38 protein-coding genes and 2 rRNA genes (1 of these 40 only partly in view) are annotated in these 57671 nt (G+C 45.0%); 28 read left to right on the forward strand and 12 right to left on the reverse strand.

The annotated features are described in order from the left end of the window. Positions 1-1262 (forward strand): 23S ribosomal RNA (locus GWR21_RS22645); it begins 1618 nt to the left of the window's first position. A 112-nt stretch (positions 1263-1374) separates the two neighbouring features. Then, a 5S ribosomal RNA gene (rrf, locus tag GWR21_RS22650) occupies positions 1375-1486 on the forward strand. A gap of 63 nt (positions 1487-1549) precedes the next feature. On the opposite strand, the gene GWR21_RS22655 is transcribed toward rrf, so the two are convergent. The 3 genes from GWR21_RS22655 to GWR21_RS22665 form a co-directional block, all read right to left on the reverse strand. Further along, positions 1550-2374, reverse strand: coding sequence for a hypothetical protein (locus GWR21_RS22655; RefSeq protein WP_162333926.1), 825 nt, complete (start codon positions 2372-2374; stop codon positions 1550-1552). Positions 2375-2386: 12 nt separating this feature from the next. Next, positions 2387-3424, reverse strand: coding sequence for a LacI family DNA-binding transcriptional regulator (locus tag GWR21_RS22660; RefSeq protein WP_162333927.1), 1038 nt, complete (start codon positions 3422-3424; stop codon positions 2387-2389). 155 nt (positions 3425-3579) lie between these two features. Further along, positions 3580-6138 (reverse strand): zinc-dependent metalloprotease, encoded by a 2559-nt coding sequence (locus GWR21_RS22665; protein WP_162333928.1) that lies wholly within the window; start codon positions 6136-6138, stop codon positions 3580-3582. 739 nt (positions 6139-6877) lie between these two features. On the opposite strand from GWR21_RS22665, the gene GWR21_RS22670 reads away from it, so the two are divergent. The 8 genes from GWR21_RS22670 to bla all read left to right on the forward strand — a co-directional run bounded on the left by GWR21_RS22670 (position 6878) and on the right by bla (position 16648). Beyond that, positions 6878-7738 carry a MotA/TolQ/ExbB proton channel family protein gene (locus tag GWR21_RS22670; RefSeq protein ID WP_162333929.1) on the forward strand — a complete coding sequence of 287 codons (861 nt, stop codon included), beginning with the start codon at positions 6878-6880 and terminating at the stop codon, positions 7736-7738. A gap of 69 nt (positions 7739-7807) precedes the next feature. Then, complete coding sequence (locus GWR21_RS22675) at positions 7808-8467, forward strand: ExbD/TolR family protein (RefSeq protein ID WP_162333930.1); 660 nt, start codon at positions 7808-7810, stop codon at positions 8465-8467. 72 nt (positions 8468-8539) lie between these two features. Then, a complete protein-coding gene (locus GWR21_RS22680) occupies positions 8540-9133 on the forward strand; it encodes an ExbD/TolR family protein (protein WP_162333931.1) in 594 nt (197 codons plus the stop codon). A gap of 42 nt (positions 9134-9175) precedes the next feature. Beyond that, the gene (locus GWR21_RS22685) at positions 9176-10015 is read left to right on the forward strand and encodes an energy transducer TonB (RefSeq protein WP_162333932.1); all 840 of its coding nucleotides are present in this window, start codon (positions 9176-9178) and stop codon (positions 10013-10015) included. Between the two features lie 96 nt (positions 10016-10111). Further along, on the forward strand, positions 10112-11497 hold the full coding sequence (gene mnmE / locus GWR21_RS22690) for a tRNA uridine-5-carboxymethylaminomethyl(34) synthesis GTPase MnmE (RefSeq protein WP_162333933.1): 1386 nt from the start codon (positions 10112-10114) through the stop codon (positions 11495-11497). A 208-nt stretch (positions 11498-11705) separates the two neighbouring features. Beyond that, the gene (locus GWR21_RS22695) at positions 11706-12839 is read left to right on the forward strand and encodes an L-dopachrome tautomerase-related protein (protein WP_162333934.1); all 1134 of its coding nucleotides are present in this window, start codon (positions 11706-11708) and stop codon (positions 12837-12839) included. Positions 12840-13102: 263 nt separating this feature from the next. Further along, positions 13103-15736 carry a non-ribosomal peptide synthetase gene (locus GWR21_RS22700; RefSeq protein WP_162333935.1) on the forward strand — a complete coding sequence of 878 codons (2634 nt, stop codon included), beginning with the start codon at positions 13103-13105 and terminating at the stop codon, positions 15734-15736. A 27-nt stretch (positions 15737-15763) separates the two neighbouring features. Next, positions 15764-16648 carry a class A beta-lactamase, subclass A2 gene (gene bla / locus GWR21_RS22705; RefSeq protein WP_162333936.1) on the forward strand — a complete coding sequence of 295 codons (885 nt, stop codon included), beginning with the start codon at positions 15764-15766 and terminating at the stop codon, positions 16646-16648. Here the strand turns inward: bla and GWR21_RS22710 are convergent. Further along, on the reverse strand, positions 16641-19754 hold the full coding sequence (locus GWR21_RS22710) for a lantibiotic dehydratase (protein WP_162333937.1): 3114 nt from the start codon (positions 19752-19754) through the stop codon (positions 16641-16643). The genes bla and GWR21_RS22710 overlap by 8 nt on opposite strands. Positions 19755-19990: 236 nt before the next feature. Here GWR21_RS22710 and GWR21_RS22715 point away from each other — a divergent pair, with 236 nt between their 5' ends. The 4 genes from GWR21_RS22715 to GWR21_RS22730 all read left to right on the forward strand — a co-directional run bounded on the left by GWR21_RS22715 (position 19991) and on the right by GWR21_RS22730 (position 22374). Beyond that, a complete protein-coding gene (locus tag GWR21_RS22715; RefSeq protein WP_162333938.1) occupies positions 19991-20149 on the forward strand; it encodes a hypothetical protein in 159 nt (52 codons plus the stop codon). A gap of 37 nt (positions 20150-20186) precedes the next feature. Continuing rightward, a complete protein-coding gene (locus GWR21_RS22720; RefSeq protein ID WP_162333939.1) occupies positions 20187-20375 on the forward strand; it encodes a hypothetical protein in 189 nt (62 codons plus the stop codon). Positions 20376-20439: 64 nt separating this feature from the next. Continuing rightward, positions 20440-21654: a lanthionine synthetase C family protein gene (locus GWR21_RS22725; protein WP_162333940.1), complete on the forward strand. Its 1215-nt coding sequence runs from the start codon at positions 20440-20442 to the stop codon at positions 21652-21654. Positions 21655-21747: 93 nt separating this feature from the next. Then, on the forward strand, positions 21748-22374 hold the full coding sequence (locus GWR21_RS22730; RefSeq protein ID WP_162333941.1) for a LuxR C-terminal-related transcriptional regulator: 627 nt from the start codon (positions 21748-21750) through the stop codon (positions 22372-22374). Here the strand turns inward: GWR21_RS22730 and GWR21_RS22735 are convergent, their stop codons facing one another. The 3 genes from GWR21_RS22735 to GWR21_RS22745 all read right to left on the reverse strand — a co-directional run bounded on the left by GWR21_RS22735 (position 22375) and on the right by GWR21_RS22745 (position 25910). After that, complete coding sequence (locus GWR21_RS22735; RefSeq protein WP_162333942.1) at positions 22375-23499, reverse strand: hypothetical protein; 1125 nt, start codon at positions 23497-23499, stop codon at positions 22375-22377. Between the two features lie 632 nt (positions 23500-24131). Next, positions 24132-24926 (reverse strand): DUF6515 family protein, encoded by a 795-nt coding sequence (locus tag GWR21_RS22740; protein WP_162333943.1) that lies wholly within the window; start codon positions 24924-24926, stop codon positions 24132-24134. Positions 24927-25253: 327 nt separating this feature from the next. Then, positions 25254-25910 carry a GIY-YIG nuclease family protein gene (locus GWR21_RS22745; RefSeq protein WP_162333944.1) on the reverse strand — a complete coding sequence of 219 codons (657 nt, stop codon included), beginning with the start codon at positions 25908-25910 and terminating at the stop codon, positions 25254-25256. Between the two features lie 416 nt (positions 25911-26326). On the opposite strand from GWR21_RS22745, the gene GWR21_RS22750 reads away from it, so the two are divergent. The 3 genes from GWR21_RS22750 to GWR21_RS22760 are packed head-to-tail and all read left to right on the forward strand — an operon-like array spanning position 26327 to position 31209. After that, on the forward strand, positions 26327-27994 hold the full coding sequence (locus GWR21_RS22750; protein ID WP_162333945.1) for an McrB family protein: 1668 nt from the start codon (positions 26327-26329) through the stop codon (positions 27992-27994). A 3-nt stretch (positions 27995-27997) separates the two neighbouring features. Next, complete coding sequence (locus GWR21_RS22755; protein WP_162333946.1) at positions 27998-30289, forward strand: DUF2357 domain-containing protein; 2292 nt, start codon at positions 27998-28000, stop codon at positions 30287-30289. A 23-nt stretch (positions 30290-30312) separates the two neighbouring features. Then, positions 30313-31209: an aldo/keto reductase gene (locus GWR21_RS22760; protein ID WP_162333947.1), complete on the forward strand. Its 897-nt coding sequence runs from the start codon at positions 30313-30315 to the stop codon at positions 31207-31209. A gap of 9 nt (positions 31210-31218) precedes the next feature. Here the strand turns inward: GWR21_RS22760 and GWR21_RS22765 are convergent, their stop codons facing one another. Continuing rightward, positions 31219-32775, reverse strand: a complete 1557-nt coding sequence (locus GWR21_RS22765) for a S41 family peptidase (RefSeq protein ID WP_162333948.1) — start codon at positions 32773-32775, stop codon at positions 31219-31221. A gap of 352 nt (positions 32776-33127) precedes the next feature. On the opposite strand from GWR21_RS22765, the gene GWR21_RS22770 reads away from it, so the two are divergent. The 5 genes from GWR21_RS22770 to GWR21_RS22790 all read left to right on the forward strand — a co-directional run bounded on the left by GWR21_RS22770 (position 33128) and on the right by GWR21_RS22790 (position 42185). Next, positions 33128-35416 carry a GH92 family glycosyl hydrolase gene (locus GWR21_RS22770; protein ID WP_162333949.1) on the forward strand — a complete coding sequence of 763 codons (2289 nt, stop codon included), beginning with the start codon at positions 33128-33130 and terminating at the stop codon, positions 35414-35416. A gap of 123 nt (positions 35417-35539) precedes the next feature. After that, positions 35540-36367, forward strand: coding sequence for an N-acetylmuramoyl-L-alanine amidase (locus GWR21_RS22775; protein ID WP_162333950.1), 828 nt, complete (start codon positions 35540-35542; stop codon positions 36365-36367). 66 nt (positions 36368-36433) lie between these two features. Continuing rightward, positions 36434-37147 carry a hypothetical protein gene (locus GWR21_RS22780; protein ID WP_162333951.1) on the forward strand — a complete coding sequence of 238 codons (714 nt, stop codon included), beginning with the start codon at positions 36434-36436 and terminating at the stop codon, positions 37145-37147. Between the two features lie 386 nt (positions 37148-37533). Continuing rightward, positions 37534-40734 carry a SusC/RagA family TonB-linked outer membrane protein gene (locus GWR21_RS22785; RefSeq protein ID WP_162333952.1) on the forward strand — a complete coding sequence of 1067 codons (3201 nt, stop codon included), beginning with the start codon at positions 37534-37536 and terminating at the stop codon, positions 40732-40734. A 23-nt stretch (positions 40735-40757) separates the two neighbouring features. Then, complete coding sequence (locus GWR21_RS22790; RefSeq protein WP_162333953.1) at positions 40758-42185, forward strand: SusD/RagB family nutrient-binding outer membrane lipoprotein; 1428 nt, start codon at positions 40758-40760, stop codon at positions 42183-42185. Between the two features lie 169 nt (positions 42186-42354). Here the strand turns inward: GWR21_RS22790 and GWR21_RS22795 are convergent, their stop codons facing one another. After that, entirely contained in the window at positions 42355-43140 is a 786-nt protein-coding gene (locus GWR21_RS22795; RefSeq protein WP_162333954.1) for an SDR family oxidoreductase, read from the reverse strand. An 83-nt stretch (positions 43141-43223) separates the two neighbouring features. Further along, the gene (locus GWR21_RS22800) at positions 43224-44348 is read right to left on the reverse strand and encodes an acyltransferase family protein (protein ID WP_162333955.1); all 1125 of its coding nucleotides are present in this window, start codon (positions 44346-44348) and stop codon (positions 43224-43226) included. A gap of 113 nt (positions 44349-44461) precedes the next feature. Here GWR21_RS22800 and GWR21_RS22805 point away from each other — a divergent pair, with 113 nt between their 5' ends. From GWR21_RS22805 to GWR21_RS22820, 4 genes are all read left to right on the forward strand, one after another. After that, positions 44462-45484 (forward strand): LacI family DNA-binding transcriptional regulator, encoded by a 1023-nt coding sequence (locus tag GWR21_RS22805; protein ID WP_162333956.1) that lies wholly within the window; start codon positions 44462-44464, stop codon positions 45482-45484. A 396-nt stretch (positions 45485-45880) separates the two neighbouring features. Continuing rightward, entirely contained in the window at positions 45881-46942 is a 1062-nt protein-coding gene (locus GWR21_RS22810) for a glycoside hydrolase 5 family protein (RefSeq protein ID WP_202928982.1), read from the forward strand. 35 nt (positions 46943-46977) lie between these two features. After that, complete coding sequence (galK, locus tag GWR21_RS22815) at positions 46978-48144, forward strand: galactokinase (RefSeq protein WP_162333958.1); 1167 nt, start codon at positions 46978-46980, stop codon at positions 48142-48144. A gap of 65 nt (positions 48145-48209) precedes the next feature. After that, entirely contained in the window at positions 48210-49277 is a 1068-nt protein-coding gene (locus GWR21_RS22820) for a UDP-glucose--hexose-1-phosphate uridylyltransferase (RefSeq protein WP_162333959.1), read from the forward strand. Between the two features lie 188 nt (positions 49278-49465). Here the strand turns inward: GWR21_RS22820 and GWR21_RS22825 are convergent, their stop codons facing one another. Together GWR21_RS22825 and GWR21_RS22830 are read right to left on the reverse strand one after the other, a co-directional pair. Next, positions 49466-51514, reverse strand: a complete 2049-nt coding sequence (locus GWR21_RS22825; RefSeq protein ID WP_162333960.1) for a TonB-dependent receptor — start codon at positions 51512-51514, stop codon at positions 49466-49468. 42 nt (positions 51515-51556) lie between these two features. After that, on the reverse strand, positions 51557-52876 hold the full coding sequence (locus GWR21_RS22830; protein WP_162333961.1) for a PQQ-dependent sugar dehydrogenase: 1320 nt from the start codon (positions 52874-52876) through the stop codon (positions 51557-51559). Between the two features lie 991 nt (positions 52877-53867). Between GWR21_RS22830 and GWR21_RS22835 the strand changes: the two genes are divergently transcribed. Together GWR21_RS22835 and GWR21_RS22840 are read left to right on the forward strand one after the other, a co-directional pair. Continuing rightward, complete coding sequence (locus tag GWR21_RS22835) at positions 53868-54764, forward strand: energy transducer TonB (protein WP_162333962.1); 897 nt, start codon at positions 53868-53870, stop codon at positions 54762-54764. Positions 54765-54972: 208 nt separating this feature from the next. Further along, positions 54973-57552, forward strand: a complete 2580-nt coding sequence (locus GWR21_RS22840; RefSeq protein ID WP_162333963.1) for a phosphoenolpyruvate carboxylase — start codon at positions 54973-54975, stop codon at positions 57550-57552. Positions 57553-57671: the final 119 nt, after the last annotated feature.

A 57671-nucleotide genomic window follows, 5' to 3' on the forward strand; every position in this document is an offset into this window, starting at 1 on the left:
TTAGGTTATAGCAGCCCGTACCGTAAACCGACACAGGTAGTCGAGGAGAGTATCCTCAGGCGCTCGAGTGATCCGTGGTAAAGGAACTAGGCAAATTGACGCTGTAACTTCGGGATAAGGCGTACCGCAGTAATGCGGTCTCAGTAAAATGGTCCAACCAACTGTTTAACAAAAACACAGGGCCCTGCAAAATCGAAAGATGACGTATAGAGCCTGATACCTGCCCGGTGCTGGAAGGTTAAGGAAGGATGTTCGGAGTAATCCAAAGCTTCTGACTGAAGCCCCAGTAAACGGCGGCCGTAACTATAACGGTCCTAAGGTAGCGAAATTCCTTGTCGGGTAAGTTCCGACCTGCACGAATGGTCTAATGAGTTGGACACTGTCTCTACCACGAGCTCGGTGAAATTGTAGTATCGGTGAAGATGCCGGTTAATCGCAACGGGACGGAAAGACCCCGTGAACCTTCACTACAACTTAACATTGATTTTGAACAACAGATGTGTAGGATAGTTGGGAGACTATGAAGCAGCTTCGCCAGGAGTTGTGGAGTCAACGTTGAAATACCAACCTTCTGTTGTTTAGAGTCTAACTCGGCAACGAGGACATTGTTTGGTGGGTAGTTTGACTGGGGTGGTCGCCTCCTAAAAAGTAACGGAGGCTCGCAAAGGTACCCTCAGTACGGTTGGTAATCGTACGCAGAGCGCATTAGTAAAAGGGTGCTTGACTGTGAGGCCTACACGCCGAGCAGGAGCGAAAGCTGGCTAAAGTGATCCGGTGGTTCTGTATGGAAGGGCCATCGCTCAAAGGATAAAAGGTACTCCGGGGATAACAGGCTGATCTCCCCAAGAGCTCATATCGACGGGGAGGTTTGGCACCTCGATGTCGGTTCGTCACATCCTGGGGCTGGAGAAGGTCCCAAGGGTTCGGCTGTTCGCCGATTAAAGTGGCACGTGAACTGGGTTCAGAACGTCGCAAGACAGTTCGGTCCCTATCTGTTGTGATCGTTAGTAAATTGCGGGGACATGACCTTAGTACGAGAGGACCGGGTCGTACGTACCGCTGGTGTATCAGTTGTGCCGCCAGGTGCAGTGCTGAGTAGCTATGTACGGAAAGGATAAACGCTGAAAGCATCTAAGCGTGAAACCAACCTCAAGATGAGTTTACTTTTAAGGGCCGTCGGAGACTACGACGTTGATAGGCTACAGGTGTAAGGGTGGTAACATCGAAGCCGAGTAGTACTAATTGCCCGTAAGCTTTAATTTTATTTTTTGTGATAGACTATTACAATTTCCCAATATGTTACCTTATTGGTCTTAGGTCAGAGTAATCGCTGTAAAGTGTCTGGCTGTGAGACGTAGATCATATTCAAGATCTTATGGTGGTTTTGCCAAGGGTGTTCACCTCTTCCCATTCCGAACAGAGAAGTTAAGCCCCTTATGGCCGATGGTACTGCACAATCATGCGGGAGAGTAGGTAGCTGCCATATTTATTGAAAAAGCTCCGGACGAAAGTCTCGGAGCTTTTTTGTTTTTAGCCTGTTTATAACGCTTTATTCTTTCTTTTTCTTCCTGAAGTCATCATACCAATGAGCGATATTGACGGATACTCCCATTCCAAATGCTACAGGCAGGAAATATTCGTTAAATTCATATCCCGCATAAGCCTCGTCGTTAAGCAATAATGAAAACATAAGCTGCATCTGAAATTTGACATATTTATACCCGGCCCTGAATGTAAATGCCGGTTCATAAAAAGGTAATGTTTTTGTACCTATATTAAGGTAGTTCACTCTTCTGTCGGGTTGGTTCTCGAACGCTTTCGCACCTGCATAGAGATTATTAAATTTTACTATAGAGAACCGGGAGGTAAATGCTGCTTCAATAGCAGGGTGAGCAAAACCAATTCCTGGTTGAATAAAGAACTTATTAAAGTGTGATCTTAGCAGGTAGTCATTAACAGTACCAAGACTACTGCTATAATCATCCGACAATGTTTTAAAGCTACCATTGCCATAACCTGCGTAGACATCAAAGACCATTCTCTTTTTAAGATCTAAAGGCTTAAAAAATCCGACAGCACCTTCAATAACACCACCTCTTGTATTTTCATCCATAAACAGGTCATCACTCTCTTCATCGTCGATATTAATTCCTAAATCGTATACATACTGTCCATTAGCCATGATGGCGATGTTATTTGACACAGCAAATGCAGCCTGGAAATTGGTAGGAGACACACTCCCCTTGAATTCATGCTTTTCTTTTAATAATGGCTCATTCACAGTATTGGGAACATAGATGTGGCTGTTGCAGGCAGAAAAAAACATCAGCAGGCTACAGGTAGTAGCTGCAGGCAGGTTGAAATAGTTTCGCATAACTTAATTAATTTAAGCAGTTTCTGGTTGCTCGCTTGATTCCCTTTCGATCAGTTCCACCGGAAATACAAAGTGTTTAGTGATCTTCATAGTATCTCCATAGTTGATCAGCTTCACAATTGTATCCACAGCTTTCTGCCCCATTTTATAGCCGGACTGTTCAATCGTAGTAAGTGCAGGAGTAATAATTCTTGATGCCTGATCATTTGAATAACCCACTACTTTGATATCTTCAGGGATTTTAACGAGTTGTCTTTTGGCTTCCTGGATAAATGCTACTGCTGATGTATCATTGGCGGCAAATAGACCATCTGGACGTTCATATTCACCAAGGAGTTCTTTAGAAGCGGCAATTGCTGCTTCCGATGTCAAATTATGAACGTACATCAGACGCTCATCGAAAGGGATGTTGTATTTCGCTAATGCCGTTTTATAGCCACTGAGGCGTTGCTGGTAAAGATTGCAGCTTAGCATTCCTGTGAATAATGCAATACGTTTACAGCCCTGCCGAATCAGATGTTCAGTAGCAAGAAATCCTCCTTTAAAATCATCTCCAGTAATAGTATAACCAGGGAATTCGGCTGGAACGCGGTCATAAAAGACTAAGGGTATATTATTCTTTATAAAGGGTGTGAAATGTTCATAATTGACTGTGAACATGGAAGATACAGCAAGGAGTCCATCCACTCTAAGGGAGAAGAATGTATTGACCAGTTCCTTTTCCATTTCTATTGTATCATCAGACTGCCCTATTACAATACTGAAGCCATATTTATGTGCTTCATGCTGTATACCACTGATGGCAGTACTCTGGAAATACATGGAAGTACGTGGCACTATCAGGCCGATAATGTTGGATCGGTTCTTACGTAAACTGGACGCTATCCAGTTCGGTACATATCCCATTTCAGTGGCGGTCTGACGTACCTTATCTCTTGTTTCCTGGTTGATCAGCTTATTATTTTGTAAGGCTCTCGATACCGTGGAAGCAGATAAGTTTAGCACTCTGGCAATGTCGTAGATGGTAATTTTAGTACTTCGTTCTTTCACATTCTTGAGGTTCAGTATATAAATATAGCGATATATTGAGCAACTTTTGTAACAAGCAACCTCATTATTTTCATAGGATTAGATATTAACATTCTAAAAGCAGTGGGGCTCCGGTATACCGGAGCCCCACTGCTTTTAGAATGGCTGATGATTGATTATTTCGGATCCAGTGCCTGACTGATTCTTTCTGCAAGATCGCTCAGGTGATAGCGGCTAAGCGGGTCTTGTATAGTAGCTGCCGCAGCACGGATATCAGTACGCAGTGATACAAGGTGCGCACGTGCGATACTGCTTACATCCGATTTGGTTGGATCAGCTGGAGCAGGACCGAACATGATACTCATTCCACTCATTGAAGACTGCTCTTTAGCAGATATAAGCTGGATGACGTGGTCTACGTATGATTTCTGCAGATTACGGCGGAATACATCAATAGTCTTCCGGCTGTACACCTCACTGAAAATACCCTTTTTCACATCATTCAGGAACGCGGTTGCCTGGTAGCTGGTAGCGCCGTCATTTGCTTCATTGTTAATTAGCTTAACAAGCGTATTACTACCCAGGATGCGATCCAGTACCGGATTCTGACGGGCACTTACGATAGTAGTAGCATTATTCCCCGTACGTGAAAGAATGTCTTTATCGAGCAGCCATTTAGGAGTCGTGAATACCTGATCATTCAGGAATTGTACGGCTTCCTGCTGAATATTCTTTGGAACAGCTTCGTATACACCACCTTCCTGTTCTACAGTTTTAGGTGTTTCGTAGATACCACCGATGTTCTTGGCAACATGACCCAGGTAACGGCCGAACTGCGTATTAACTTCACGATACAGTTCTGCGAGGTTGCTGTAGCCTTCATTTTCTTCTTTGGTCCAGGTGAGGAGATTAGGCATGATACGTTGCAGGTTCTTGATACCATAAGAACCTGCTTTCATTGCATTATCACCCAGGTCTTCATTCTGAGATCTCGGATCGTCAGGATTTGTTTCTGTACCAAACCAATATTTCTTTTCTTTCAGTTTTTCAACAGTCCACTTGTTAAGGATAGCTTTTTCAGCATCAGCAGTTGCTGCTTCCGGGATCAGTTTGTATCCCCATTCAATAGCCCATTTATCATAAAAATTGATGCGGGGATAGAGGTCAGCACCAGTAATTCCGTCTTCTGGTTGAGCTACATAGTTAAAACGTGCGTAGTCCATAATGGAGGCAGCGAAACCGTTTTCTTTCGTCCATGCTTTATCTCTTAGTTTCTCAACAGGATATGTTGAGCTGGAGCCAAAGTTATGGCGAAGGCCAAGTGTGTGACCTACTTCATGAGAAGATACGAAGCGGATCAGTTCTCCCATCAGTGCATCATCAAATTGCATTGTACGTGCACGCGGATCGTTTGGAGCACATTGTATAAAATACCAGTTACGCAGTAAGCGCATCACGTTATGGTACCAGTTTATATGGCTCTCCATGATCTCACCGGAACGTGGATCGTGAATATGTGGACCACTTGCGTTAGGAATATCGGAAGGTTTATACACGATGGCGGAGAATCGCGCATCCTCAAGACTCCAGGTAGAGTCCTGCTCACGGGTAGGAGCCACTTTGGCTACAACGGCGTTTTTGAAGCCTGCTTTTTCGAATGCGGCCTGCCAGTCATTCACCCCCTGGATCAGATAAGGAACCCATTTTTTAGGGGTAGCCGGGTCTATATAGAAGATGATCGGTTTCGCTGGTTCAACCAGTTCTCCACGTTTGTATTTCTCAAGATCTTCCGGTTTGGGTTCAAGACGCCAGCGGGTGATCATGGAAAGGCGTTTTACACCCTGTGGGTCCAGATCAAAGTCAGTTACAGAAGTGGTGAAGTAGCCTACACGAGGGTCGAAATACCTGGACTTCATCGGTACTGCAGGGAGCAGTATCATGGAAGAGTTCAGCTCAAGCGTCGCATTGCCGCCAGGACCAGGCATACCAGGTCCCTGTTGACCAGAAGCTTTTGAATAGGTTTTAACCGTTTTGATTTCGGTATTAATAGGGTAGGATTTAACATCAACTATGTATGACTTATCCTGCTGAACGGCACCCAGTTTAAGCATGCTTTTGACGCGGGAGTCGAAGAAGAAGATGTCATTATCACCCTGTATATAATCGGTCAGATCAATTACAGTACTGTTCTTATCTGAAAATGCTTTAATATCAAATGCAGCAGCAATGGGTTGAATGTTGGAATTCATCACAGCATTGAACATCGGCTGGCTGGAATCTCTGGAGATCTCAGAATAAGAGATGTTTTTGAGAAAGATGCGGTTATTAGGTCCTTTCTCAAAGCGGATCACGTTTTCTCCGATTTCATCACCACTGTACCCCATCATGGCAGCACGCAGGCCTGCTGCCGATTTGGAGATGCGGTTCACGACGAGGATGTCTCGTCCTAAAAGAGAATCGGGGATCTCAAAGAACACTTTATCATCCTGCTTGTAGATGTTAAACAGGCCGGAGTCTGCGATAGCAGCAGATGTAATAACCTCACCAAATTTTTTGGGAGCCGTTTTCGGACCGCTTTTGGCGGGCATAGGTGGACGGACTGTCGAATCTTTAGCGGGAATAGGTTCCTGTTGGGTCTTCTTTCGCTTTTGTGCTGTCGACATAGTGTTGATACTCAGTACCAACAAAAGCGTACCTGCGGTTGTGGCGATGGTACGGATTGCGTTTTTCTTCATTTGTGTGTATTAAAAAAGGTCGGTTTATTGAGAATTTAGTGGGTAGTGTTGAAAATACACATATTAAGCAGTAACTTATCGGGGAATTCCATGAACGCTTAAAATGTTACAGGAATGGACACGGGGAGAAATAATGATATATCAACAGTATCTTAAGAGGATATAATGTTTATGAATAAATTTGTTGATATGGTATCTTTTATACTTATATTACAGAGTGAATGAAATGTTGCAGTGTCTCTATGATAGACGTTTTTCACCTGCTTTATCGATTTTACTCCACGTTGGAAATAGATAGACCGGTAGGTAACCAGCTTAAATTTTATGATATTGTGATGACTGCTCAAAAGCTTAAAAATGACTCAAAGTGTGGATGGTAGCGGATAAGGAGGGAAAAATGTAACAGAAAATTTCTGTTGGAACATTTAAAAAAATTCTTAAATTGTGCGTCCAACTTTGAAAAAAATCAATAAATTTCAGGTTCCAGGGATATTATTCATAAGGGGTGTAGCCCAATTTTTGATATAGGTTGCAATTGACAATTAAAGTGTATGCTCAACAAAACAGTGGATTGTAAGGCTGCCTGCTGGCGGCTTTTGGTGGTGCGTTAAATTTTGTGAGATTTTGAGGGCTGCACTTGTTTTTTTGGGTCAACCGTATAACTTTGCGAATCACGTATTTATATTGCAGAAATAACAAAAAACAATAGTTTAATCTTTAACACTAAAATTCAATCAACATGGCTGAGACTAAAACAACTGTGACTGCAGGTTCTGCCAAAGCATCTTCTCATCAACCTAAGAAGTCATCCAATGTATTCGCATTGCTGGCTGTGCCTATCTGTATCGCTATAGGTGTTCTCTTTTACATCTTTGTATTAGGTAGTCCTGATAACTTCCAGGGTGGTATCAAAGGTCCGAACGCGCATCCAGTTGAAGAGGGTATCGGAAAATGGTTCGCAACAGTTTATCAGGGTGGTGCTATTGTACCTATTCTTATTTCTGTACTACTGATCTGTGTAACTTTCGTAATAGAACGTTTCCTGTATATCACTAAAGCGAAAGGTAAGTTCAGCGGTGCTGATCTGGTAAGAAGAGTTCAGTTCCACCTGGCTAATAAGAACGTAGACGCAGCGCTGGCTGAGTGCGACAAACAGAAAGGTTCTGTAGGTAATGTACTGAAAGCTGGTCTGAAAAAGTACAAAGAAATGATCACCAACACTGAGCTGGATACAGAGCAGAAGATCCTGACTATCAAAAACGAGATCGAAGAAACTACCGCTCTGGAACTGCCAATGATGGAAAAGAACCTGGTGTTCCTGTCCACTATCGCTTCCGTAGCAACCCTGCTTGGTCTGTTCGGTACTGTATTGGGTATGATCAAATCCTTCTCTGCTATGTCTGCTGGTGGTGCTCCAGATTCTGCTAAACTGGCATTAGGTATCTCCGAGGCGTTGATCAATACCGCTCTGGGTATCGGTACTTCCGCTATCGCGATCATCATGTATAACTTCTTTACCACTAACATCGACGGCATCACTTATGCAATCGACGAGTCTGGTTTTACTTTGACTCAGAGCTTCGCAGCTAACCACAAATAATTTTTAATTATTTGTGTGGAAAACGCGCAGTTTTGAATCTATATAAAGTAAACTAAAAAAGGAGTAAAGATGCCTAAAGTTAAAATGCCCAGGAAGAGCACGCTGGTTGATATGACCGCGATGTGTGATGTGGCTTTCTTGCTGCTCACTTTCTTCATGCTGGCAACCAAATTTAAACCGGACGAGCCGGTAACTGTGGTAACTCCGTCATCCATCAATACTAAACTGCTGCCAGATTCTGATGTAATCATGCTGACAGTTGATGCAGGCGGTAAGATATTTTTCAGCATGGACGGCCAACCTAAAAGGCAGCAGCTGATCAATGACCTTGACCAACAGTATAAGCTCGGTCTGACTGAAAAGGAAAAAAACAACTTTGTTGTTGGCTCCAGCGTAGGTACGGATATTAAAAGCCTGAAAACTTACCTCGACATGAAACCTGAAGAGCGTAAGAAAGCCGGCTTGGAAAAAGGTATTCCAGTTGACTCTGCCAATAACGAAGTAGCTGTATGGATCGAATATGCAAGATCTGCACAGGGTGGAAATCCTAAGCTGCAGTATTGTATTAAAGCCGACAATGGTACTCCATATCCTGTAATCAAGGACATCCTGGATACCTTCAAGGAAAAAAAGATTCAGAAGCTGAACCTGGTGACTAACCTGGAAGCTGCACCTGCAGGATCTGCAGCAGCGCTGGCCCGTGCCGAAGGTAAGTCAGATCATGAATAAGCAGATTTCAAGTAAACAGCAAGCAACGCTGCGGCGCTGAGTTGCTATTGAAAACTAAAAAAAAGAGCTACTATGGCAGAAATGGATACCAGCAGTAGTGGTGGGAAAGGTAAACACCAGGGTACGAAATCCAAGAAGCAGTCTACACGCGTAGACATGACTCCAATGGTGGATCTCGGCTTTCTCCTGATCACGTTCTTCATGTTGACTACGACGATGAGCAAGCCCAAAACAATGGACTTGATCATGCCGAAAGATACTGAGAATGAAAAAGATCAGAATAAGGTTAAAGAAAGTACTGCACTCACTATACTGCTTGGAAAAAAAGACCGCGTATACTACTACGAAGGTCTGGCACAGGACCCGAACGCATCGGCAAATCCTGACTTTTTCAAAGCAACAACTTTTGCTAACACAGGCGGCATCAGAGATGTAATTATTAAAAAGCGTGATGAGGTTTCTCAATTAAGGAACTCAAAGGGAGAACCTGAAGATGTGGTAGTAATCATCAAAGCTGATGATGACGCTACATACAAGGATTTCGTTGATATTCTGGACGAAATGGCCATCAATCGCATTCAACGTTATGCTACAGTTGATATCAGTGACCAGGATAAAACCTGGATTAAGCAGACTGAAGCAGCTAACGGCGGTGGCTCCAAGTAATTTAGAAACAATTTCTTTGTATCCATCCTTAAAATTTAAACAATGGATTCCGCTAAAGTCTTAAAGTCCGATTTTCTGGATATCCTGTTTGAGAACAGGAATAAGGAATATGGGGCTTATGACCTCAGACGACAATACGACAAAAGGGTGCGTAACGCCGTAATCGGTAGTGCCGCGCTGATGTTGGTTGTTATCGCAGGTTATGCAATCAGTAACTACATCAATAAATTAGAACGGGAAAATCCTGATAAGAAACCCGTGATAGAGCAGATCAAGATGGAGGACGTGAAGATTCCGGATGATCCGAAAACGCCACCTCCACCTCCACCTCCACCTGCTCCACCACCACCGGTGAAGCCATCCGTACAGTTCACTCCTCCTGTCATCAAGAAGGACGAAGAAGTACCGGAAGATGAAGTACCGCCTAAAATCAAGGACATTGAGAATAAGGCAATCAGTACTAAAACTGTAGAAGGTGATCCTAACGGTATCGACCCGGGATTACTGGAAGATAGTAAAGGTACAGGTGTGGTAGAAGCTCCTCCTCCTCCTCCAAAAGAAGAGATCTTTACTTTCGTAGAACAGCCGCCTACCTTCCCCGGTGGTGAAGAAGCGCTGGCTAAGTTCCTGAGCAAAAATATCCGTTATCCTCGCGTAGCGCAGGAAAATTCGATCTCAGGTACTGTGTTTGTACAGTTCGTAGTAGACTCAGATGGTAACATCAAAGATGTGAAAACTGTAGGTGCTGCGAAAGGTGGTGGTCTGGAAGAAGAAGCTATCCGTGTGGTAAAAATAATGCCTAAATGGAAAGCTGGTAAACAGAACGGCCGTCAGGTATCTGTTCAGTTCAACCTGCCTATCCGCTTTACTCTTCAAGAGTAGCAGATTCAAGGATATTTATCCGAAAACCCGGTCCGGCCCAGCCGAGACCGGGTTTTTCTATTTATTGGTATATTGCTGCCTGAATTGTGAATAATTATGCTAGGGAATAATCTTACCGGATACGACGATACAATTGTAGCATTGGCTACAGCACCAGGTATAGGAGCAATTGCGGTAATCCGCCTAAATGGAACAAAAGCAATTGATATCTGTAATTCCCTGTTCCCTGCCAAAGATCTCCATCAGCAGGCAGGACACACGCTCCATTTCGGTGCGATCACTGACAGAGGGCGTACGATTGACGAAGTAGTGGTCAGCCTGTATAAAGCACCCCGCTCCTATACAGGAGAAGATATTGTGGAAATCTCCTGCCATGGTTCTCCTTACATCCAGCAACAGATCATAGATGCCTGTATTCACAATGGTGCCCGAATGGCTAAACCAGGTGAATATACCATGAGGGCCTTCCTCAATGGTAAACTCGACCTGACCCAGGCAGAGTCTGTTGCAGACCTTATCGCCAGTAACTCCGCCGCCAGCCATCAAACCGCTATGCAGCAGATGAGAGGTGGCTTTTCTAAAGAGCTTTACGCCCTGAGAGAACAACTGATAAGTTTTTCTGCCCTGATCGAGCTCGAACTCGACTTCAGCCAGGAAGACGTCGAGTTTGCCGATCGAACGCAGTTATATCGCCTGATTAATGAAGCAACAGTTGTGGTGACTCACCTCGTTGACTCGTTCCGTATGGGTAATGTGATCAAAAATGGCGTTAATACCGCCATTGTAGGTAAACCTAATGCGGGGAAGTCTACGCTATTAAATACGCTCCTAAATGAGAATAGGGCCATTGTTAGCGACATTGCGGGTACTACCCGCGATACCATTGAAGAAATCCTGAATATACAAGGTGTCCTATTTCGTCTGATAGATACCGCAGGTATTCGTGAAAGTGCAGACATTATCGAAAGTATCGGTGTGCAAAAGACAATGGAGAAAATACGTGAGGCTGGTGTAGTACTATATCTGTTTGATGTAAATGAAACCTCCCGCGAAGAACTGCAGGTACAGGTAGATACTTTCCTGAAAGAAGGGATCAATTATCTCCTGATCGGTAATAAGACCGATATCGGAGGAATGGCACTGATGCAGGAGAAATTTGCCGGTATCGCAGATATTCTCTTTATATCAGCCAAGCAACATGAGCACATACAGGAACTTAAAGACCGTCTCGTACAAAAGGTAATGAGTGGTGATATCAACACTGAAGATACTATTGTCACTAACGCCCGCCACTACGCCGCTTTACAGGAAGTATTGAAAGCTTTGAAGGATGTTAGATTTGGACTCGATAGTCAGTTGCCGGGAGATTTGCTGTCTCTGGATATCCGGAGATGCCTGCATTATCTCGGAGAAATAACCGGACAAATTACTAATGAAGATCAGCTGGATTTTATTTTCAGCAAGTTCTGTATCGGGAAATAAATAGTTCGCTTTATTAAACCACTATGCCTCTACTATCTGGTAGAGGCATAGTGGTTTAATGGAGATTGTGTGAAGCGTGTTCCGGACAACGCAGAAGGCCAGAACCTCGTCTATATCTTAAACCTATATTCATACCCGATATACCATCAAACATACTAGTATCTGTTGCCTGTTTCGTCTCACCTTTGTATAGCAAAAGATAATACACATGAAAAATACACTAACAATTTATATAACCTTCTTTGCTTTACTGCTGGTCTCTTGTGTTAACAAGAGCGGCTCTTTATCCAATACCATAGATTCGACAACGACAAGCACCGGCCCTGGTGCGCAACTCGAAGAAGTATTTGCTGACAGTACGTATCAACTTACAGGTGTGGCAGTATCTCCCGACGGAAGATTATTTACCAACTATCCTTATTGGCTGGATACCCATCGTTATTCAGTAGCAGAAGTGATAGATGGTAAACCTGTACCATACCCTGATTCTACCTGGAATAGTTTTAAAAAAGGAGATAACGGTGAGAATAAATTCGTCTGCGTACAGGCTGTTGTAACAGATGAAAACGGGTATCTGTGGATTGTAGATGCGGCTGGTATCGGACTGGGCCCCGTGTATCAGCATAGCAACAAAGTAGTGAAGATCAATCTTGCCACAAACAGTATTGAACGTATATACCGCTTCCCTGAAAGTGTCACTGACAACGATAGCTATATTAACGACATCCGTGTTGATAACGCAAAGGGTTTTGCCTATATGACGAGTTCCTCCAATGGTGGTATAGTTGTACTGAATACTAATACAGGGGATGCGCGATTTGTATTACATCAGTCTCCCTCCGTAAAATCAGATACTGCATATCACTTTGCTATAGCAGGAAGAGAGCTGACTAAAGCAGATGGCAGTATACCAAAGATTAACTCAGATGGTATCGCATTATCTCCCGATAAGGCATGGCTATATTATAAACCACTTACTGATAATAGACTCTATCGTATCAGCACTTCCCTGCTTCGTGACTTTTCTTCTCCACTCCAGAAAATAAACAACAGTGTTGAAGACCTTGGTAAATTCATAACCACTGATGGGATGGAATTTGATAAAGAAGGCAATCTGTATCTAGGAGACCTGGAAAAAAGTAGTATTGTAAAGATTACACCCGATCTAAAAATGCATACGATAGTAACAGACACGGCCCTTCTTTCCTGGCCTGACAGCTATAGTATCTCTGCTGACGGCTATCTGTATATTTCAGCTTCACAGATCGCACGTATGCCGTGGTTCAATGATAACAAGAGTCGTACGGTATATCCTTATAAAATTTTCAGACTGAAATTGTAGATGTCAAACCACTGTGTCTCTTTGCACATGTAAACCGCCTGCAGCTGCCAATCAAAGAAATTACAAATGCAGAGTCGGTCACCTGCTATGACTACTACTACTACTACTATACGGGTATGGGCGTCGTTCCTACCCGTGTATTTTATTAGGATATCCCACTAATAACTGCTTACTCAAGTATATTTCAAAATCACACTAAACTAATTCAACTCCCCGTTGTTTAAAATGATACATCAGCATGTTATAATCATATCTGGGAATCTATGTCGCAGAGACAAGCATTACATGAACGGAATCCCTCACCTACATCGGACTATCGCCTTTCACATCCACTGGACCTACGTTCTCTACAGGAACTCATCCATGAAAAAGCGCTGCTCTACCCCGATAAGGTCGTACTACGCTTCAGGGATCACGTAATAACATATAATAAATTAAATAATTCTGCCAATCAATTCGCCCGGCTCCTGGCTGATTACGGCATTCGTAAGGGCGCAATAGTAGGGCTTGCATTAGATCGTTCACCAGAAATGCTCTATTGTCTGCTCGCTATTGTAAAGGCTGGTGCCACCTATCTTCCGCTTGATCCCGAATATCCACAGGCCAGGATAGAATTCATGTTGCAGGATGCAGACGCCAGCCATCTTATTACTTCCGACAAATACTCAGGTAAATTTCAGAGTAAGGCACGTGAAATACTGATGGAAGATTTATTGCGGCAGTCTCCACAGTATAACGTTACGCCTCCCGAGGTGAACATTAGTATGAATGATGTAGTGTATATACTATACACATCAGGCTCTACCGGTCAGCCGAAAGGGGTACAGATCACACAGCTGGGGCTGGTGAATTTCCTTGTAGGCATGTTGAAGGCTCCTGGACTAGCCATGCATGACAAGGTGCTGGCATTGACCACCATCTCATTTGATATATCCGGGCTAGAATTATATCTGCCATTGATTGCCGGTGCTGAGATCATCCTGACTGATGTGCAGACTTCCAGAGACACGCGACAGCTTATGGAGACTGTCAGACAACAAGGTATAACTGTTATGCAGGCCACGCCGGCTACCTGGCGTATGATGCTGGAGTCCGCCTGGGAAGGCCGTTTGCCGTTGAAAGCACTGATCGGAGGGGAGGCGCTTTCCAAGAAACTGGCGGAGCGGCTCCTGGAGAAATGTGATAGTCTTTGGAATATGTATGGCCCTACAGAGACAACTGTGTGGGCTACACTAAAAAAGATAAATCTGGATGATGAAATTATCACCGTCGGCAGACCTATAGACAACATGTTCGCCTATATTCTGGATAGTCAGCTAAGACCTGTCCCTGATGGCACTGTCGGAGAAATATTTATTGGTGGCGCAGGTGTTGGGAAAGGATATCTGAATAGGCCTGAGCTGAATAAGGAACGTTTTATCCATGATCCTTTTTCTGATAGCCCCGGTGCGTTGATGTATAAAACCGGTGATCTCGGTAGGATTGTAAATGATGGAGAAATACAGTGTCTTGGCAGAATGGACCACCAGGTCAAGATTAGAGGCTATCGTATTGAACTGGGAGAAGTAGAATACACTCTTGGCCAGCAAAAGGGGATCAAAGATGTAGTCGTGCTGCCCAAGGATGAACGGCTGGTAGCCTATGTCGTGCAGGAAGATGGCGCTAGTATAAACTTTGCTGAATGGCAGCAGATATTGAGAAAAACGCTGCCTGAATACATGGTACCAAGCAATTTCGTACTACTGCCCCAATTTCCGCTCTCACCGAATGGCAAGGTAGATCGAAATGCCCTGGACGCCATGGGAATGGAAATGGAAAAAGCTAGCCGCATATATGTCCCGCCCCGTACTGAACAGGAAAAGCTGGTCGCAGGCATCTGGGGCGATTACCTGCATGTAGATAAAGTTGGGATAAAGGATGATTTCTTTGAATTAGGAGGTACCTCCATTGTCGCTATGCAGATAATGGCCCGCATAGAAAGAGAGATGGGGAAGCGGCTGCCGTTGGCCAGCCTCTTTACTGCTAACACAGTAGAAAAGCTGACTACTGAAATGGAACTGGACGATCAGTCGATCTCCTGGGATTTACTCGTACCGGTAAAGCCAACCGGTAATAAGCCGCCCATATTTATTGTCAACGGGCTCGATATGAATGTGCTGCTGTTCAATAATATTGCACGTAATATGGACCCGGATCAGCCTGTATACGGCTTTCAGCCACGGGGGCTGAACGGACTCGATGAACCATTTGAAACGCTGGAAGATATGGCAGCTGAGTATATCGCTGCACTACTTGAAAAAGAATTTGCAGATGGCTACGCTCTTGCAGGATATTCCTATGGGGGAGTAGTGGCCTATGAAATGGCCAGACAGTTACAGGCGATGGGAAAAAAGGTGAAAATGCTGGCGATGTTCGATACCTACGCCTATAACAAAGGTCACTTTGAAACGGGGTTGCCCAGGTATATCCGAAAAATAAAACGACAGTTTCCCAAGTTCTTGTTTATCTCTCATTCACTTATTCATAATCCTGGAGAAACGTTACGTTACCAGCAGGCATTCTTTGTCAGAAAGTACAATGAGTTCGCCGTATATATGGGTATACAGCGGCCTCCTGAAACTGAAAGTGCAGAAGACAGGATCAATGAGAAATATGAGCTGGCTTACAGCAAGTATCACATGCAGCCATCAGATGCCTGTATCATTGATTTATTCCGCGTAAATATCAGGCTCTATTATCTTGATGACCCTGACTTCCTTGGGTGGAAACCTTATGCACTTAAAGGAATTGAAGTACATGATGTAAAAGGCAATCATAAAACATTTCTCATGCCGCCTAATGACAAAGATTTTGCTATCTTGCTACAGCAATTGGTAGACAAGCGTCTGAGCGAATAATACCAATGCTCAAAGCCCATAATTGAAATGAGAAATCTAATCTTGCCATGTTCCCTGGCATTATCGTCCTTACTGTTAGGCATTCAAAGTTCCGCACAACAAAAGAATACCAGAAAATACATTCATGAAACCACTGCCGCCGCTCAGGGACATGTTGGTATGGCAATGTTAACATTGCAGGGCAAAGACACGATGTCGTTTAACGGCAATGACAGGTTTCCGATGCAAAGTGTATTCAAAGTACCACTGGCACTTGCTGTACTCGATCAGGTAGACAAGGGAAAGCTCAAACTTGACCAGATTATCCACATCAGAAAGGAAGAGTTATTACCAACCTGGAGTCCTATCAAAAAAAAGTATCCGGATGGAACAGATATGCCACTCAGTGAGTTACTTGCTTACACTGTTTCGCAGAGTGATAACAACGGCTGCGACATTTTGTTTCGCCTGGTAGGAGGTACCGACTATGTAGATCGATATGTCCATAGTATTGGTATCGACAGTATATCCATCAAAGCAACAGAAGAAGGAATGGCACAGGCCTGGAATGTACAGTATACTAACTGGGCTACACCCGTCGCAATATTGCATATGCTGGTCGGTATAGAAAAAGGGAGTTACTTGTCTAAAAGTAGCAATGACTTCCTGCTCAAAATTATGCGTGAAACTACAACAGGTCCAGGCAGAATGAGAGGCCTGTTACCTAAAGATGCGATAGTCGCTCATAAAACGGGCACTTCCGATACATGGAGCGGGATCACTGCCGCTACCAATGATGCCGGTATCGTCACATTACCAAATGGAAAAAAATATGCCATTGTCGTGTTTGTCAGCGATGCGAAAGCCGATGAAGCTACCAGAGATGGTGTCATCGCTAAACTCACCCGGCTGTTCTGGGACAGACTCAAATAGCCTGTTGCTGCTTTTGCATAGCTAATCTGGATTCATAATACTTACTCAGAAAATGATAGACAACCATTTCATGTTTCCGCTGGTTGGAAGAGAACATCCTGTTCAGAAACATGTGAATATAACTGGATAATAGCTCGTCCCATGTATTAACAGTCACAGTACGAATGGCCTGTTGAATGTGGGACGATCTTTTTTCCAGTAGCAATGCTACCTCTTCAATTTCATTAGTTGTATCCTGTTGAGGATCAAGGAAACTACTGATCTGACGCATGTGTTTACGATAACTGGCATTTAATTGTGTCTGCAATGTCTGGCTTCCTCCAAATTCACGGAAGAAATGTTGTTGTAATCTTTTCAGATATGCCGCTCGTTTCGGAAGCATATAGCCAAAGTCCTGCAACAACATATCCACACCCCGTATCGCCAGCAGCCAGCGGAAATGTTCTCCTTCTTCTCCCTGCAGGAGGTCTATACAGCCAATGGCCGCTTCGCTGTCATAAAAGAAGATGTTTTCACTTAGCACCATTGTCTGTTCCCCATATCGCTCTATTTCTCTTATATAGGTATCTGTCTGTATCTTGTGAATAAGAATGGGGTCTATATTGGCAGATATCTTTTCATGTAGTTCTTCCAGTACAGTTTTCCAGAACACAGGATCAGTAGCATGATGGAAGCGTATCCGCAGATGATCTTCCGGATCAGTATAACGAATGAAGAACCATTTATCAATGATGCTCCTTTCTACCAGGCTTTTCACTAACGGAAAGACGACTTCTTTCAATACCTTCTCCGCTGTAGTAACCCCCGTATAGATCTTCACGTATAACCATTCACTGCCCGTCTGGAAACGTCGTGGTAGTGTTGTCTGAGAGGATGGAAGTACAGGCGGTTGTTGTTGCTGTATACTTTTAAATGGAATAATGATCTCATTGGTAAATCTGCCCGCAGTGCCGTTCACCCAACACTGATCGGGTGTCTGTAATACCTCCTGTAATGTCAGTTGCTCTTTCTTTAACAGTGTGGTCACTAATAATTGTATACAGGCTGTATTATCAAGGTCAATGAACAACTCATTGTCCCGCTCTGCAATAGTAACATACCTTGGGAGGCGTAATGCTGCTCTGATAACGGAAAAGGCGGCCACCTGCTTTGCCGGGGTATCATTCTTTTTTAGCGAAGGATGTTCTTTACTGTGAATAACCCAGCTGCATTTCTGCAGAATGATTTTCCCATATCGTACTCTGGGTAGAAAGGAGGTTGTTACTGGTAGCTGCCATTGCCAGCCAGTAGCATGCCTTAACTGCTGGAACTGCAGATCACAGAGGAATTTGTATATCGGTAGACTTCCAACAGTAAAATTATGTGCGGTACTCAGCCGGGGTATGACTCTTTTGTTGAAATGTTTTGAACGTAGTATAACGCGGTCCTGCTGTACACTAACCATCAGGTCTGTTACCGGCAGCTGTCTGTCGGCTGGCACGCTGCCATTTCCGAGATATACGATCTCATACGCTCTCAGCTGCGGCCTTAACAGGATATTGCCCGTACGAGATTCCGGCAGATGTATGATCTCCGCATAGATCACATCCGGCTGACTATCCGCTTCTTCTCTGAGACATTCCTGTACCAGTGTTTTCAGTTCAGGATCACCATGACAGAATCTTCCCAGCAAATTAGCCGCTGAAGGTCCTCCACAGGAACTGAAATCGAACAAATATACCCCATTATCCAGCGTTTGCGCATTTTGACTAACCAGGCTCCCCATCAGATAAAAGCTGTCCGGAATAGGGCTGTTTTCGCCAGATACGAGGTGGTTGATATCTTCGTCGGTCAATGTCACTTCCACCTGCTGTTGCTGCATGCAAGCCATATATCTCTGTAGCTGAAACTGCCGCATATTATTCCAGGTAATAGTTTCGGAGGAATGGCTATTCCCAGCGGATATCTCTTCCAGTAATGGAGCATATGCCGCATAATGACTATTATAGGCACCATAACCGATGCCTGTTTCCGTATCCAGTGCAAGGGCCAGTGGCACTTCCTGCTCTTCGTAGCGCTGAATGAAATGCTTACAGAACTGCTGTAGATCAGGATGCTTATTGACAGTGGATAACTTCCACAACATTGTCATCTGTTCCTGTATTTCACTGATTACAGACTGACTGATCGTATTAGTTGCTGTAGATAGAAATAGATCCGTCTGGATCAGGTCTTTATTTTTGGTTTCGGGTAATAGCTGTCTGACCAGTGTATGTATCTTCAGATACTGTGAGACACCTGGAACTGCGATCGTCAATAATTGTTGTATACTACTAAGTATATGAGTCACTGACTGAATACCATGCAGTTCTGCTGTTCGCGCCGTCAGTACATGAAAGAACTCTTCGCCGGTGATAGTCGGTTCCAGTTCACTGACCAGTATCTGACTTGCTATCAGTTCCTGTATAAACCCGTTCGCCTCATCTTCACTGATCTCTTCGTCGGTAATATGTTGGGAAAGTGTCTGTAGCGTGGCGCCTTCGGCGGATTTATTAAGCACTGCTTCCAGATAGGAAGAATAATTGACTGCGGTAAGGTCGTACTGCCGGAACTTGTTTTTCACGGTGAACGCTGCATACCTGTAGGTGTCTCCTGCTCTGTAAATGGAATTATTTGGAAAGTAGCGTAATTGTGCCTGTACAACAGGAATAGCTGCAATGCTTTCTGCCAGTTCTGCTACATAGTTCATGTCCAGTCTGCAGTGTTTTCTATGCGCATCAGCTGACTGAATATACACATCCGTTGAAGAGGCAATATGTCCAGTACTACATCCGGCAAACAATCCATAAGGCGTACAACGTGTGCTCATACGCAGCACATATCGAAAAAGAGACATCACCAGTTTCTGTATATCCTTTTCGTTGCTGAGTTGTCCGGTTTGCCATTTCCCGAGTTCGCTGCTCAACTCTGGTGAGGCGATATATATAGCTTCTGCAAGATAGGGCGTCGAAAAAACTGTTTTTATTTCATCAGCCATTGCTACATAAGGCAGCTGTAAAAAGCGGGTTAAAAAATCTACCGGCATCAGTGGAGACCTGAGCAGGTAAAAGCCTTTATCAATGATCATAATGTTCTGAATACAACCAATAAGTTAACTTTTATCTGTATTGCGAAGGCCCCCCTTAAAAGGTGATATTTTGTTAACTCGGAAACAAGTGCAGAAAATCCCCTTTTCCAGTGATGGTTGTAAGGCTGGTTTATCCTTATCTTTAAGAAGAATGAAACCCGAACCCTCATTGCCCGCTATAACGAACTGCTAGAGAAACTGTATTCATTTCTTAATATTTAAATCACTTGTTAACTATGAAGAAAGCGTCAAGCAAAAAGCTGAACCTTGGTAAGATCAAAATTGCCAAATTAAGTGCTACAAAGCTGGAAGTTGCTAACCAGCAGGCTAATGCACCAACCTACACTGGTTGCAGCCTCTTTAAATGCCCTCCACCTCCGGAAGCAGGAAACTAAGTACAGCAGTTTATTGAAAATCTAAAACCGCATGCTAATGAAAAAGAAAGTTGAAAAAAAACTTGACCTTGGTAAGATCAAACTGGCCAGTCTGACCCGTGAAAAACAGGATATGAACAATGGCGCAGCCTTGATACCTACTACCACAATACTTTCCTTTAAAGTATGTACAGACGATATCAGTCAGGGCGCACCTATCTGCAGCGTCGACTCCTGTCGTTTCTAACTGTATAATCATGGTGCAGCATACACTACAATGTCTGCACCATGATGCTTTGTGATGACTATATATGGATTATAAAAAAAGTGCCGGGAAAACGTTACAGCGTATCAGCATTGCGCTGGACAGCTTTACAGAAAATAGTGCCAGCCCCGGTTTATTGGGAGGCTATACAGGTGCCGCTTTATTCTATGCCTACTATTATCAACTGACAAAAAAAAGAAAACATCTCAGCAAAGTACATCACCTGCTGGAACAGGCTGTACATGATCTGGCCGGAACTGCCCTTCCTTATAACTATTGTAATGGCATTGCCGGCATCGTATGGGGGATACAGCATCTGGTTAAAGCCGGCTTTGCCGGAGACGAAGGGCTGGAAGACATTTTTGAAGATGTCGATGCAATACTCGGAGAAGAAATGATCAGCACATTACAACAGGGAGGCCATGATTTCCTGCATCAGGGACTTGGGATTGCCCTGTATTTCCTGGAACGGACTCAATATCCGCTTGCTGTTAAATGGTTAGAGGCAGCTGTTGATGCGCTTCAGGATACAGCTATTGAAACACTGGAAGGTATCACCTGGCAAGACCATCTTACCGGCCTGACGGACAGGCCCGCAAATGAAACTTCTTTTAACCTCGGCCTTGCGCACGGAGTGCCTGCCATTCTCTCCATTCTGGGCATGATACATAATAAGGGTATTGCAGTAGTGCAAACGGCAGCGTTACTCAGAAAAGGGCTGAACTGGTTGCTGGACTGTAAAAATCCACCAGACAAAACAGCTATATCCCTGTATCCGGCGCTGGTAGACATCCAACATACAGCACTTACCGGACATCAAAGTCGTCTTGGCTGGTGTTACGGCGACCTGGGCATCGCCACACTGATGCTGAATGCTGCTAACTGGTTGAGCGATAATACTTATAAAACGTACGCACTAGACATCTTCCATCATACATTACAACACCGGAATGCACAGAACGGAAGTGTACATGACGCCTGTCTTTGTCATGGCAGTGCAGGTATTGCCCATATATACCGGCGTGCCTGGTTGCAAACAAATGATCCTGCTTTACTCAATGGTGCAACACACTGGTTACAACATACCCTGCAAATAAATACACATCAGGACGCCCCAGCTGGTTTCTGCTTTTATGGAAAAGGAGCCTATGAAAACAGTTATGGCATGCTGGAAGGCATAGCTGGCATCGGACTTTCACTTATTGCGGCAATTGATCCTGATACAGATCCTGCATGGGACCGGTGTATATTGTTATGCTGATATTTTCGTTATATTACGTATAAAGCCGGTTGCCTATTGTAAGTCAAATGTTACCCATTACTGTCCGCATTGGCATATTTTAAATGGATACACATGATCCGCCTGTATTTCGTGAATAACCATCCTATTATCCTGGAAGGCCTGCACTCATTTTTTAATGACGAACATGATATCATCATAGCCGGAGAGGCCAGAAGTGGCGTAGGATGTCTTAAATTCCTGATGCATAACAGCGTCGACGTTATTATTATTGATACCTGTCTGCCCGATATAGACAGCGTGCAATTGTGTGCCAATATTAGAATGGAATATCCGGCAGTCAGTGTACTCGTACTCAGTTTTATGAAGGAGGAACGATATATCAACAGTCTGCTGCAAAGCGGTATAGGCGGTTATGTACTCAATACGGCAGACAAAGGTGAACTGCTATTTGCGATCCATTCTGTATATGCCGGAGAGATATATCTCTCACCTGCTATCAGGCAGGCGATGAATAGTGAAAGGGTAGGGGTACAAAAAAAATTCCCTCCTCTTACGAGAAGGGAAAAAGAAGTATTAAGTCTGATATCAGAAGGAAATACAAATGCAGAAATTGCAGAAAAGCTGTTTATCAGTGCTGATACTGTGAATAGTCACCGGAAGAAATTACTTGCCAAACTGGAAGTCAGGAATACCGCGATGCTTATTAAGTATGCTGTTGATAACAACCTGCTGGTCTGATCAATTACTCTTGAAGTAGATCTTTTCCACTACAACCCCCAGCTTTTTCATCGCTGATGCGTCGCTCTTTACTCTCTTATCACCAGTCACCTGATCATATAATTTAGGATCGCTGGAGTTATTGGCCTTGAACACCACATTCACTCCTTTTCCTGCAAACGCACCACCTTCCCAGTCAGCGACTGCACCACCATTATCCCACTCAAATCCATTGATCCTGAAATCACGGCCATTCACCTTTACTACTTTTTCCAGAGGATCGCCCACTTTGATACCGAATGGCGGTTTCCACTTGGAGTTTTCTTTTGTGAAAGAGACAGCAGTACCTTTTTCTCCGTTAAAGAGTACTTCCATTTCATTGTCCGTATCAGGGAATACATAGTATCCGGTACCGATTTCATTGCCCTGGTAGTCCTGCGCCGTGCGTGCTACTACATTCTCTTTTCCGTAAAGCTCATACAGTTGTTCCGGCTGGCGTAACTTGAAAACAGGTCTTACGTCCCAGTTGAATGTCTCCGCTGCCGCATTTGCCGGAGCTGTAGGTGTGCTACCTGGTTCAGCAGGAGCTGTTACACCATTAGCGGCAGTCGTACTGGTTGATGCCGTGGCGGTATTATTATCCGTGGTGGTAGCAGTGGCATCCGCAGATGAATTGTTATCTGCCACGGCTGGTGAAGGCAGCTGCATGGGCGGCAGGGTAGCCGGAATAGCACCCGTGGTATAAAGGGTTGACTTCTCTTCGAGCAGCGCTTTCGTTTCGCCTTTATACTTATTGGCTACATATGTAGCCAGTGGGAATACACTGTTGGTCTGCAGGTTCATAGCCCTGAGATGCGCAATGAACTGCTGTCTGTTACCATTACTGAACTGGTAGATAAATTTCAGAGAGGCATCTAATGCTGCAGGATCTTTTGCCAGTTCCGTCATTGTCTTATCAATATCCAGACCGGCAGCGCCGCTCCTTGACATCTGTTCAGTTACGAAGACAACAAGGGAGTCATTCCTTACTTCGTAACGCTTCGCGAATTTTCCGGAATAATCTTCTGCGATCTTGTCCTCCAGTTTCGTTTGCGCTTGTATGGTAAGGGGGAGAGCAAATGCTAATATGGCAATGATGCGTTTCATGCATGGTCGTTTTAGTAATAGGAATTGGCCTGATCACAACCAGGCACTTACCATTACTAAATTATAGAATTATCCTGATTGTTAGCGCGGATACGGCCTTTTTCGATTGCTTACTGGCATTTGCCGGCGAGCAGATATACCCGGGTATAGCGGCTAACGTAGGAACCGGGTCGGATATTGCGTAGACCGGTATTTCATAACGCAGAATTATAAAGGCATAACGGCAGTCTGCTCACGGAGAAAATATAAAGATCACTGTTCACTGTTCGATGTACAATGCTTGAATATTATTTATGCTTTATATGAAGTTGTTTTTCAGATAAACATATAGGATTGCCGGTATATTGAGCGATTGACATTCCTTTACGGGTCTTCTGAGGGTACTGTTGGTCATAGCAAAGCAAATATGGTTTAACGGTTATCTGAGTGATACGTTTTCGGGCGATCGTGTTTAGTCCAATGGTGAGCTAAAGCTAATAAAATAAATTTTACAGAAGAACTACTGAATAGAATAATACTATGGGCACACGCGTTTCGCATAGCGCACTTTTTGCCTGCTGGTAAAAATGACAAGTGGAACAAGTCAGCGCAAAGCCGCCATGTTCCACTTATTCATTTAGTCAGAAGGAGGATTAATTATCGGCAGACATTTTGCCAACAATTTTATATCCCCGTGAATTATCGGCATTGGTTACTTCCTGATAATACATACCATCCGGAGAAACATACAGTTGCTGCCCGTTGATTTCTACACCACGGCTCCCTTCAGGCAGTGTGGCCATAATTTCATCAGCCGGTGGCGCAGAAGGGTCACCCTGGTTGTCCTGACCACTGCCCGTATTCAGTTCCCCGTTTTTACCTACTACTGCATACTTGGTTTGTTTATCCTGCAGGACTTCCTGATAGAATGTACCATTTTTTTCATAGTAGGTATTACCATCGATCACGACTGTTTTTGCCCCGCTTGGCAGTGCAGGCACAACGACGCCCATAGGAGGATCGACTACCTCATATTGCTCCGTTTGTGTTTGTGTATTGGCATATGGACGGTAGAAGAATCCATCATAATAGTAGTAAGGGCCCCAGCCCGTGTTAAATGTCAGGAAACCATACGGCAGAATGCCTACACGGAATCCTATCGGTGGGCCATAATAACGGTAAGGACGATAATAATAACCACTACGGTAATAATGGCCACCGTAGTAGCGCACAGGCGGGCGATAATATCCTCCCCATCTGCCATAACCTACTCCTACTCCGATCCTGGTGGATACGTGAGGAGAGGAAACGATCCTTCTGCTTACGCCTGGTCCAACTGATACACGTCCTCCACCCCCAAAACGTCCCCGCTGGGCATAGGCACTGCTTACTGCGCTCATTGTGGCCAGCACAATGAGGGTTCCCAGTAAAAATATCCTGTTTTTCATTTTCAAGTATTTAGTGTGGTGCCACAGCCTGATTGGTTGGCCGCAAATCAAACTGTACAACTACAAGTGTAAAGAGCGTTTTTTGCTCCCTGTTATTGATAGTTAGACTGTTATCTAACGCCAGGGTTTAAGCTTTAGTGTATTTTAACAATTCCTGTACCAAAGAAATGGTGTTTGATAATCAATTGTTTATGTTCGTTACTTTCACTGCTCTCATTAGGAAATGGCAATTGTCAGCTTATTGGTTCCTTCGGGAAATGGACTCCCTGCTGCCTCAATTGCTGGCAGTAGAATATACGTTTAGTTGACTTGTAGTGAGTTGTGTGGCTAGTAAAGCTGATTGCGCAGGATGCGTTTGATCATGTGAATGGTGGTCCGGCTGATCTGGCCTTTGTATTTTTCAAGGACGGCATTTTCACTCAGTCCCTCCCCAAGGTCAATTACTATCAGGAGCCATTTGCTGAGAAATTCAGAATTAGGGGTCCGGTACTTCAGGAGACGGCGTACCGTTTCGATCACCGCTTTGCTGACCTGCCCCTCATTCAGTTCAAAGATCTCGTCCGTACTTAGACCAAGTGCTATGTCCTGGGCTACACGAGAATAATCCTGCAGGTACTTTTCGTTCGCTTCCATTACCTGCAACAGCGGATTATCACTATACCGGATCACAGCATACTTTCTGGCCTGTTTATGTAACTCAGTAAGCGCATAATTGCGGGCGATGTTATCACAAATGACAAGATCATCCTTAGAGAGTTCAAACCATTCCCCTTTTACTCTTTTATGCTGAAACACAATATGCAGGCATTCCTCCAGCTCGCTCATATTCGCGGCCGCATATTGCCTGATCACTCTGAACATGACTGGTAGATGCGTGTGGTAGGAGCCAAGCCTCTTCTGAAGATCCTGCGTTTTGCCGATCTTAAAAAGGTTCTTTCCAGTATTGATAATGTAAACGCACTTTCCGATTTGTACTTGCTGCATCGGCCGATTAGTTACAAGAATGTCATAATAGGTTACTACTGCAATTTGCCGATTTTTTTTGATAATCGATCATTTTAAATGAAGCAGGGATTGTCTGTTTGAGCTTTAAAAGCCTGTCCTGGGAGCTTACCCGTTTACAGTTGCTATTGACCCTTTACTGCCAGTAGTCAGAAGATGGTCTGAACTCCTCTCTTTTACCTCATTATAAGGTCATCTATAGGGCACTTCAAGGGCACCATAAGGGCACTTCAATATCCAAAGGATATTGAAGTGCCCTTATGGTGCAATATAAATGACTTATAAGTGCCCTTTTAGCATGAATATCGGTTGCCGATCAGCACATGATAATATCGTTATCATTTTGATAACGTGTTGATTTTTAGATGTTTACTTAAATATTGAATAAATTGCATGCTATGAAGCGCGCACGTATATATGACGTCAGGGAGGGGGATATCGATTATCATAAACAGCTGTCTCCTGATAAAGCGTTCCTTTTCAGAAGCGAGGAGTCGTTACCGGATAGCATGGAAGGGGATATCGTTTTTATTGTTGATCAAACGGAGAAGCAGGCATTTTACACTATTGCCACAGATATTCTCTGTAAAAGCACCCATAAGGCAGATAAACAGGGGGTAACATTTAAATACAATAACAAGACCTATAGCAGTACGTCCGGAACGAGATTCAGAAAATATGATATTCTGCAAACTGTTGAGATCTCTGCTGGCTGGGTATGGTGTCATTCACTACCCGATAACCCGGTTGTTGACCTATGGAATGAACAGGGAGATAATCCAGACAGATTGAAGAATGTTAATGAACTGCAGAAGTTATTTACAACCGGGCCCGCTTTTGAACAGCTTGACAGGTATAACATACAAGTGGATATAGTGGATATTCCGGTGAATCAGTCAAATATAAAAATGACGATGGTGACATCCTCGACGCATATGAAGAAAAAGGAAACCATTTCTTATGAGCATCCTTACCGAAAGCTTTTAATGGCTATCAGAACGAAGCCGTTTGTCTTGCTGAGTGGGGTAAGTGGTACTGGCAAATCCTGGCTTGCCCGTAAAATTGCATACATGACCTGTGCTGATGAAGCGCTCAGAAAAGGTGAGCAACCCGGAAATTTTGAAATAGTAAGAGTACGGCCAGACTGGCATGATCCGGATGAATTACTTGGGTATCAGACTATTATTCAGGGAGGGAGGGTGCGTTATCACTGTACGGATGTGTTGAGGTTTATCGTGAAAGCATGGCAGTATCCACATGTACCATTTATTCTCTGTCTTGATGAGATGAACCTTGCCCAGATAGAGCATTATTTTTCTGATTTTTTAAGTGTATTAGAAACAGTCAGATCGGACAACGGGAGAATCATTTATGATGCATTTATTAGCCACTCCAGGGTAAAACAGTACAGCAGAGAAGATGAAACTTTCTGGATGCAGCTGGGATTGGAAGGTAATGATCCGCTTATGCAGCACTTCCTTATGCATGGAATTTCTATACCGGTTAACCTCGTTGTGATAGGCACCGTAAATATTGACGCGACTACACGAACACTCAGTGCAAGGCTGCTGGACAGAACGATGATAATAGAAATGAAGAGAAGGGACCTATGGCATGATCTGACCGCAGCGCAGGAAAAATGGGAATATCCTGAGACATATGAAATTGCTGCCTGGCTCAGGCAACCACCACTGGACCGACATGTAGCCTATAGTCGTTACCCCGATATAGGAATGACGATCATGCAGCGACTGGAGAAGCTGCTTCATGTATTAGATAACTCACCATTTGAGCTGTCCGAGCGTTTTGTTCACAGCACATTGGTCTATTGTTTCCTGCATAACGAGTTAGCTATAAAAGAACAACAGAAGGATGACTGGCTCAATAGCTGCCTGGACGAGATAATCTGTATGAAAATACTGGTCCGTATCTCGGGAGATAGCAATTCCTGCAGACCCGTGCTTGAGAAGCTGATGGGTGAAACAGCGTATTATCCTGTTAGCAGGCGAAAAGTGACGCATATGCTGGCGCTTCTTGAAAATAATGGTTATACCTCTTACTGGTAACGCATGCAGACACTCCTGATTAAACATCCGCATTTTACGCTTGAAATAGAGGTCGCAGATGATAAGGACAGAAGAGGCTTTGAGCGGACCTTTCTGATCGCCTTTCAGAGACATTGGAAAAAGCATTTCGTCACGAAGTATGAATTCTCATCTAATAGTACAGAATGCCGGATATGGCAATATAACAACCGGGCTCGGTTTGAACAGGTGAATATCAGTAAAGTGACCCATCCCGTTTTCTTCGAAAATACCAGTTATAAATTCAACCTGGATTTTAAAAAAGATGTACTACATCCATTTGTCTATAGTAAACTTTATAATATTGAAAGTCTGTTTAAAATGCGGGAAATTACCGAAAGGACTTATACCGCTTCCGCTATCATAAACTTTCAGAACCAGATCGGATATTTTGATCTGAATATCAATTATCAATATAAGACCGTACCTCATAGTGTCTTGTTCCGGTTTGAAGTGTTTCCCGTAAAAATGAATTTCAAACGCGATTTCCCGGCTATCATTAAAGATATAGAAGTAGTGTTCCCCAGGTTGGTAATAGATCAGCTGAAAAAGACCTATCACAATTTTGATCTTCAGGGTACTGCCGACAGTGAAATAGTATGGTGGATTATTTTTACGAACCTTTTCAGAAGTATTATACGGCATGTGGAAATGATAGTAAAGGATCCATATAAACATTTGGGTACGGAAATAAAACATGTGACTGCCGGCAAGGTTAAAAAGCCCAAGGGCAGACTGGCTGATAAACTGGAAAGATTTCAGGGACAACCTGATAAACACTTCAGCGTAGCGCGCACAAAGCTCATAGAAGACAACTACGAAAACAGGTTCGTAAAATTCATCATTAAGGATTTACTCTCCAGCTTTAAAACTATATACGGTAAGGTAAAAAAGGATAGCAGCTTTAAAAGGATGTCAGAAGAATACCGCATACAACTGGAATATGCCGCTGATGCATTGTCCGCCTTGTTGCGCAATCCTTTATTCAACAAGGTAAAAGATTTCAAAGAACCAAAGCAACAGTCTGCGGTATTGCTATCCCGTCCTGGTTATGCCGGACTGATAAAAGACTGGGAATCCTTTCATAGCGGATATCATTTACTGGAAGGTATATACGAAATGGAATTTAAGGACATTGCGTATCTGTATCAGGTCTGGTCTTTTTTTGCTATCGCAGATCTTTTACGTCGCATTACAGGTGTATCGCCTGATATCATCAAAATGCCAACCATACGAAAACAGGAGTTCCGGGAGGTATTGCAAAAAGATATGGCGTCAAAAATGGTCTATCACTGTCCGGATCAAACGGTAATAGAATTATATCAGGAACTGCGGTATACACCCGATTTCACCGATACAGATGCCGGTACACTACATGAATACGTTTGCCCTGATATCATACTGCGTATTGGAAAAAAAGATCAGCCGCGCAATCTCTATCTCACCTATCTTTTTGACGCTAAATACCGACTGAGGGAATCTGCACGTTACCGGAATATGGATGAGCCATTACCTGACGACCTGGAACAAATGAACAACTATAAGGAGGTAATCTATCACAGGAGAGAACAGGATGGAGGATATGAATATACAAAGGAAGTAACGGGCGCATATGTGTTATATCCCGGTCGGGCCCAGGAAGCGACCTATCGCCAGTATTACGAGCAGATAATACTGCAAACTAACAGGGGCGGATTCCCATTATTACCCTACAATAAGATGGGAATGTCATTCCTGGAAGAACACCTGCGCATGCTCATCAGTATAGATAGCAAAATACACCTGTATAATATCATTAAGCCCAAAGGTATCGATGTGAAAAGCACGAATGCCTATGTTATTGTATTACCAGTTCCCGTATCAGAACTGGCACTGATCGCAGCAGTGACCGATCAGATAATGGCAGAGTTTCCATGGAGGACCTGGCAATCAATAATAGGCACTGGCGTCATTCGCTATATGGCCCCTTATATACAAGGGAGAGGGATCATCTGCTATTACGAAATTATGGGAATTGACGTGAAGCCGTGGCGCGATATTTATCCCCGTTCACATCCTGCCTATCGTAATGAAGGCCGGCGCTACATGGTCTTACAACTCGCTAATAAACAAATGCTTGATGGATATGTGCAGATAAAAGGAATGGCTAACAATAAACGTTATACGCAGATAAGGCAATTGTATCGTCCTGTAAATGGTATGATAAGGACGTTGTCTGAGAATAGTATACGGGAAGCTGCCAGGGATGCTATCTGGACCAGCAGGCAAAAAGGATAGCCAGAATTGCTTAAATTAGGTGTATGAACTACAATATACTTGGCAATTCCAATCTGGATATCAGTGAGATCGCCTTTGGATGTATGTCCCTGGGCAGCAACGCAACTGAAAATGAGACGTTGATCAAACAGGCACTTGACAAAGGGATCAACTTTTTTGATACGGCAGACCTCTATCAGCATGGTGAAAATGAAAGACAGCTTGGAGCAGCGCTGAAAGACAGAAGGAACGAAGCGATCATCGCTACTAAAGTGGGTAACCAGTGGCGTAACGATGGAAGTGGGTGGGACTGGAACCCCTCCCCGGAATATATTGTAAAAGCGGTAGAAGACAGCCTCCGCAGGCTCGGAGTAGAGTATATCGATCTTTATCAGCTGCACGGCGGCACAATGGAAGACCCTATCGATGATATTGTAGATACCTTCGAGCAGCTGCAGCATCAGGGTAAGATCCGGTATTATGGTATTTCTTCTATCAGGCCGAATGTGATCAAAGAATGGGTCCAACGGTCTAATATGAGCAGTGTGATGATGCAGTACAGTTTACTGGACCGGCGTCCGGAGGAAGATATGTTACCCTTGCTGAATAAACATAATATTGGTGTGCTGGCAAGAGGTAGCGTGGCAAAAGGACTGCTGGCAGGTAAACCGGCTGAGCCATACCTGAATTACAGCGCCACCGAAGTGGGAAAAATGGCAAATGCGGTATTAAAATTCTCCGAAGGTAAACGTACGCCCGCACAGACTGCCTTGTGTTATATTTTAGGGGAGCCGGCAGTAAGAGCGGCAGTAGTAGGAATAAGAACGCTGACGCAATTGGAAGAGGCAGCAGGTTTACCGGCAACCACTCCGCTTACGTCAGCGGACCGGTTATTGTTAGGATACGAGCTGGTCGCTAACTATTACGACCAGCATCGCTGACAATCATATTTACTGTATACGCTTGCCGATACGGTAGTCCACCATCCCGTTGAACTTCGGCGATGTGATGGAACGTGGCAGGGCAGCGCGCAGACTGGTAGTGCTCTGTGTCAGGACCCGCGCATTTGCACTTGTTCTGCCAAAGCTGCCGGTACTGATATAGTTAAAGATCTTGTCCAGGTTTTCGTCGTCCGTACGATATCCCCAGGGTACATTGATATAATCATTCGCTGCTTCATCAGGTGCGATACCTTTATAATAGCCTCCTGAGCGATTGGCATTTTCAGTAGCAAAATTGATAGCATACAGATCAGCAAGGTATTGCTTGGTGTGTGTGCTGTCATACTTTGAAATATTGAAGGTAATAAACCCTACCGGCTTGCCGTAGGTCGTATCTCCCACCAGCTTCACATTCATATAAGGCATCAGGTTGTTCAGCGTCAGTTCGCTGGCAGATGCGGTGTGGGAAGAGGTGATGAAAAAGACATTATTTAATGATAACCCTCCGGTGGATGATGGAAAGGAAACGCTGGCCTCCAGCCCGGTGCCATCGAGATTAGCCGTTAGCTTGTCATTATACTTATAATAGTACATTGGCTTACGTGCAGCAGCAGCAGGGGCGATCGCACTGTCGAGGTATTCCGCTGTAGTGACTGATCCTCCGCCATTGTAGCGCAGATCTACGATCAGGTTAGTGATACCGGCAGACTTGAACCTGCTGAACAGTGCATCCAGGGTACTCTTGGTAAGTGTAGCGGCCCCTTTGGTATTGAAGGTATTGGTGAAGGTATAGAATACAAAGTAGCCTGTCTTTTGACCATTCACCGTATATACCGTATCGAACAGTACCGGGTTGATATTGAAGGAGCCGGATGTCAGTGTGTAAGTGGCTACGGTACCTGTAATCGCTTTTTTAACTTTCAGTGTTACCGAAGTGGAATAATAGATGGCATTGGTTACCTTATCCACATTACTTCCCCCGTCATAAGAGAGATTAGTGTCTCCGTTAATAGCCGTGATTTCATCTCCGCGGTTCAGACCTTTCCGCCCGGCAGGGGAGTTCTTATCTGCGTAAACAATATAAAGATAAGATTTGGACCCGTCGGATGCATAGCTTACCTCCATACCATAATTGCCGGTAGCACTCACCTTATTAAAGGTTTCGGAAAGACCGTCCTGCAGTGAGCTGGACAATGACCCTGTGCGGTCCAGGAAACTATACCGGTCCAGTACCTGGCCATTACTTACTGAATAGGACTTCATGGTTTCAAGCAGATTATCTGCGGAGGCATAATTGCTGCTGGAAGGGTCTAGTTGTGGCACCTGATTATACCACAGGTAAGTTGGCAGGTCCGTCGTTTTATTACGGCCGCCGTTAATATAAGTCACCTGCATGATACGGTACATCAGGTATTTCAGGGAATCTTCATCGCTGACTACGGAAGAGGCAGTTGGCGTGCTGTTGTCGGCTCTGTTGGCATCATTCTTACGGCATGCCGTGAGCATAGCACTACCAAGAACAGTAATTATCGCCACCTTTACGGCTAACGTAAAATATTTGTTCATATGTTCATGTTCTTTATGGCTGTATGTCTATATGGGAAAATGCTGATATGATCGGTGATTGCATCGAACGATATTAAAACGGCAGATCTGTCTTTCTGGTATATTGATTTCATATGGCCTCTTGCCTGCCGGTTATAAAATTCATCGTTTGACTATAAAAGCGGGGTCAGGTTTATTCCCTCTGACAAAAACCATAAGGTTTTTAATAAAGACGGTTTTTAGTTCTGCAAAGCTAAAACATTTTAGCCCCAGCCTGGTCATGGCATCGCCATTTATAAAATAAACAAATACTTTTCGTGTGAAACGCTATTTTTACAGACTTATAAAAGCTAAAATTCCATTCCGTCTCAACATGAAAAGAGTTATCTTATCCGCCCTTATGCTGGCCTCTTGCTGGGTAAAGGCGCAGACAGTAAACAGCGTAACCGATCCGGTAGAGTGGGTCAACCCGCTGATGGGTACCGATTCCAAAGGTTCCCTCTCTACAGGAAATACCTATCCTGCCATTGCGACCCCATGGGGAATGAACTTCTGGATGCCGCAGACCGGCAAAATGGGAGATGGCTGGGCTTATACCTATGCTTCTGATAAACTGCGCGGTTTTAAACAAACCCACCAGCCTAGTCCATGGATCAATGACTACGGTCAGTTTGCCATCATGCCGGTGACAGGAACTGTGAAGTTTAAGGAAGATGACCGCGCCAGCTGGTTCTCTCACAAGGCAGAGGTTTCCAAACCTTACTATTATAGTGTTTATCTGGCTGATCATAATGTGACCACCGAGATCACGCCCACCGAAAGAGCAGCTGTGATCCGTCTGACCTATCCAAAGACTGACAGCGCATTCTTCGTGATTGACGCACTGGACAGGGGGTCTTATGTTAAGGTATTACAATCTGAGCATAAGATCATCGGTTATACTACTAAAAACAGTGGTGGTGTTCCTGCTAATTTCAAGAACTACTTCGTACTGACCTTCGACAAACCGTTCACTTATGTAGCTACATTTAAGAACGGTGAACTGAAGCAGGGTGAAGCTGAAGCCAAAGATAAACACGTAGGTGCTGTGATTGGTTTTGCTACGGCAAAAGGAGAGAAGGTGAACGTAAAAGTAGCATCCTCTTTCATCAGCCCTGAGCAGGCAGAACGTAACCTGCAGACTGAAGTAGGCGCCAGCACCTTTGACCAGATAAAGGATAAGGCAAAAGCCGCATGGAATAAAGAACTGGCCCGTATCAAGGTAGAAGGCGGTACTTCTGAGCAGACCCGCACCTTCTATTCCTGCCTGTACCGTACAATGCTGTTCCCTCGTAAGTTCTATGAATACGATGAGAAAGGCGCTGTAGTACACTATAGCCCATATAATGGGCAGGTATTACCAGGTTATATGTTTACAGATAACGGTTTCTGGGATACTTTCCGCGCGACCTTCCCATTCTTTAACCTGATGTATCAGTCTATGAACGCACACATCATGGAAGGAATGGTGAACGCTTACAAGGAGAGCGGTTGGTTACCTGAGTGGGCAAGTCCTGGCCACCGTGACTGTATGATCGGTTCTAACTCTGCTTCCCTGATCGCTGACGCTTACTTAAAAGGTGTCAGAGGTTTTGATATCAATGTAGCTTACGAAGCGCTGCTGAAAAACGCGAATAACGCGGGTCCGCTGACTTCTGTTGGCCGTGCAGGTGTAAACTATTACAATGAACTGGGTTATGTGCCTTATGATGTGAAAATCAATGAGAACACAGCCCGTACACTGGAATATTCCTACGATGACTTCACTATCTATAAACTGGCAAAGGCGCTGAACCGTCCTGCTGAAGAAGTGGAAAGATTTGCAAAGCAGGCGCGTTACTACCGTAATGTGTTTGATCCTGAAACCAAACTGATGCGCGGTAAGAACAAGGACGGTAAATTCCAGACGCCGTTCAATCCGTTCAAATGGGGCGATGCCTTCACCGAAGGTAACAGCTGGCACTATACCTGGTCAGTATTCCATGACGTACAGGGGCTGATCAACCTGATGGGTGGTAAAGAAACATTCGTTTCTATGCTGGATTCAGTATTCTCTATGCCTCCGGTATTTGATGATAGCTACTACGGTGGAACTATCCACGAGATCCGTGAAATGCAGATCATGAATATGGGTCAGTATGCACATGGCAACCAGCCTATTCAGCACATGATCTACCTGTATAACTATGCAGGTCAGCCATGGAAATCACAATACTGGCTGAGAGAAGTAATGAACCGCCTGTATTCCGCTACGCCTGATGGTTATTGTGGTGATGAAGATAACGGTCAGACCTCTGCATGGTATGTGTTCTCCTCCCTGGGCTTCTACCCGGTATGTCCTGGTACACAGCAGTATGTAGTAGGTGCACCACTGTTTAAGAAAGCGACCGTTACCCTGGAATCAGGTAAGAAAGTAGTGATCGCTGCTCCTAAGAACAGCGATGCTAACCGCTACATCAAAGGTGTTACTGTGAATGGTAAAGCTTATACCAACAACTGGCTGGATCACAATGAACTGATGAAAGGTGCCGTGATCAATGTGGATATGGATGCAGTGCCTAACAAGGCAAGAGGTATCTCTGATAACAATGTACCTTACTCCCTGACACAGGAGCTGAAATAATATAAATACATCCTGAAGGCAATGCCTTCAAACAATAAACAAAGCCCGGCTTCATTAAAACGAGCCGGGCTTTGTTATTAATTAACAGATAATCATTAAATTAAACTTCCAAAGAAGGACGAGATGAAGCAATATTCCCGTTTACTATTATGGGTAATAGCCGCAGCCGTATATAGTTGTGCTCCAAAACCCTACGCAGCGACCAATAAAATATACCGTCAGCAGGCCAAACAACTGGCCACTACCCTGAAGGCAGCGCCGGGAGCGATCCCTGTTGATGGGGCACCGACTGCAGCGAACTGGATCGGGACCACTAATTTCAACCTCCGGAAGCCTAACTATGTGATTATTCATCACACCGCCCAGGGTTCCTGTGATACTACCTTTAATACCTTCACATTGCCCCGTACCCAGGTGAGCGCGCATTATGTCGTGTGCAAAGACGGCACGGTCAATCATATGCTGAATGACTACCTGCGGGCATGGCATGCCGGATTGGCCAAGTGGGGGAATGTAACAGATATGAACTCCTGCTCTATTGGTATTGAACTGGATAACAACGGATTTGTACCATTTGAGCCAAAGCAGATCAATAGCCTGCTGGTGTTACTGGATTCCCTGAAGCACCGGTATAACATTCCGGCCGCCAACTTCATTGGTCACGGGGACATCGCCCCAGGCCGTAAAGTAGACCCAAGCGCCTTTTTTCCCTGGCAGCAACTGGCGGAGAAAGGTTATGGATTATGGTATAGTGATACATCAAAGATCCTGCTGCCTGTAGATTTCAGCAGTAAACAGGCATTACGCATAGTAGGGTATGATACCCGTGATACATCAGCCGCCATTAAGGCGTTCAAAAGACATTTCATCTCCGGGGAATCAGCCGGTAATGCCCAGCTTAGTGAAGGAGAGAAGAAGATATTATTCAGTTTGATGCAACAAAGCGAATAACCTTTTCAATTCATATTTATGCGATCCTTATCACTCCGGCCCTGTTATCTTATAATAGTAACATGTATGATGGCCGTATCCGCGTTTGCACAGAAAGGCGACTGGTACACACTGACCACTGGCGCCACACCTGTTTGCCATCTCAAGATCAGTGATGATGAACTGATTGTGGAGGACGGAGGGATGCCATCTAAAGAAGTAAAGCTGGCAGGTGCCAGAGGGAAAGGAGATGGGTTGGTGCATTTAGAGATCAGAAAGGTCAATGCGAATGGCAGGTTCTATACTGTTCATTATTCAGAAGACAACCTGTATTTCTGTACCACCTTTAAGTATTTTAAAGACAGGGATTCCCTCCTGATGTTTTGCGCCGATGGCGTGGATGATGGGTATAAGACACTCCAGGAAGCCATGAGTGCCATTAAGAAAGATACCGGATCACATTTCAGTATTACGTTGTACAGAAAGGAGCAACTGGATGCACAAAAACGTAAAACCCCTGTTAGTAAAGCTACTGAAGAAGAATTTAGCACGGGGCTGACCAGGTTTACCCGACACATGGATCAGTTTTGGCAGTATCGTGGCTACGGCCGTTTTGAACCCTTTTATATCTGGATGAACCTCATTAACGGCAATGCGTTTGCCAATGCTTTCGGTGACCGCTTTAATACCCTTAGCCTGGATGCGAAGAATCTCAAGGTGCCCATTGACAAATACAGTAGTAATCCTATGATAAAAAAGCAGCTACAGGACGCCGGATTGCTGAATCTGGAAAATCAGTAAATATTTATTGCGTTCATTATCAGTATCTTTTGTAAAGAAATAAATATTATTTCAGTCTATTTAGTCTACTTGTTTTGTAGATTACTAAATGTATGTTAATTTTGGCCCTGTACTTAAAGCCATACATTAAAAATGTTTATAGCCTATAGGGTAAATAACGGTGCTGCAAAAGGAATCTGTACCAACGTCGTATCTTTTATGTCCGGGTGTTGTTCCGGGACATCTCAATCTTCTTGTTCGTGCATGTAATGATGCCAGCTTTAGCGAGTAAATAATCGATCATAGCAAACAGCTAATAATAACTACCGGTCGTCGCCGGCAGCTAGGGACTCCCTTTGCCTGACCAACCGTAATCCTTCTTATAACAATCTGATAAATCTGATACAATGATTAAACAATTACCAGGAACTGCCGCGATACTGCTATTTGCGCTTCTGGGCCGGCAGCAGCAGGTGCAGGCACAGGATGCGAAGGTATCCGGAGTGGTAACTGCCCGTTCTGATGCACAACGCATACCAGGTGTCATCGTAACTGTGAAAGGTACCAACAGAGGTACAAGCACCGATGCTGATGGTAAATTTTCTATCGTAGCAAAACCAACAGATACTCTTCACTTCACCTTTATAGGCTATAGCGCCATTGATCAGGTCGTATCTACTAATAAAGTTGTCAATGTGGCGCTGGAAAGCACAGAAAGTCGCCTGAATGAAGTAGTAGTGACTGCATTAGGTATCTCCCGGGAGAAACGTTCCCTCGGGTATGCGGTACAGGAACTGAAAGCAAAAGACATTGGTGAGGTAAGAGAAACAAATCTTGTAAATGCACTGGCAGGTAAACTGGCTGGTGTAACCATCACTAACAGCCAGGGTAATATGGGTTCTTCCCGTATCATCATCCGTGGTGAAACTTCCATCGCCGGTAACAACCAGCCACTATTTATTGTGGACGGTATTCCGGTGGATAACAGCCAGCTGGGTATCGGTACCGGTCGTGACTTTGCTAACGCAATCTCCGATCTGAACCCCGACGATATTGAATCGCTCAACGTACTGAAAGGACCTAACGCTGCGGCACTCTATGGTTCCCGTGCAGCTGCCGGTGTCCTGGTTATTAAAACCAAGACCGGTAAGAGTGCCAAAGGACTGGGCGTTACTGTAAACTCCAGCGCTACTTTCGAAAGTCTGTTGGTACTGCCTAAATTCCAGGACGTATATGGTCAGGGTACAGGCGGACAGTTCTCTTATGTAGATGGTAAAGGCGGTGGACTGAACGACGGTGTGGATGAAAGCTGGGGGCCGAAAATGGATGGCCGTCTGATACCACAGTTCTTTTCCAATGGACAGCCTGCGCCTTTCGTGCCGCATCCTGATAACGTAAAGGATTTCTATGAGACTGGTTATACGTTAAACAATGGTGTCTCTGTAGGAGGTACCAGCGAGAAAATAGATTACCGCTTCTCATTCAATAATACCAAACAGGAAGGTATCCTGCCTAACACAGGTATCACCCGTAACTCATTCGCATTAAACAGCACCTATCGTCTTACACCTAAGGTGACGCTGAGCACTTTCGCCAACTATACAAGAGCCGGTGCTGATAACCTCCCTGGTGTAGACGGTCGTCGTGGTAACAGCGTCACCTTACAGTTCATCTGGTTCGGTCGTCAGGTAGATACCCGTTTACTGCGTAACTATAAAAATGCAGATGGTACGGACTATAACTGGAACCACAGTTACTACAGTAACCCATATTGGATCCAGCATGAAAATACTGTTGGCCAGGCACGTAACCGCTTCTTCGGAAATGCACGCCTTGCTTATGAGATCACCGACTGGTTATCTGCAAACCTGCGTGTAGGTACTGATACCTACAATGATAAGCGTAAATATAAAGTGGCCTTCTATACCAATGGCACGCCGTTCGGTTCTTATACAGAAGATAATTACGTAGTAAGCGAGACGAACGTAGAGTTCACGCTGAATGCAAAGAAGAAAATAAGCAGCGACTTCACGATCGACGGACTGGTGGGTGTGAACGAGCGTACCAATCAGTTTGAACAGAACTATCAGCAGGCGCCTAAACTGGCAGTGAAGGATGTATACACACTGAATAACTCCAGAGACCCGTTGATCTCTACCAGCTATTTTACCAAGCTGAAAGTATATAGTGCTTTCGCTTCAGCACAGCTGAGCTTTAGAGACTGGGCATTCCTAAACGTCACGGCACGTAACGACCGCTCTTCTACATTGCCTTCTGAAAATAACTCTTATTTCTATCCTTCTGTAAATGGTGCTGTTGTACTGAGTGAAGCGCTGAACATCAAGAGTGATGTACTGTCCCTCCTGAAGATCAGAGGTGGATGGGCGCAGGTAGGTAAAGATGCCGATCCTTATCAGCTGATCAATACGTATCCTTTCAGTCAGCCTTTCGGTGCTTATCCGCTGCTGACCGTAAATGATAAATACCTGAAAAAAGACCTGAAACCAGAGATCACAAAAGCAGCTGAAGTAGGCGTGGAAGCCAGCTTCCTTGATGATCGTATACGTACGGATGTGACCTACTATACTTCCAGCAGTTACAACCAGATCCTGCTGGCTGACGTAAGCGCCACTACCGGTTATCTCAAAAAACTGCTGAATGCCGGTAAGATCAACAACCATGGTATCGAGGTGACATTGGGTGGTACACCAATTTCTACCCCTTCAGGTTTCCGTTGGGATATCAACTTTAACTATGCCAAAAACATTAGTAAAGTAGTAGAGCTGGATCAGGACGGTTATCTCAATGACTATGTACTCGGTAGCTCCGGTAACATTCAGGTGCTGGCCAGCAAAGGCAAACGTTATGGCGCCCTGTATGGTAAAGCATACGCCCGTGATGCAGAAGGTCGTATCCTGGTAAATGCAAACGGTACCCCACAGATCGCAAACGACAAAAAAGTGCTGGGTTACTATACGCCAAAATGGACTGGTAGTGTAAACAACAACTTCTCCTTTAAAGGATTCACTTTCGGATTCCTGATCGATACAAGACAAGGTGGATCTATCTGGTCTGGTACTAACTACACAGGTATCTATACCGGTGTACTGGCTGCCAGCTTACCAGGACGTGATGCTGAACATGGTGGTCTGCCTTATTACTTTACAGGTAATAATACCAACGGTACCACTGTAGCCCTCGCTGACCACAATGCGGCAGCACCAAACGGAGAGACTGTTTATCATGACGGTGTTGTATTCGATGGTGTGACTGCGGATGGTAAAAAGAATGAAGCGATTCTGCCTGCACAGCGTTACTACAAATCAGTATATAGCTCTTCTCTGAATGAGAGTAGTGTATACAGTGCCTCTTTCATCAAACTGCGTGAAGTAAGACTGGGATATACCCTGCCACAGGAACTCACGCATAGATGGGGTATGCAGGCGATCAATCTGACAGTGACAGCACGTAACCTGTTCTACATTGATAAGAAGGTGCCGAACATCGATCCGGAGACAGCCTTCAACACAGGTAACGGACAGGGGCTTGAAACCCTGCAGATCCCAACTACACGTAGCCTGGGTCTTAACCTGAGGGTATCCTTTTAATGAACCGATTAAAGCAGTAAATCATGAAATTAGTTAAATATATATTGGGTCTTGCTGGCGCTGTTGTATTATTGAACAGTTGCTCCAAGCTGGAGGACATCAACAAGAATCCGAACGAATCGGAGCAGGTGCAGCCTGACTATCTGCTGACCAACGGTATTAAAGCCAACGTAGATACTTATTGGGGTACCGATGCTGCAATGGAAACAAGTTTGCTGTATGTACAGTACTGGGCTAAGATCCAGTATACTGACCCTGACAGATACATCCCTGCTGCCACCAGCATTCAAACTATATGGAATAACTTCTATGCACAGGGTGTAGCTGACTTTACAAAGCTGATACAGCTGGGAGATACGTTGCATAATCCTAACTATAAAGCAGTGGGTATTATCATGCGCTCCTGGATATTCCAGGTACTGACTGACTTTTATGGTAATGTGCCTTATTCACAGACAGCAAAGATCGATCAATATCTGACACCCAAATATGATGAACAACGTGATGTGTACCTGGGACTGCTGGCAGAATTAAAAACTGCTGTAAGCCTGATCTCTCCATCTGATAATCCGATCGGCGGCGATATCCTGTACAACGGCGATATGAACAAATGGAAGAAGTTTGCCAATTCACTCAGACTGCGTATTGCATTACGTATATCCGATAAAGAATTTGCAGCGGCAAAAACAGTATTTGATGAAATCGGTGCAGACGAAAGTAACCTGATCGTTAGCAATAGCGATAACGCCCAGCTGGTATACCAGGCATCTCCTAACCAGAATCCGGTGGCAAAGAACAGGGAAACCCGTAATGACTACAGGATCAGCAAGAGTGTGGTGGATAAACTGAATGAGTTTAATGATCCACGTTTGCTTATTTACGGTGCTATTCCAAGAGATACCAATAAAGTGGTGGGCATCACCAACGGTCTGGCTACTGACTCAGCAGCTCGCCTGGGCTTTAACAAGACTTCAGATGTGGGCGCAGTATTCACTGCTGCAACAGCACCTGCTGTATTATTCAATGCTGCAGAACTGTTGTTCATTAAGGCAGAAGCAGCACAGGTAGGTTTATTACCAGGTGATGCATCATCACTGTATAATCGTGCAGTGACAGCTTCCCTGAAGCAGTACAATGTGAGCGATGCAAATGTGACGGCTTACCTCGCACAGGCAGCTGTAGCTTATAATGCGGCTAACTATAAAAAATCTATCGGTGAGCAGAAGTGGTTAGCATTGTTTGGTGATGGATTGGAAGGGTTCGCTGAATGGCGCAGACTTGATTATCCAAAGTTACCAGCAGCATACACAGGCAACCTGGGTGGTAAAATACCTTTAAGACTAACTTATCCTTCTTCAGAGCAGGCACTGAACGGAACCAACTATAAAGCAGCCGTCACTAATCAGGGACCGGATGCGTTGACCACCCGTTTATGGTTTGACAAAGAATAACAAAAGCGGGATAGTTTTCCCGCTTTCGTAAATTAATTTCCGTTTTTGCTTTACTGTTTGAGACAAGAATATTGATTTTTGTTCTATCAGATACACTCTTGTTCAATTTGTAATAGTAAAAAGTGATGAATTAGGCCCCGGTTTCCCGGGGCTTTTATTTTTAATCAGGTTATAATACGGGTGTTCTGCCCCCATCTACGCATAAATTGGTTCCGGTGATGTAGGCAGCGGCCGGAGTGGCCAGGAATGCTACCGCCGCAGCAATCTCTTTCGGGTCACCAAATCTTTTCATCGGGATCTCCCTTAGATATTCCTCTTCGATATTGTTTACGGTAGTGTTGCGTTTGGTAGCGCTATACTCCATCATAGATTGCAGGCGTGCGGTGTTGGTCATACCGGGCAGCACGTTGTTCACGGTGATACCATAGGGGGCCAGTTCGCCCGCCATTGTTTTTGCCCAGGAAGCAACACCTCCGCGGATCGTATTAGATACCCCCAGATTTTTAAGCGGTGCTTTAACTGATGTTGAAACAATATTTATGATACGTCCGTAACCAGCAGCTGTCATGCCCGCTATAACGGCCTGTACGAGTATATGGTTGATAATAACATGTTGCTGGAAGGCATCTGTAAATTCGTGGATGTCGGCTTCCATAACCGGACCTGCTTTGGGCCCGCCGGTATTGTTGACAAGAATATGTACCGTTTTTCTTTCGGTAATACTTTTTATAGCCTGTTCCACCTGTTGGGTGTCACGGAAGTCAGCTACCACATAACTATGCTCCTGCAAATGTTCAGTAGCCAGTCCGGCAACAGCGGTCTTCAGACTTTCCTTGTTCCTGGCCAGCAGGACGCATTCTGCGCCCAAAGCAGCCAATTCACCGGCTGTTGCCAATCCTATTCCCTGAGTGCTTCCACAGATAACGGCGGTTTTCCCCTTTAACGATAGTTCCATACTAATAGATAACTGATAATTACACAATGATCTGCAAAAGCCGTTGAGATGTTTTAGCTAAGATAGGACATCCCGGTCTTATTCTAAACACGTACGTATATACGCTTTTTATCAAGTATTTTTCCGACGCTCCAGCAAAACAACATAAATACCAACGCAAATAACAGCGATCCGGGTTTACCAGGCGCAATCTGCTGGAAAATGCCTGCATTGATCGCCTTATAAACACTGACACCTCCAATCTGGAAGAAGTAGAGGAAGATCACCACTACCTCTGACAGCAGGTAAAGGAAAAGTGGATTCTTACCAAAAACTGTAAAGAAGCCTGTCCAGCCTTCCAGTTTCCTGAAATCTATAATATAGATCAGCAGAGAAAGCAGCAAGAGATCAATACCTACCGTAAACAGTACATAAGAGCTTGTCCACAATTTTTTATTGATAGGGAACTGGGCATCCCAGAGTACTGCTAATACTATCAGGAATCCGCCTGCTTGTACCAGTTTGCCTAGTCCTTTACCCGTTTTACCATACTCCTGTACAAATAGTCCCGTATAGTAACCTGCGATAACATTCACAATGGCCGGGAATGTACTCAGCAGCCCTTCCGGATCAAAAGCAATCCCTTCACCATGATACAGGTGACTATCACCCATAACAAACTTGTCGAAAAGTATTGCGGCATTACCTGTCAGGCTATATCTGTCAGCCGGGTCACCAAAAGTGTACATGATCGCCCAGTAGCCAAGTAACAGCACAGCACTCACTGCCCACACCGCTTTTTTAGGCAGATAGTGGATCAGGAGGGAGGCGAAACAGTAACATAGTGCAATACGTTGTAAGACACCGAGAATACGGGTATCAGATAGCGGAATGAATTCCAGTCCTGCCGGCGTGTGTCTTACGAACGGCAGCCAATACATCAGGAATCCAAGCAGGAAGATCAGGATGGTACGACGGAAGATCTTTGATAACACCGTCTTATCATCCAGCTGCTGAAATTTACGCATACTAAAGCTCATCGCATTACCTACGGCAAACAGGAAGGAAGGGAATACCATGTCTGTCGGCGTACAGCCATGCCACTGTGCATGGTTGAGCATATCATAGGACGTATCCCAGCCGGGGGTATTGACAATGATCATGAAACATACTGTCAGTCCCCTGAATACGTCCAGGGGTAAAAAGCGCTGCGGTGTTATATTGGTCATAGATGTCTGTTGGATATTTTATAAATATAATACAACCATTTTACTACGCATAGGTAGAAATTTTAGCGTATCCGGAATGATTTTTTTACTTTAGTGGTAAAGCATCCCCTTAGTTGAATAACAAAGTCACCATAGCAGATATCGCCAGAGAACTGAATTTAACAGGTGCGACTGTTTCCAGAGCCTTAAATAACCGTAAGGGTACCAGCGAGGAGACCCGTAAGCTGGTACAGGCCGCTGCCGAGAAAATGAACTACAGGCGCGACAGGATAGCCTGGTCACTCCGGTCAGGCCGTACGAATATTATCGGCGTCATTATTCCCAGCGCGGAGATTAATTTCTTTGGCTCTGTTGTCCACGGCATTGAAAGCATGGCGAACCAGCATGGGTATAACGTGCTGATCTACCAGTCCAATGAGCAGCCGGAGTATGAGAAAAAAGCAATAGAGACATTCCTGAGCACCCGTGTGGATGGTATTCTGGCGTCTATCGCCAAGGAGACCAAGGAATTTAGTCATTACCTCGAAATCAAAGAACATGGGGTACCGCTGGTCTTCTTTGACCGTGCGAACGACAGTCTGAATATTCCTTCGGTTGTCGTGGATGACTTTAAGGGCGCTTATTATGCTACTGAACATCTTTTAAAGCAGGGATATACCCGCATCGCCCATATTGCAGGGCAGCAGCACCTCAAGATCTTCAAAGATCGCCTGGATGGTTACAAAGCAGCATTGGCCGCGAATGGTGTTACCTTCGACGAATCCATGGTTTATTTCGGGGATGTGTCCATCAATGCCGGCCGTCAGGCTATTGCGCATCTGTTGACTGTTCCTCATCCTCCTGATGCTGTATTTGCAGTGGAGGATTTTACCGCTTTGGGCGCCGTAAAGGAACTGAAAGACAGGAATGTCGACATCCCAGGGTCTTTCGGCGTGATCGGCTTTGCAAATGAGTCGTTCGATGAGCATATCACACCGAGTCTTTCCAGTATAGATCAGCAGACGGTTGAAATGGGGAAGGAGGCGTGTCGTTTACTCATGGAGCTGATCGAAGGTAATGGCGTGGTAAGTACGCAGGTCCGTACCAAGGTAGTGCTTGAGCCAGTAGCCCGGTTCAGGCAGTCTTCTCAGAAATGATCCTTCTTGTTTATTGATAAAGCATTTTTGAAGTCAGATGTCTTTGAAAAGTCCTCTGTTGTGGTGATTCCTGCCACCAAGCAGTCCCTTTCAAAGGACCTCTTCCAAACCGCTTGTAAAATTGAAAGTAAACGATTACATTTATTGTCTATTCCACATCCTTTTTTAGATACAGTGTTGTTTACCAATTGTTTATTGTAAAACATGCCAATAGGCCTTATCAGCCACACTGTATTTTAGAGAGAAGTATTGTAATCGTTTACGTAAATCTTTTAACTTTGAGAATTATTCCACAAAAAATAGATTCCATGGATATATCTGCAGTCAGAATTTAATGCCAACAGCGCTTCTTCATATTCAACAATACAAGCTCCACAAAATTGAAAAAACATGAAAATGAAAGTATTTCTGACTGTCCTGCTCTCCGCAACAATGGCCAATGTTGCTTTTGCGCAGGAAACCTCCAGAGAGATCTGGTCTAAAAAGAAAGCTGCCAAATGGTATAAACAGCACACCTGGCAACGGGGCGCTAATTTCATTCCCAGCTATGCCATTAATCAGCTGGAAATGTGGCAGGCATCTACTTTTGATACTGCTGTTATTAACAGGGAACTGGGGTATGCTGCGGGTATCGGCATGAACTCAATGAGGGTATTCCTTCATCATGCTGCCTGGGAACAAGATCGTGAAGGCTTTAAACAAAGGATGAACACCTATCTGGATATATCCGACAGGAACGGCATCTCCACCACCTTTGTGCTGTTTGACGACTGTTGGAATAATACTTATACGACCGGTCAGCAACCTGCCCCTAAAACCGGGATACACAACTCAGGCTGGCTGCAGGATCCGGGTATACGCAGGGAAACTTCCCCGGCGCTCACCGATACACTGGAGTTGTATGTAAAAGACGTGCTGACATCATTCGGAAAAGATAAACGTATCCTGTTGTGGGATCTGTACAATGAACCAGGTAATTCAAATTATGGTAATAAAAGCATGGACCTTTTACAGAAAGTATTTGTCTGGGCCAGGCAGGTGCCGGTAGAGCAACCGGTATCAGCGGGTGTATGGGCGAAAAACCTGACCGACCTGAATACTTTCCAGCTGAATAACTCTGACGTCATCACCTATCATAATTATGCAGATGAAAAAGAGCATCAGCAGGTAATTGACAGCCTGCGGAAGTTCGGCCGTCCGCTGATATGTACAGAATATATGGCCCGCACAAGGGGAAGCCGTTTCCAGAATATCATGCCGCTGCTCAAGAAGGAAAAAGTGGCTGCATATAACTGGGGACTGGTATCTGGTAAGACCAATACCATCTACGCATGGGATACTCCTATGAAAGATGGCGCAGAGCCTTCCGTGTGGTTCCATGACATCTTCCGCCAGGATGGAACGCCCTATAGTGCGGAAGAAGTAACAACTATAAAAACATTGACGGGAGGACATTGATCTCCCTTTAGTATATCATCAAAAAAATAAATACAGTGGAGCAAGCTAAATTAAACGCCTTTTCCCAGCAGCATTTCGACCAGGAACCAATAATGGTAAGAGCAGCAGGGCGTATTAACCTGATCGGAGAGCACACCGACTATAATAACGGGTTTGTATTGCCCGCTGCTATAGACAAAGCTATTTATCTGGCTATCGTAAAACGTAATGATAACAAGATCATTTTACATGCGCTGGACGTAAATGACCGCTATGAAGGTTCTCTGGATAATGTTGTCCGTACAGCACAGCAATGGCCTGACTATCTGCTGGGCGTTGTGCAGCAGTTACAACAGGCTGGTCATATCATTGGTGGTTTCGAATGTGCTTTTTGCGGTAATGTTCCCCTGGGCGCCGGCCTTTCATCCTCCGCAGCACTCGAATGTGCAACCATCTATGCATTGAACGAGCTTTTTGGACTGGGAATCGGTCGTAAGGACATGACCTTGCTGGCACAGGCTGCAGAAAACCACTTCGTAGGTGTACGCTGCGGTATCATGGACCAGTTTGCGAGCATGTTCGGTAAAAAACAACAGCTGATCAAGCTGGATTGTGCTTCACTGGATTATGAATATATTCCTTTCAACTTTGATGATGTTAGTCTGGTGTTACTGGATACGCAGGTAAAACACTCTCTGGCATCTTCTGAATACAATACCCGCCGCGCGGAATGTGAAACCGGTGTGGCGCTGATCAAAAAGCATCACCCGCATGTGAACAGTCTGCGTGATGCCAATATGGATATGCTGAATGAATATGTGAAGTCACATAATGCTACCGTATATGACCGTTGTCGTTATGTAGTTGAGGAGATCCAGCGTTTGCAGGATGCTTGTGAAGACCTGCAGCGTAACGACCTGGAGGCATTTGGAAAGAAGGTATTCGCGACACATGAAGGACTGGATAAACTGTATAATGTAAGTTGTCCGGAACTGAACTGGCTGGCTGAATTTGCCGCAGGCCAGCAGGGTGTGTTAGGTGCCCGTATGATGGGTGGCGGTTTTGGTGGTTGCACCATCAACATCGTCAGGAAATCCGCAGTACCTGCATTGCTGGAAGCAGCCGCAGCTGGTTATGAGCAGGCCTTCAAAACACCACTGAAAGCATATGTTACCAGTATCGAAGATGGTTGCCGCACTGTCAACAATCTTGTTAATAACTAAGTACTAGATCGCAGGGTGGTCTGATACCATGTCCCGGACCACCCTTCATTAAATGTTCTGAGAGAATGTCTGAAAATACCTTTGATCTGACAGCGCATCCACATACCCGTTTAAACATCCTCACAGGAGAATGGGTATTGGTATCGCCACACCGTTCCAAACGCCCATGGCAGGGGAAAGTAGAATCTCCTGCGCTGGTGCAGCGTCCCGCCTATGTGGAAGATTGTTATCTGTGTCCGGGAAATACCCGCGCAGACGGTACTAAAAATGCACAATACGACGGACCGATCGCATTTACGAATGACTTTTCCGCATTGCTGGCAGATACGCCGGCCGGAAAGGTGGATGAAGATGAATTACTGATCGCGCGTTCACAGAAAGGCATTTGCCGGGTGATCTGCTTTAGTCCGCGTCATGACCTGACCTTACCTGAAATGGATCTGCGGGATATCCGCAAAGTGGTGGACCTCTGGCATGCACAGCTGGAAGAGCTGGCCGCCGTTCCATTTATCAAATACATACAGATCTTCGAAAATAAGGGAGAGATCATGGGTTGCAGCAACCCGCACCCCCATGGTCAGATCTGGGCTTCTGAAGACGTGCCGATGGAACTTGAAAAAGAGACCCGTCAGCAACGCAACTATTTCCAGCAGCACGGCCGTAGTCTGCTGACTGCTTACCTGGAAAAAGAACTGAAAGCAGGAGAGCGTATTATCGCAGAGAATGAGCATTTCGTGGCGCTGGTACCTTTCTGGGCAGTCTGGCCATATGAGGCGATGATCATCAGTCGCCGTCATGTACAAAGTCTGCTGCAGTTCACAGATGCTGAACGTGATGGACTGGCCGCAATCCTGAAAGATCTGACCACCCGTTACGACAACCTCTTTGAAACATCATTCCCATATTCCGCAGGTATGCATCAGATGCCGTTCAATGATGGTGAGGATCATCCGGAATGGCACTGGCATATGCACTTCTATCCGCCTTTGCTGCGTTCAGCTACCGTGAAGAAATTCATGGTAGGATACGAAATGCTGGCGCATCCGCAAAGAGATATTACGCCGGAGTTTGCGGCGGCGCGTCTCCGCGCACTGCCGGTAGTGCATTATAAACAAGCTGGCGTACCTGCTTAAACTGTTTATTTTTTTTGAACCAATAATGTGCAGGGACTGCTTTTTAGCAGTCCCATTTTTTATGCTATGTTGACCCGTCCATACAAATGTCCTGCACTGTATCCAAATCATCTCATAAAACAAGGGTGAAACAACAAAGGTGTACCCTGCTACGGATACACCTTCATGACTATCGTGATATTTTTGTTTTATAATAAGATCCTTACACCGCCATAGTAGTTTCTGTCAGGTGCCGGATTGTAATACCTGGCGCCTACGGCATTCAGGTCATTTCCCAGGCTATACCGCTGATTCAGCAGATTATCTGCACCGGCATAGATGGCCAGCCATCTGTTCACGCCCCAATTCAGTTTAGTTTGTACCAGGTGATATTCTTTTGCAAAAGAGGTATTGGCATCATCCAGTGGTAAACGGGTCGTATAGTTGTATTGTGTATACAACGATACACGGGCAGGTAGTTCAATCAGCAGGGCTGACGTAACTACATTTTCAGGTACACCGGTAAGCGCATTGCCGGAAAAGTCTTTGCCTGCATTGTTATAATTGCTGAACCGGAAATGACTGTAGGTGTAACTTCCCTGCAACTGTATGCCACGGAAAAAGCCACTTGTCCTTGGGGTCTCCAGCCAGGCACTTCCCTGAAATTCTACTCCCGTCTGATTCGTACCTCCTGCATTGGTAAAGAACTCCGTACCATCATCATGTAGTTTACGTACGATCGCTTCCTCCAGTTTGTAATAGAAAACGGAAGCATCCAGCTGGAAACGGTTATTACGGGTATTTAAGCGGAGGCCCGTTTCATAGTTCCATCCCGTTTCTGCCTGAAGGGCGGTATTGATGATGTTATCTGAGGCCCTCACTTCCGCTATGGAAGGTGGGGAATAGCCCCGGCTGACAGTCGCACGTGCCGCCAGTGAAGGTGTGATCAGATAGGACAGCGAGAAGCGGGGCATGAGTTCCGCCGTAAACTTCTTTTTGCCATCTGTGCCTGCAGCGACGTCGTTGAAGTGGTAGCGATAATAGTTAAGGCTTACCGCAGCTTCTGCCACCCACTGTTTACCCGGTCTGAATGTAAGGCCGGTAAAATAGAAGTATTGTCTGGCGGTGATATCACTGGCTGCCTGTAACGTATCTCTTACACCCGCACGGTTGCCATAGTTGTCAATGTCAGAAGTGGTTTGCTGCCATTCCATACCTGTTGTCCAGTCCATTCGCATACCAGTATTGCCGATCTGCTGGTCCTGCAGGGCAAAGTAGGTACGTGCGCCTGCAGTATTCTCATCCCTTGCTTCAAAGTTGGTGATAAAGGGATTTTCAAAATGAGTGTTACTACCAAACACAGTAATAACATGCCGCCAGTGTTCAGACAGCTGAGAAGTGTGCACCAGTCCTCCAAAAGCAGTCTTATTACGGATACCCGCCTGTTGTGTTATAGCCCCTGGTAGCGTAGGAGTGGCAGGGCGGGATGCTTTCGGATTGGCCTCCATCTGTGCCAGCGTCAATCCTCCCGGTGTCCTGTAGTTCAGATCACTGTAAAAGGCGATCAGCTTCAGCTGATTATGTGGATTATACTGCCATTCCTGCGCCGTCTGCACATAGTAACGCTTCATGGCGCTGTTATCACGATAGCCATCGGAACGATGTACTGCCTGGTAGATATTCACTTTATAGTTCCCCGATTGCTGCTGCCAGCCCAGTTGCTCGCGGAACAGTCCATAGCTGCCACCTTGTATATCAGCCCGTACATGATTACTGTCAGGTAATGTACCTGCCGGATGTAATAATACGACGCCTCCTGAGTTAGCACCAAACTGGCTGCCGTCAGGGCCTTTCAGTATTTCTATTCCCTGAAAGCTACCGGGGTCAGACAGGTTCAGGTAGGAGTTACCACCTGCATCTGTAAGAGGAATTTCGTCCAGGTACATTTTGACGTTCCGGATGCCAAAGGGAGAGCGGAGCAGGCTACCTCTAAGGGAAAGCCGGTAACTGCCGGGAGAACGTTCTTCCATGCGTACACCGGGAACAGTGTTCATGGCAGGTAACAGGGTGACGCCCTGTTGTAACTGTAACTGCCGGGAGGTAAGCACGGTACTGCTGGTAGGTACCTGCAGCAATGTAAACTGTTTGCCAGGATATGCCTGTATGGTTACCTCCCGGAGACGATGTGTTGTATCAGAATATGACTGTGCGTAACTGGCCAATGGCAATATGCCAAGCGCCAATAGAACTTTTTTCATCGGGTAGTGTCTTCTGTTATTTCAAAGCTAACAGTATTTTAATTATTTCACCCGCCAAATGGTATTACCGGCATCATCAGCTACCAGCAGGGCGCCATCTGTAGCAACGGCGATGCCTACCGGCCGGCCATATACCTCACTCTTGTCAGCATCAGCAATGAAACCAGTCAGAAAGTCTTCCGGCTGCCCGGCAGGGTTTCCATTTTTAAACGGCACAAAGACCACCTTATAACCGGAGAGGGTAGAGCGGTTCCAAGAGCCATGCTGCCCTATAAACGCGCCGTTTCTGTACTTTTCGGGTAACGCCTTGCCCTTGTAAAAAGCAAGGCCTAAAGAGGCTGTATGTGCGCCGAGGGAGAGGTCAGGCACAATCGCCTTATTAACCAGTTCCGGCTGCTGTTTGCCTTCCATGGTAGGATCAGGATGTTGGCCCCAGTAGGAATAAGGCCATCCATAAAAACCACCCTCTTTTACACTGGTGAGGTAGTCAGGCACCAGCTCATCACCCAGCTCGTCCCGTTCATTGACGGCTGTCCATAACGTTTGTGTACCAGGAGCCCAGTCCATACCTACAGGATTGCGTAGTCCGCTGGCGTATATTTTCTCTCCGCTACCATCCGTATTGATCACAAGAATGTTGGCACGTCTCTGTTCGTTTTCCATGCCATGCTCTGCATTGTTACTACCAGAACCTACACTTACATATATTTTATTGCCTGCAACATTGGAAATGATATTGCGTGTCCAGTGATTATTGTAACCACCGGCAGGCAGGTCGAGGATCTTTTTACCCTGGCCGGAAATGACAGTATCGCCATTCTTATAGGAGAATTGCAGAATACCATCAGTGTTGGCGACGTAAAATGTTTTGTCGAGCAACAGCATGCCGAATGGCTGGTTTAATTCCTTTAAAAAGGTAGTGCGGACCTCTGGTATTCCATCACGGTCGTTATCACGTAATAATGTAATGCGGTCGGCACTGTTGCCGAAATTCCCCGAACCGGCTCTACCACTCACAGCATCTTTGACCTTTTTACCGACATCATCATGGGTACTTGATTCTGCTACCAGTACATCTCCATTGGGCAATACATACATCCACCTGGGGTTTTTAAGGTCCGTTGCAAAGGCAGTCACCGTGAGCCCCTGTGGCGCTACAGGGGTGTTCCCTTCATGCCATCCCAATACGTTACTGTAGTTCTTTGAAGACTTTGTGGCATATGGGGCCGGCAAAGAATCTGTCTGCGCAGTAGTATCCGTGTGGGTGGTACTATCAGCAGATGACTGATCTGGTTTGGTGGCATTGTGACAGGCCGCGAGTGATAACAAGACAATGGCCGCAGCTGGTAAATATTTTCTCATGTGATAATCAGTATTTTGCTCTACATCATTTCTACGCAATTTTGCTGCCTGAAAAAAAATATAGGCGATGGATTTGGAAATATAATTTCCTGCTGTATATTTGTCTACAGAATCAGTAGACTATTGCTGTTTACCACCACCCGGGGATGAGCGCTGAGTATTCTCCTTGTTTTGGCCCACCATCAGAACAATCGCATCAGCACGTAAAGATCAAAAACCGATTTCATTATGCAAATGCATAACCAATTATTGATACATACTTATTCTGTGGGTGACGTGGTAACGAATGATCATATTCATTTCTGTAAGATAGTTGTCTCCGGCAGCTATTGTTGATCACTAAAGATATTGTTTGCTATAAGCTGTAAATAAAAATGCCCGGTCAGGTTAGCGGGGAAGGTGTGTTGCAGATTTATTGGTGGTAAATTCTATGTAATATACCTCCCGCGCCCCCTGGCATTATTCTTAACATTATATACAGCTGTCTGCTGAATGGCGGAACCTGCGTTGCCTGCAAACCTTCATTACTAAATTTATCATTACAACATCATTATACCTGCTCGGTAACGATATCAATGTTATCATAAAAGATAGTGAATACTTCCTTTAGCAAATAGGTGATCCCGATCTGGATGTCAATCTGGAATGGTAATTTTTCACTACACTTTCTCTTTAACTACTCATCGTGTAATTTTTAGGATGAATGAATAAAATTCCCTGCTGTCACAATTACCAGGTAACAGGATAGCCGTGCATGCTGTTACAGGTGCTGCCTTTGGCTGTGACTGATAACACAATATTGGCAGGGATTTCAACGCGACATCTACTGCTATTTATTATAAAGCACTTACCTGTTGAGCATCGCGGAGTGATAATATATAGCAATTGTTTTTGTAAGCATCAGTTGTTTTATTGTGCTGATATACTGTTCGCTTACTTCCTTTCAAACGACCGGTCAGCAACATGCTGAAAACTTTTTTCAACTTTTCGTATGGAAAAGTATTTGCCCCGCATCTATATTGTAAATGTTTATCCCATGAATGCAAAGAACATTATTAAATCAGATTTTCTCGACATTCTTTTCGATGGTCGTAATAAAGACTACGGTGCCTATGAATTACGCCGTAGCGAAGACAGGCGTGTGCGAAATGCTATAATAGGTACGGCTTCCGTGGCTTTGGTGATCATTGGTGGATATGTGCTGAGTAACAAACTATTGGCTGCGGATATGCATAAACGAAGTGAAGTTGATATAGTGGCTGCTATTCCGGAAATGAGAGACTTACCTCCGGAAGAGAAACCGGTAACACCACCACCACCGGCTGTTCCCACACCGCCACCACCGCCTGTTTCAACCGCTGGTTTTGTAAGTCCTGTCGTGACAGATGACGATCTTGTACGCGATGAAGAACAAATGCCTCCGAGGGATAGTCTTGAACACAAAGCCATTGGCCTGACGAGTACAAATGTCCCTGGTGGTGACAGCGAAATGGAAAATCCATTTGCAGGTGTACCTGGTGGGAACGGCGTCGTGGAACCACCTAAGCCACAGGTGCCTGTTGACGAACCTCCGATGATCTTTGTTGAAATAATGCCCGAATTTATGGGTGGTGAAGATGCATTGACAAGGTTCCTGCGGAAGAATATCCGGTATCCACATATGGCGCAGGAAAACGGCATTGAAGGAAAGGTATTTGTACAGTTTGTTGTCAATAAAGATGGGTCGATCAGTGATGTGCAGACCGTAGGTGCACACAGAGGTGGTGGCCTGGAAGAAGAAGCCATGCGCGTGGTAAAACTGATGCCAGCCTGGAAACCTGGTAGACAGAGTGGCCGATATGTAAGCGTACGCTATAACCTCCCCATCGGTTTCCAGTTAGAACACTAAAAACTAATTTCTTTTTATCAGATAGTATTACCCGATTAACACAATTATTCTTTCAATTCACCCCAAAGTAAACGGGGACTTGCAATGAGCCGCAGCATTCCGCTGCGGCTTACTCGTTTAAATAACTTTGCATTCTACTTTGTAACTATTTTATATTATTTTTAGCTCCCGGTTGGCATAGGCTCTTTTAATATTACCAAATTTAGTTATGGAAGCACCGGTTAATAATACCTTGCAGTTGTTTAAGAACCTGGTTGGTACCAAGTTCCAGTTATACAATAGTCTGTTTACCGCATTACCTTTTCATAAGGTAGAGAGAACCGGCGTATTTCTGTCATTGTTCCTCATCCACTGTGAAGAAGGATTCGCAAAGGAAAAAAGTCCCCAGGAAATTCTCGATTCTTATTTTCAGCAGTACACCTCCTGCAGCAATGAACAGCAGAAGCTGGACCTCATGTTCCGCTTTGTGCAGTACGCTGAGCGCCAGGTAGTGTTGTTTGATGCGCTTGAAGATGCCGCTTTCCGTCAGATCCATGATGTGCACGGCACAGGCACACTGAGCCACCTCTTGTCCGAGATCACCGCCGAACAGGCTGAAGACAGGCTGGCTAAGAAGTTACAGGATTTCTCCGTAAGGCTCGTATTGACAGCACACCCTACCCAGTTCTATCCAGGCGGTGTACTAACTATCATCAATGACCTCTCAAGGGCATTGATCAATGATAATACCGCCCAGGTGAACGCTTACCTTCAGCAGTTGGGTAAAACTCCTTTCTTTAAGAAGGAAAAACCTACGCCATACGATGAGGCTATCAGCCTTATCTGGTTCCTGGAAAATACATTCTACCCTGCCGCCGGGCGTATTATTTCCAAACTGAAGGCACAGTTCCCCGCTGCTGTCAATAGTAATAATCCAGTTATCCGTATGGGATTCTGGCCTGGTGGAGACAGAGACGGTAACCCGTTTGTAACAGCAGATACTACCTTACGTACCGCTGAGGCGCTGCGTGGAGGTATCATTAAGTGTTACTACCTGGATGTGCGCCGTCTGAAACGCCGCCTGACGTTCAAAGGTATTGAGCAGGAGCTCAACGCCCTGGAACAACAGCTGTATAATAATCTGTTCATTCCAGGGCAAAAGACCAACATATCACAAAAAGAGATACTGGACGTACTCGCACGTATCCGCATCATACTCATAGAAGAGAACAACGGCCTGTTCCTCAACCTGCTGGATGACATGGTCAGCCGCGTGGAACTCTTCGGACTGTTCTTCGCTACGCTGGACATCCGTCAGGATAGTTCTGCTCATGGACCACTGCTGGAAGCAATCGCTGAAAAGACAGACCTGTTGCCGAAAAATTATAAAGACCTGCCGGATAATGAGAAGATCACTCATTTGCTGAATATTAAAGCTAAAGCAGATCCGGGTGTGCTGGAAGATGCCCTGCATAAAGATACCCTCGCCACTATTGCCGCTGTAAAGGAGATTCAGCAGGCCAACGGCGAATTCGGCTGTCACCGCTATATCATCAGCCACAGCATGAATGCACTGAATGTCATGGAGGTGTATGGTCTCTTCCTGGCTTCCGGCTGGGAAAAAGACAAACTCAGCATAGATATCGTGCCACTGTTTGAAACCATCGATGACTTACGTCAGGCGGGTAATGTGATGCGTGAGTTGTATGATAATGCTGCCTACAGGGAACACCTGAAAAAGCGTTATAACAAACAGACCATTATGCTGGGCTTCTCCGATGGTACCAAAGATGGTGGTTACCTGATGGCCAACTGGAGCATCTATAAGGCAAAACAGGAACTGACCCGTATCTCCAGGGAATATGAAATAGATGTTGTCTTCTTCGATGGTCGTGGCGGTCCTCCAGCAAGAGGTGGCGGTAAAACTCACCAGTTCTATGCGTCTATGGGACGTGATATTGCCAATGAAGAAATTCAGCTGACGATACAGGGACAGACCATCAGCTCCAACTTCGGAACAGTGGAATCTGCCCAGTTCAATATTGAGCAACTGGTACATGCCGGTATTGCCAATGAGCTGTTCTCCTCCCGTGAAGTGACCCTTTCCGGGGAAGAAGAGTCATTGCTACAGGGACTGGCAGATGAAGGGTATAAAGCATTCAATGTACTGAAACATCATCCTGACTTCCTGGATTACCTGGACTTCGCAAGTCCGCTGCGTTACTATGCAGAAACCAACATCGGTAGCCGTCCTTCCAAAAGGAACGCTGCTGCCAAACTGAACCTGAACGATCTCAGGGCGGTGCCTTATGTCGGTGCCTGGAGCCAGCTGAAACAGAACGTACCTGGTTATTATGGCGTAGGTTCAGCATTGGAAGTACTGGAAAAAGAAGGTAAATGGGACGACCTCAGGAAACTATACAAAAACTCCCTGTTTTTCCGTACCCTGCTGGGTAACTGTCAGATGGCGATGAAGAAAAGCTACTTCCCCCTTACAGCAGCATATGGTAAACATCCACGTTTCGGCGAAGTATGGAACATGATCCATGATGAGTACAAACGTACCCGTACGATGATCCTGAAGCTGGTAGGTGAAAATGAACTCATGGCTGCCTATCCGGTTGATCAGCTGTCTATTCAGATGCGTGAGCGTATCGTGCTGCCGCTGCTTACCATACAGCAGGCTGCCCTGGTGCGCATTCGCGAACTGAATGAGACGGGCAATGGTGATGGCCTGAAAGAAACGTATGAGAAACTGGTTGTACGTTGTTCCTTCGGTATTATCAATGCCGGGAGGAACTCCGCTTAAAGTTTATTACATACTTATCATACGGAAACGCTCAATGCAATACTGCATTGAGCGTTTTTCATTCTGCATTTTTTGCGTAAATTAACGCACGGAAGATCACTGAAGACTTATATACATTA

It is taken from the genome of Chitinophaga agri (assembly GCF_010093065.1).
GTDB classification, from domain to species: Bacteria; Bacteroidota; Bacteroidia; order Chitinophagales; family Chitinophagaceae; genus Chitinophaga; species Chitinophaga agri.

Bases quoted from the DNA above. Each gene is read 5' to 3' on its own strand.
- GWR21_RS22735 (WP_162333942.1), bottom strand. From the start codon at position 23,499: ATGAAACGCATCATTGCCATATTAGCATTTGCTCTCCCCCTTACCATA.
- GWR21_RS22765 (WP_162333948.1), bottom strand. From the start codon at position 32,775: ATGAACAAATATTTTACGTTAGCCGTAAAGGTGGCGATAATTACTGTT.
- GWR21_RS22840 (WP_162333963.1), top strand. From the start codon at position 54,973: ATGGAAGCACCGGTTAATAATACCTTGCAGTTGTTTAAGAACCTGGTT.
- GWR21_RS22670 (WP_162333929.1), top strand. From the start codon at position 6,878: ATGGCTGAGACTAAAACAACTGTGACTGCAGGTTCTGCCAAAGCATCT.
- GWR21_RS22810 (WP_202928982.1), top strand. From the start codon at position 45,881: ATGAAAGTATTTCTGACTGTCCTGCTCTCCGCAACAATGGCCAATGTT.
- GWR21_RS22830 (WP_162333961.1), bottom strand. From the start codon at position 52,876: ATGAGAAAATATTTACCAGCTGCGGCCATTGTCTTGTTATCACTCGCG.
- GWR21_RS22725 (WP_162333940.1), top strand. From the start codon at position 20,440: ATGGATTATAAAAAAAGTGCCGGGAAAACGTTACAGCGTATCAGCATT.
- GWR21_RS22680 (WP_162333931.1), top strand. From the start codon at position 8,540: ATGGCAGAAATGGATACCAGCAGTAGTGGTGGGAAAGGTAAACACCAG.
- GWR21_RS22740 (WP_162333943.1), bottom strand. From the start codon at position 24,926: ATGAAAAACAGGATATTTTTACTGGGAACCCTCATTGTGCTGGCCACA.
- GWR21_RS22665 (WP_162333928.1), bottom strand. From the start codon at position 6,138: ATGAAGAAAAACGCAATCCGTACCATCGCCACAACCGCAGGTACGCTT.
- GWR21_RS22745 (WP_162333944.1), bottom strand. From the start codon at position 25,910: ATGCAGCAAGTACAAATCGGAAAGTGCGTTTACATTATCAATACTGGA.
- GWR21_RS22775 (WP_162333950.1), top strand. From the start codon at position 35,540: ATGAAGCAATATTCCCGTTTACTATTATGGGTAATAGCCGCAGCCGTA.
- GWR21_RS22760 (WP_162333947.1), top strand. From the start codon at position 30,313: ATGAACTACAATATACTTGGCAATTCCAATCTGGATATCAGTGAGATC.
- GWR21_RS22675 (WP_162333930.1), top strand. From the start codon at position 7,808: ATGCCTAAAGTTAAAATGCCCAGGAAGAGCACGCTGGTTGATATGACC.
- GWR21_RS22685 (WP_162333932.1), top strand. From the start codon at position 9,176: ATGGATTCCGCTAAAGTCTTAAAGTCCGATTTTCTGGATATCCTGTTT.
- GWR21_RS22755 (WP_162333946.1), top strand. From the start codon at position 27,998: ATGCAGACACTCCTGATTAAACATCCGCATTTTACGCTTGAAATAGAG.
- GWR21_RS22720 (WP_162333939.1), top strand. From the start codon at position 20,187: ATGAAAAAGAAAGTTGAAAAAAAACTTGACCTTGGTAAGATCAAACTG.
- GWR21_RS22695 (WP_162333934.1), top strand. From the start codon at position 11,706: ATGAAAAATACACTAACAATTTATATAACCTTCTTTGCTTTACTGCTG.
- GWR21_RS22800 (WP_162333955.1), bottom strand. From the start codon at position 44,348: ATGACCAATATAACACCGCAGCGCTTTTTACCCCTGGACGTATTCAGG.
- GWR21_RS22715 (WP_162333938.1), top strand. From the start codon at position 19,991: ATGAAGAAAGCGTCAAGCAAAAAGCTGAACCTTGGTAAGATCAAAATT.
- GWR21_RS22780 (WP_162333951.1), top strand. From the start codon at position 36,434: ATGATGGCCGTATCCGCGTTTGCACAGAAAGGCGACTGGTACACACTG.
- GWR21_RS22825 (WP_162333960.1), bottom strand. From the start codon at position 51,514: ATGAAAAAAGTTCTATTGGCGCTTGGCATATTGCCATTGGCCAGTTAC.
- GWR21_RS22785 (WP_162333952.1), top strand. From the start codon at position 37,534: ATGATTAAACAATTACCAGGAACTGCCGCGATACTGCTATTTGCGCTT.
- GWR21_RS22700 (WP_162333935.1), top strand. From the start codon at position 13,103: ATGTCGCAGAGACAAGCATTACATGAACGGAATCCCTCACCTACATCG.
- bla (WP_162333936.1), top strand. From the start codon at position 15,764: ATGAGAAATCTAATCTTGCCATGTTCCCTGGCATTATCGTCCTTACTG.
- GWR21_RS22750 (WP_162333945.1), top strand. From the start codon at position 26,327: ATGAAGCGCGCACGTATATATGACGTCAGGGAGGGGGATATCGATTAT.
- GWR21_RS22790 (WP_162333953.1), top strand. From the start codon at position 40,758: ATGAAATTAGTTAAATATATATTGGGTCTTGCTGGCGCTGTTGTATTA.
- GWR21_RS22710 (WP_162333937.1), bottom strand. From the start codon at position 19,754: ATGATCATTGATAAAGGCTTTTACCTGCTCAGGTCTCCACTGATGCCG.
- GWR21_RS22730 (WP_162333941.1), top strand. From the start codon at position 21,748: ATGATCCGCCTGTATTTCGTGAATAACCATCCTATTATCCTGGAAGGC.
- GWR21_RS22770 (WP_162333949.1), top strand. From the start codon at position 33,128: ATGAAAAGAGTTATCTTATCCGCCCTTATGCTGGCCTCTTGCTGGGTA.
- GWR21_RS22835 (WP_162333962.1), top strand. From the start codon at position 53,868: ATGGAAAAGTATTTGCCCCGCATCTATATTGTAAATGTTTATCCCATG.
- GWR21_RS22655 (WP_162333926.1), bottom strand. From the start codon at position 2,374: ATGCGAAACTATTTCAACCTGCCTGCAGCTACTACCTGTAGCCTGCTG.
- mnmE (WP_162333933.1), top strand. From the start codon at position 10,112: ATGCTAGGGAATAATCTTACCGGATACGACGATACAATTGTAGCATTG.
- GWR21_RS22795 (WP_162333954.1), bottom strand. From the start codon at position 43,140: ATGGAACTATCGTTAAAGGGGAAAACCGCCGTTATCTGTGGAAGCACT.
- GWR21_RS22820 (WP_162333959.1), top strand. From the start codon at position 48,210: ATGTCTGAAAATACCTTTGATCTGACAGCGCATCCACATACCCGTTTA.